Below are 53,820 nucleotides of genomic sequence, written 5' to 3' on the forward strand. Positions count from 1 at the left end.
CGCAGTATTGGTCCGGGCGAGCGGGCGCTTTATCACGCGCTTTATCCGGCGCGGGCTGCGCTCTATTCCTCGGATGAATTTGCCCGCGCCTCTGGTCTGGCGGCCAGCCCGCTTGATGATCTGATCGCCTTCCACACCGTCTTTGGCAAAACCGTTCCGGATGTCTCGCTGAATGCGGTGGCCAATCTTGGCTATGCCGAGGGGCGCTGGCTGAAGCCGGTCTGGCCCGGCGATACGCTGCGCGCGGAATCCGAAGTAATCGGGCTGAAAGAAAATTCGAACGGCAAATCCGGCGTGCTCTATGTCCGCACCCGTGGCTTTAACCAGCATGATGAGGTGGTGCTGGAATACAGCCGCTGGGTGATGGTGAAAAAGCGCCGCGATGTGCCGGCCGCTGATCCGGTGGTGCCGGAGCTGAAAAAAGCCGTGGCCGCCGCCGATCTGGTGGTGCCGGAGGGGCTGGATTTCAGCCGCTATGATTTCGCCCTGGCGGGGGAGCCGCATCGCTGGGGCGATTATGCCATCGGCGAGAAAATCGACCATATTGATGGCATCACCGTGGAAGAGGCCGAGCATATGCTGGCCACGCGGCTGTGGCAGAATACCTCGAAAGTGCATTTCGATGTGACCCAGCGCGAGGATGGGCGGCGGCTGATCTATGGCGGCCATGTGATCAGCCTGGCGCGCACCCTTTCGTTCAATGGCCTCGCCAATGCGCAGATGATCGTGGCACTGAACGGCGGCGCCCATGCCAATCCCTGTTTCTCGGGTGATACGGTCCGGGCCTGGTCGGAAGTGCTCGACAAAGCCGAGACCCCTGCCCCCGGCGTCGGCGCGCTGCGGCTGCGGCTGGTGGCGGTCAAACAGGGCGCGGCGCCCTTTGCCCTGAAAGGCGAGGATGGCAGATACCTGCCCGAAGTGCTGCTGGATCTGGATTACTGGGCGCTGATCCCGCTCTGACCCGCCCCGGCCGGCACAACCTGTGCTTGTTATACATCTGTTCAACGGCTTATTACGCGGATGTAGAATAAATCTTGCGCGACGCAGCTGCCTCGCTTCAGGCTGGTTCAGCCACCTGAAGCGAGGAGACAATTATGTTGAAGCAACAGTACATTTGTGGCCTGGGGGCCGCGTTTTTTTGCAGCCTTATTCCGATCACCGGCGCAGCCGCCCAGGAGCTGAATCTCTATGGCGGGGCCGCGCTGGAATATTACACCAAAAATGACGACGGCCCCTCCAAAACCGATCTCAACGGCTATCTGGAGCTGGATTACAACGGGCTTTACGGCGGGATCTGGGCCGAGCTGACCGACTGGGACGATTCCAACGAGATCGATCTTTACTTCGGCTATCGCGGCGAAAGCGGCCAGATTTCTTACGATCTCAGCTATTATTACTATGTCTATCCTCAGGTGGATGACGCAGATTATGGCGAGATCGTCCTCGCGCTTGGCTATAATGCCACCGACACATTCGGCATCGGTTTTGAGGTCTATCACGACCCCGAAAGCGGCAATGGCAGCGCCTATATCAACCCCTGGATCACCGCCGGCGATAAACTGACTTTCGATATCTACTGGGGCAAATATGACGAGGGCTTGGGCAGCTTCTCTGAATGGGAAGCCGGGGTGAAATATGCCCTGTCGGATGAGGTCAGCCTCGGCCTGCGTTATTATGATGGCGAGGAATATGACGATTATATCCGGCTGCAGCTGGCCTGGGATACCACCCTCTTCACCCGATAACCCTGGCCTGCCAGCCCGTAAGACGCTGAGACCTCGCAATCTCTGGCTGTGATCCCAGGCCTTCAGGGGGAATCACAGTCAGACGCTGCGCCTGTGATCACAGCGCCGACACATGTGATCACATAAATAGTAAAAATTGATCCGGGAGACCGGGACGGTTTGCAAATGCGGCATTGCCCCTCGTGACTCGGCTGATAAAATCGCTATGACCAGCGATATATCGAAGCGCGCTCTATCGGAACGCTCAGTTCTCGGCGGACCCGGAGCAGAGCTCAGCCAGCGACGAAGGGACTGAAGATGTCTGCACCAAAACGGGTCGAGCGGCCCCTTTCCCCGTTTATGATCGGCCCCTATTACCGGCCGCAGATCACCTCGATCTCATCGATCATGGTTCGCATCACCGGCATCGCCCTGATCGGCTCGATCGCGCTGATCACCGCCTGGATCTTTGCCGCGGCCGTGTCGGAAGATCTGTTCGCCTGCGTGAACTGGCTGGTCACCTCCTGGCTCGGCACGCTGATCTTTGTTCTGTCGGCCTGGGCGGCCTGGTATCACCTGCTGGGCGGGCTGCGTCACTTCCTGTTTGACGCCGGCAAGGGCATGGAAATCGGCACCGCTGAAAAGCTGGGCCTGCTTATGTTTGCCGGTGCCACGGTTCTGACCGTGCTGACCGTCATCGTCGCTATCTTCTGAGGGTTATGAACATGCGTTACCTGACCCCCCGCAAACGTGCCGAAGGCCATGGTGCTGCCCGTTCCGGCACCGCGCATCACATTGCGATGACCGTTTCCGGCTGGGCGCTGGTCTTCCTGGTCCCGGCGTTCATCTTCGTGCTGGCCCGCACCATCGGTGGCCCGCTTGCCGATGTGCGCGCCACTTTCGCCAATCCCTGCGTGGCCATCCTGACCGCGCTCTTCCTCTTCGTCGGCCTGCGCCATTTCGCAAAAGGCATCCAGTCGACCTTTGAGGATTACACCCATGGCTTCACCCGTGAAGCCCTGATCATGCTGGCCAATGCTGTTGCCTGGCTGCTGATTGCCGCAGGGTTCTATGCCCTGCTCAAGCTCGCGCTCTGAGAGGCCCTGATATGACTGCTGCATATACCTATGAGACCCACGATTATGACGTGGTCGTGGTGGGTGCCGGTGGCGCAGGTCTGCGCGCGACCCTCGGCATGGCCGAACAGGGGCTGCGCACCGCCTGTGTGACCAAGGTCTTCCCGACCCGCTCGCATACTGTCGCCGCCCAGGGTGGCATCGCCGCCTCGCTCGCCAATATGGGCCCCGATAACTGGCAGTGGCATATGTATGACACTGTGAAGGGCTCGGACTGGCTCGGTGATACCGATGCGATGGAATATCTGGCGCGCTCGGCCCCGGCAGCGGTCTATGAGCTCGAACATTACGGCGTGCCCTTCTCGCGCACCGAAGAGGGCAAGATCTACCAGCGCCCGTTCGGTGGCCATACCACCGAATTCGGTGAAGGCCCGCCGGTGCAGCGCACCTGCGCCGCCGCCGACCGTACCGGCCATGCCATTCTGCACACGCTCTACGGCCAGTCGCTGAAGAATAACGCAGAATTCTACATCGAATATTTCGCCCTCGATCTGATCATCACCGATGGCCGCTGCACCGGCGTGATCTGCTGGAAGCTTGATGACGGCACGATCCACGTCTTCAACGCCAAAATGGTCGTGCTGGCGACCGGCGGCTATGGCCGCGCCTATTTCTCGGCCACCTCAGCCCATACCTGCACCGGCGACGGTGGTGGCATGGTCGCCCGTGCTGGCCTGCCGCTGCAGGATATGGAATTCGTTCAGTTCCACCCGACCGGCATCTATGGATCGGGCTGCCTGATCACCGAAGGCGCGCGCGGCGAGGGTGGCTATCTGACCAACTCGAACGGCGAGCGTTTCATGGAGCGCTATGCGCCCCATTACAAAGATCTCGCGCCGCGGGACTATGTATCGCGTTGCATGACCATGGAAATCCGTGAGGGCCGTGGTGTGGGCGAGCATGGCGATCACATCCACCTGCACCTGAACCACCTGCCGAAAGAGACGCTGGATCTGCGTCTGCCGGGCATTTCGGAATCGGCCAAGATCTTTGCCGGGGTCGATCTGACCAAAGAGCCGATCCCGGTTCTGCCGACGGTGCATTACAATATGGGCGGCATTCCCACCAACTACTGGGGTGAGGTGCTCAACCCGACCGCTGAAAATCCCGATGCGATCTTCCCGGGGCTGATGGCGGTGGGGGAGGCTGGCTGTGCCAGCGTGCATGGCGCAAACCGCCTTGGTTCGAACTCGCTGATCGACCTCGTGGTCTTCGGCCGGGCCGCCGCGATCCGCGCTGGCCAGGTGATCGACCGCGCCTCGCAGGTGCCTTCGACCAATAAAGGCGAAGTCGATAAGGCGCTTGGCCGCTTTGACGATCTGCGCAATGCCAAAGGCGCGATCCCGACCGCCGAGCTGCGCCTTGAGATGCAGCGCACCATGCAGCGCGATGCTGCGGTGTTCCGCGCCGAGGAAACCCTCGCCGAGGGCGAAAAGGCGATGACCGAGATCGCTGGCAAGCAAGGCGATCTGAAGGTCACCGACCGTTCGCTGATCTGGAACAGCGATCTGATGGAAACGCTGGAACTGACCAACCTGATGCCGAATGCTCTGGCCACGATCTATGGTGCCCATGCCCGCACCGAGAGCCGCGGTGCCCATGCGCATGAGGATCACCCGCAGCGCGATGACGTGAACTGGCGCAAACACAGCCTGGCCCGGATCGAAGGCTATAACAAAGTCAGCCTTGATTACCGCGCCGTGAAACTCGATCCGCTGACGACTGAGGCCGAAGGTGGCATCAGCCTGAAGAAGATCGCCCCTGCCGAGCGTAAATTCTGATGCGCGCCGCGCTTCTTCTTGCCTGTCTTGCTTTGCCTGCCTGTGTGGCGGGCGAAGCGGTCATGCAGGAAACCAGCCGCAGCCTCGCCCGCACGGCGGTGAATGGCGCCGCCCGGCAGTATCTGCCGGGCGTGACGGTCACCCCCTTCACCGATTGCATCATCAATAATGCGCAGACCGGCGAGCTGCTGCAGCTGGCGCAATCGGCCTCGCAGGGCGCCAATGGTGTCACCCAGGCCTGGCCGGTGGTGCAGACTGTCATGCAGCGCCCTGAAGCCATGCAATGTCTGACCGGCCAGCTTTCGGCCGGACAGATGATCCAGGTCGGAGGTTTCCTGCTGTGATGCTGCGCTTTCTCCCCGTTTTGCTGGCTGTGCCGGTTCTCGCCGCCTGCGATCCGCAGGCTCTGGCCGATAAGACCACCCGCAATATCGCCTTTGGCGTGGTGCGCCCGGTGGTGGCCCGGGATCTGCCGGAAGGTCCGGCCCAGCAGGCCACGAACTGCATCCTCGATGCGGCCCGGATCGAAGAGATCCGCGCCCTCGCCCGTGACACCGGGGTCGAGGCGGGTTCGCTGACGCGGGAGAATGTGCGCAATATCGCTTTGCGCCCGGCAGCCCAGGCCTGTTTCCAGGCCCATAACCTGCCGCCGGTGCGCTGAGATGTGGCGCCGCCTTTCCCTCCTCCCGCTCGCCGCCCTCGCTGTGCTGAGCGCCTGCGGGCCGCTGCCGGTGGGCGTGGCCGAGCAGCAATGTCTTCAGGCCGCGCGTGAGGCGCGGGGCCCGACCGGCACCGCCGGCCTGGGGGTGGTGTCGCGCAATGGCACGGTCCGCCCGGCCTCAAAGCTTGATGTGACGATTTCCTCAGACTGGCTGCGGGGCGCTGATCCCAATGCCGTCTATGAGACCTGTGTGGTCTCGAAATCCGGGCAGGCGCCGACGCGTCCGCTCTCCCAAAGATCCGACTGGAAAGGCTGACCCATGGTCCAGTTCTCGCTTCCCAAGAACTCCAAGGTACGCACCGGCAAAACCTGGCCCCGGCCGGCAGATGCGAAGAATGTGCGCGCCTTCCGCATTTACCGCTGGGATCCCGATACCGGCGAGAACCCGCGGGTCGATACCTATTATCTCGACATGGACAAATGCGGCCCGATGGTGCTGGACGCGCTGATCAAGATCAAGAATGAGATTGATCCGACCCTGACCTTCCGCCGCTCGTGCCGCGAAGGGATCTGCGGTTCCTGCGCGATGAATATCGATGGTGGCAACCATCTGGCCTGTATCTATGGTCTTGATGAGATCAAGGGCGATGTCTCGATCTATCCGCTGCCGCATATGTCGGTGGTGAAAGACCTGATCCCGGATCTGACGCATTTCTATGCCCAGCATGCCTCGATCATGCCCTGGCTGGAAACCAAGACCAATACCCCGGCCAAGGAATGGCGCCAGTCGATCGAGGATCGCAAGAAGCTCGACGGTCTTTATGAATGCGTGATGTGCGCCAGCTGCTCGACCTCCTGCCCGAGCTACTGGTGGAACAGCGAGAAATATCTCGGGCCGGCGGCGCTGCTGCATGCCTATCGCTGGATCATCGACAGCCGCGATGAAGCCACCGGCGAGCGTCTCGACGCGCTGGAGGATCCCTTCAAGCTCTACCGCTGCCACACCATTATGAACTGCACCAAAACCTGCCCCAAGGGTCTGAACCCGGCGGCGGCGATTGCCCAGATCAAGAAGATGATGGTCGAGCGCGTCGCCTGACGCAGGAAACAAAGTGAGGGGGCGCTGCCCCCTCGCCCCCGGGATATTTAAGGACAGATGAAAATCGCATTGCAGATTTCAGCTATCCTTAAATATCCCCGCCGGAGGCTCTCCGGCCTGAGAAGAGGCGCAGCAGCGGTTTTGAAATGCTGGTGATCTTCCCGCTTGGACTTCTGCTGCTGTTTTTTGGCCTGTGGTATTACCGGCGCGGCTCGACGCTGACCCGCGCCTGCCGCTGGCGGCTGCGCCGCGACATCGGCGAAGGACATTTCCGCTGCGAAGCCTGTGGCGCCGGGCTTGACCTCGCGCCAGGGCAGGAGCCGCGCCAGTGCCTGCGCGGCCCCCGGCAGGATCAGCAATAGCTCTCAACCCCGGTCCTCTGGCTGGCGGCGTAACGCGCCCCGGCGGCGAAGCCTGCGGGCAGGATCTGCGCAATTTCTGCCAGATCAGCCGCCCCCAGCCGGATCTGCTCCGCTTTGCCCCAGGAGCGCAGATGCAGCGCGGCGCGCGTGCCCGGGATCGGCAGCAGATGCGGCGCCTGATGCAGGATCCAGGCCAGCGCCAGCGCCGGGCAGCTATAGCCGCGCGCCAGGGCAAAGGCGCGGAACCGCGCCACGGCGGCGAGGTTTTCCGGCAGATTCACCGCGCTGAACCGCGGGTTCTGGCTGCGAAACGGATCCATGGGCCGCGCCAGCGGCTGATCGCCAAAGATACCACGGCCAAGCGGAGAAAAAGCCACGAAGCTGACCCCAAGTTCCGCACAGGCAGAGATCAGCCCCAGCTCGGGCAGGCGGGTCCAGAGCGAATATTCATTCTGCACCGCCATGACCGGATGCACCGCATGGGCGCGGCGCAAAGTGGCGGGTGAGACCTCGGAAAGGCCATATCCGCCGATCTTCCCCTCTTCCACCAGGCGCTGCATACTGCCCGCCACCTCTTCCACCGGGCGCTCAGCTTCGCGCCGGTGCAGATAGAACAGCTCGATATGATCGCGGCCGAGCCGCTTCAGCGAGGCTTCCAGCTCGGCCCGCAGATAGGCCGCCTCATTGTTGATCTGCCGGGGCGGGCCGGGAATGATCGCGGCTTTGGTGGCAAGAACCACGCCCTGCCCCGGCGCAATCCGCCGGGCTTTCAGCCAGGCGCCCACCACCGCTTCCGACCGGCCCATGCCATAGATATTGGCAATATCGATATGACTGATGCCGGCCTCACGCGCCGCATCGAGCGTGGCAAAGCTTTCTGCCTCATCGGTCGGCCCGTACATACCGCCAAGCGACATCGCCCCCAGACCGATGGCCCCGACCTCGTGCTGTCCAAGATATCTTTTCTGCATCGATCTGCTTCCTTTCCTCAGAGGCGGCCTAACAGAACGGAGCGAATCGGAAGAGGCAAGAGGCGGTGAAGCCATCTGCGCCGCGCCTGAGGGATTTCTGTCCCGTGGGGGGCGGCAAATGAAAAGGCGCGGGGGGGGAAAATCCCCGCCCGCGCCTGTTCTGAATGCGTCTGCGCCGAAGGATCAGATCACGCCAAGCGCGCGCATCGCCTCGGCCACTTTGACGAAGCCGGCAATATTCGCACCCGAAACATAATCGCCCGGCACGCCATATTCTTCGGCCGTCGCATAGCAGGTGTCATGAATATTCTTCATGATGGTCGCCAGGCGCGCCTCGGTCTGCTCGAAAGTCCAGCTGTCGCGCGAGGCGTTCTGCTGCATTTCCAGTGCCGAAGTGGCCACGCCACCGGCATTGGCGGCCTTGCCCGGAGCAAACATAACGCCTGCCTCCTGGAAGACGCGGATCGCATCCGGGGTCGAGGGCATATTCGCGCCTTCGCCGACCGCGACCACACCGTTTTTCACCAGTGCTTTGGCATCTTTGCCGGTCAGCTCGTTCTGGGTCGCCGAGGGCATGGCCACATCACAGGCCACATCCCAGATCGAGCCATCCCCGGCCTTGACGAAATAGACGCCTTTGCCCTCGCCTTTGATCCGGACATATTCCGAAATGCGGGCGCGGCGGATCTCTTTGATCTCTTTGATCAGAGCAAGATCGATGCCGTTTTCATCGACCACATAGCCCGAGCTGTCGGACATAGCGATGACCTTACCGCCGAAGGAGGTGACCTTCGCATGGGTGTAGATCGCCACATTGCCCGAGCCCGAGATGACAACTTTCTTGCCATCAAAGCTGGTGCCTTTGGTTTCCAGCATGGCTTTGACGAAATAGGTATTGCCATAGCCGGTGGCCTCGGTCCGGGCGCGCGAGCCGCCGTAGAACAGCGCCTTGCCGGTCAGCACACCCGCCTCAAAACGGTTGTTGAGGCGCTTATACTGGCCGAACATATAGCCGATCTCGCGGCCGCCGACGCCGATATCGCCCGCCGGAACATCGGTATATTCGCCGATATGGCGGTGCAGCTCGGTCATGAAGGATTGGCAGAACCGCATGATCTCGCGGTCGGAACGGCCCTTGGGATCGAAGTCAGATCCGCCTTTACCGCCACCGATCGGCATGCCGGTCAGCGCGTTTTTGAAGGTCTGTTCAAAGCCGAGGAATTTGATGATCCCGACATTCACCGAAGGGTGGAAGCGGATGCCACCTTTATAGGGGCCAAGCGCCGAGTTGAACTGAACCCGGAAGGCACGGTTGATGCGGACATTGCCGGCATCATCGATCCACGGCACGCGGAAGATGATCTGGCGCTCGGGCTCGCAGATGCGCTCGATCAGCGCGTCTTCCAGCAGATCCGGGCGCTTGGCGACAACACGGCCGAGGCTTTCGAGCACTTCACGCACTGCCTGGTGGAATTCAGGCTCGCCCTGGTTGCGTCGGATGACTTCCGCCAGGATCGATTCTAATTTTTCGTTAAGCTGCACCATCCAGGCCCCCGATTCGCACAGATTTTGACCGTATTGCTGGGGATTAGTGCAGTTTCGCAGCGGATTTAAGGGCCGAAGACGCGCATTCCTCAGAAAGTTACCGCGCTGGCACTACATTACGCCGAAAGTAACCTCAATAATGACGAAATATGCAGTTTCTACCGGCAATATGCCGGAAGAAACGCAAACTGCGACATCAAAGCGCGGCCTCAGGCTGTTTCAAAAGCCTCGTCAACCAGGCCGACCAGATCCATCATGATCCGGTTCAGCTCGAAATCCTTCGGGGTATAGACCGCAGCCACTCCGAATTTCTCCAGCTGCAGCGCATCCTCTTCGGGGATGATCCCGCCCACGACGAGCGGAATGCCACCGAGGCCCGCCAGTTTCATCTGGCGCAACACCTCCTCAACCAGCGGCAGATGGCTGCCCGAGAGGATGGAGAGGCCGACTACATGCACATTCTTCTTGGCCGCCGCATCGACGATTTCCGATGGCGTCAGACGGATCCCCTCATAGGTAATCTCCATGCCGCAGTCGCGGGCCCGGCTGGCAATCTGCTCGGCGCCGTTCGAATGGCCATCGAGGCCGGGCTTTGCCACCAGGAATTTCAGCGGGCGTCCCAGCCGGGCCGAAAGCTCCTGCACCGCCTCGCGGATCGGCTCCAGCCCTTCGGTGCGGTTTGACGGGAAGCGCGACACCCCGGTCGGGCCGCGGTACTGGCCGAAGGCCTTGCGCACCGTCTCGCCCCATTCGCCGGTGGTCGCTCCGGCTTTCGCGGCCCGGATCGAGGGCGGCATGATATTGCCGCCGCTCGCCGCCGCCTCGGCCAGCTCGGCCAGAGCTGCCGTAACCGCCGCCTCATTGCGGGCCTCGCGCCAGGCGCGCAGGCGCAGCAGCTGATCGGCCTCGGCCGCCTCATCCACCACCATGATCGCGCCATCGCCGGTGGTCAGCGGCGAAGGCTCGGTCTCGCGCCAGCGATTGACCCCGACCACCACCGTCTCTTTCGCCTCAATCTTCGCGATACGCTCGGAATTGGCCTCAACCAGCCGCGATTTCATATATTCAATCGCCGCCACCGCGCCGCCCATGGCATCGATCTGCGCCAGCTCGTCGCGCGCGCCCTGTTTCAGCGCCGCAACCTTGCGCTCAATCGCCGGATTGCCGTCAAACAGGTCATCATATTCCAGCAGATCCGTCTCATAGGCGAGGATCTGCTGCATCCGGAGCGACCATTGCTGATCCCAGGGACGCGGCAGGCCAAGCGCCTCATTCCAGGCCGGCAGCTGCACCGCGCGCGCGCGCGCCTTTTTCGACAGCGTTACCGCCAGCATCTCAATCAGGATGCGGTAGACGTTATTTTCGGGCTGCGGCTCGGTCAGGCCAAGGCTGTTCACCTGCACGCCGTAGCGGAAGCGGGCATATTTCTCATCGGTGATGCCATAGCGCTCGCGGCAGATCTCTTCCCAGAGATCGACAAAGGCGCGCATCTTGCACAGCTCGGTGACAAAGCGGATGCCGGCATTCACGAAGAACGAGATCCGCCCGACCATTTTCGGGAAATCCGCCTCAGGCACCTTGCCCTTCAGATCGTCGAGCACCGCCACGGCAGTGGCCAGCGCGAAGGCCAGCTCCTGCTCGGGCGTCGCGCCTGCCTCCTGCAGATGGTAGGAGCAGACATTCATCGGGTTCCATTTCGGCAGGTTCTGCCCGGTCCAGGCGGCGACATCGGTGATCAGCCGCAGCGAGGGTTTCGGCGGGCAGATATAGGTGCCGCGCGAGAGATATTCCTTGATGATGTCATTCTGCACCGTGCCCTGAAGCTGGTGCAGATCCGCGCCCTGCTCTTCCGCCACCGCGACATAAAGCGCCAGCAGCCAGGGGGCCGTGGCATTGATCGTCATCGAGGTATTCATCTGCTCGAGCGGGATCTGATCGAACAGAGCCCGCATATCGCCTAAATGGCAGACCGGCACGCCAACCTTGCCCACTTCACCGCGCGACAGCTCATGGTCGCTGTCATAGCCGGTCTGGGTCGGCAGATCGAAAGCAACTGAGAGCCCGGTCTGGCCTTTGGCCAGATTGCCGCGATAGAGCGCGTTGGAGGCTGCCGCGGTGGAATGCCCGGCATAGGTGCGAAACAGCCAGGGCTTATCCTTCACCGGCGCCTCCCCCGGCGCCCCGGCCAGCGGCACGGCTGCCCCGGGGGGCGTGGTCTCGTTCAGGGCGGGGCTGGCAGAAACAGGCTGGGGCATTGGGTCTCGTCACTTCCGTCAGGTGCGCAAGATTGTGTCTTATGTTATGTTCTATGGATTATTTAATATCCCTGTCAATCGCCGCGTTGCGGCATTTCCGCCGCGAATGCACGGCTTCTGGCGCAGTCTGGCACAGCCTGCTGCGGCTCGGCTCTGGTCTGGCCGGGCTATTCCCCCTAAAGCGTCGGCCAGACGCATTTTACTGCCCGATCCGGAGGCCGCATGTTCACCGTCACCCTGCTCAGCAATCCCGAGACCCCGAACCTTGAGCGCGAAACGGCAGAAACGCTGCGCAATGCCTGGGGCGGCGGCCCTGTCACCTGGCTCAGTCCCGGCGTGGCGGCAGAATTCGCGGTTGCGAGCCAGCCCGATAATTTCTGGCAGGTCTGGGAGGATCTGCAGGCACTGCAGCTCGATCTGGCGATCCAGCCGGCCGCGGGGCGCAAAAAGCGCCTGCTGATCGCCGATATGGACAGCACGATGATTCGCCAGGAATGTATCGACGAGCTGGCCGATGAGGCGGGTGTCGGGGCCTATGTCGCCTCGATCACCGCGCGGGCGATGAATGGCGAGCTGGATTTCGACGCTGCCCTGCGCGAGCGGGTGGGCCTGCTGAAAGACCTGCCGGAAGCGGTGATCGCGCGGGTGATTGAGACCCGTATCACCCTGATGCCGGGCGGGCCGCAGCTGCTGGCCACGATGAAAGCCGATGGCGCCTATACCGCGCTGGTCTCGGGCGGGTTCACGGCTTTCACCTCGGCCATTGCGGCAAAGCTGGGCTTTGACGAGAATCGCGCCAATACCCTGCTGGCGGCAGAGGGCAAACTGACCGGCGCGGTTGGCCTGCCGATCCTTGGCAAAGAGGCCAAGGTCGAGGCGCTGAATGACATCACCGCCCGGCTCGGCCTCAGCCCCGAGGATGCGATTGCAGTGGGCGATGGCGCGAATGATCTGCCGATGCTGCAGGCCGCCGGAACCGGGGTGGCCCTGCATGCCAAGCCCCGCGTCCAGGCCGGGGCCAGGATCCGCATCAACCATGCCGATCTGACCGCGCTGCTCTATCTGCAGGGATATTCCCGCGACGCTTTCGCCCTGTAATCGCGGGATCGTCACAAGATGTTTGAGATCGCCACCGAACTGGCCCTGATGCTGATGCTGGCTGCGTTTTTCGCAGGAATGATCGATGCCATTGCCGGGGGCGGCGGGCTGATTGCCATGCCTGCCCTGCTGCTCGCCGGCCTCTCGCCAATCGAAACCCTTGCCACCAATAAGCTGCAGAGCAGCTTTGGCGCGGCCACGGCGACCTGGGCCTATGCCCGCGCCGGCCATGTCCGCCCGCGCGAGCAGCTGGGCATGGCGCTGATCTCGGCCTGCGCCGGGGCGGCGGGGGCGATGGTCGCGCATCTGATGCCCGATGCCATGCTGCGCATCGTCATGCCGGGGGTGCTGATCGCAGTGGCGGCCTTCTTTGCCTTGCGCAGGGGCCTCAGCGATCAGGACCGCATCCAGCGGATGAAACCGGCGGTTTTCGCCTTTACCATGGTGCCGGCGATTGCCGCCTATGACGGTTTCTTCGGCCCGGGCACCGGCAGTTTCTTCATGACCGCCTTCATCCTGCTGGCGGGATATGGCGTGCTGAAAGCCACCGCCCATACCAAACTGCTGAATTTTGCCTCTAACCTCGGCTCGCTTTGCGTCTTTATCCCCGCGGGTGGCGTGCTCTGGGCGGTCGGCCTCAGCATGGCCGTGGCGCAGACCTGTGGCGCGATGATTGGCGCGAAACTGGCAATGCGTGTCGGGGCCGGGCTGATCCGGCCGCTGCTGATCGTCACCTCCTCGGCGATGGCCGCGCGGCTGATCTGGCAGAATATCATGGGCTGAGCCCTGGCCCCCTGTTTAGGCAGCGCAAGCCTCCGGGGGGATATTTCAGGACAGATGCAAGGTAAAAGGCGGCCCCGGGGCCGCCTTTTTTCATTCCGCCCGACGGATTTTCACTCGGGATAGAGAGCCTGGCACTGCTTCACCACGGATTGCGCCTGGCGCGAAAGCTCGCGCTGTTTGACCAGCAGCTGATCGAGCTTCTTCGCTTCGAGCGACAGATCAATGCTCTGCGGCCGGGTGCGGGTCTCGGTGTCCCAGCTGCGGCAGGTGGTCGAGACCGGGCGCGGCGTCGGATCTTCTTTGGTGCCGGGGACATAGCGGATGCAGGGCTGCCAGTCGGGGACGGTGACGGTGTAGCGCTCCAGCGCATAGCCCCGGTTGAGATTGCCCCGGCTCTCTGCAATCAGCCGCTCAACCGTCCGCAGATCTTCAGTATTGCGCCGGATGCACTGCTCCTGGGGCGTGCCACAGGCGGCCAGAACCGACAGGATTGAGAGGGCCAGAAAGGGTTTCTTCATCTTATTCGTCCCGGGCGAGGCAGCCGGTCGCACTGCCTGAGGGTTGGAGGCGGAAGCTGGCAATGCTAGTCAGGAGCGGGCCGCCGGATGGGGTAGAGAATGAGCAGCGATTTCGAAGAATACAAGTCTGAGGCTTCGGCCTGGTTCCGCAACCTGCGCGACCGGATCGTTGCCGCCTTTGAGGATCTTGAGGATCGCAGCCCGGGCGAGGGCCCGGCCGGACGGTTTGAGGTCACCCCCACCGAACGCGATGAGGGGCGTGGCGGCGGCGGCATCATGTCGGTGATGCGCGGCGGGCGGGTGTTTGAGAAGGTCGGTGTGAACTGGTCGGCGGTGCATGGCACGCTGGCACCGCGCGCGCAAAAGGCCATGGCGGCGCGGGGCGTGCCCGGTATGGAGGCCGATCCGCGCTTCTGGGCCTCGGGCATCAGCCTCGTCGCGCATATGCAGAACCCGCATTGCCCGGCGGTGCATATGAACACCCGCATGTTCTGGACCCCCAATGCCTGGTGGTTCGGCGGCGGGGCGGATCTCAACCCCTGCCTGGAATATGCCGAAGACACCGCGCATTTCCACGCCGGGATGCAGCGCGCCTGCGATGCCCATGATCCGGCCTATTACCCGCGCTTCAAGGAATGGGCGGATGAGTATTTCTTCATCCCGCATCGCGGCCGGGCGCGCGGCGTCGGAGGCATCTTCTATGATGATCTGAACACCGGCGACTGGGCGGCGGATTTCGCTTTTACCAAAGCCGTCGGCGCGGCCTTCCTGCCCGCCTTCCTGCCGGTGACCGAAAAGCATATCGGCCAGGCCTGGGGCGAAGCCGAGCGCGAGGCGCAGCTGGTGCATCGCGGGCTCTATGCGGAATATAACCTGGTCTATGACCGGGGCACGAAATTCGGCCTCGAGACTGGCCATGATGCCAATGCGGTGCTGATGTCACTGCCCCCTGTCGCGAAATGGATCTGAGCCATGGATGAGCTGACAATCAGAGCGCTTTACGCCTCGGTGGTAGAGGATGAGGGCACGATCTTCATCGGCTTTGCCGAGGGTGAGGATGAGACCGAGCCCTATGTGCTGATCCGCCAGGAGGGCGCAGGGGCGCCGATCTGGTTCGAGGTGGCCGATGAAAGCCTTGGCGCCGAGGAGGCGGTGGAAAAGGTGGTTTTGGGCGAGAAGGGTCTGACCTTCGTGATCGCCGCCGATAAAATCGCCAAAATCGGTGGCGCAGCCGAGGTTCCGGTGCAGATCGGCCCGGCGACCGAGGATGCGGATCAGGCGATTGAAGCGCTGCGCGACATGTTCGGCACCCGCTTCGAGGGCTGAGCCCTCAACCGCTGCTGAACCGGCTTCAGGCGATAATTTCACGTGAAATCAAAGCGGCCGCGCAGGATCTCTGCGCGGCCGTCTGTTTGTGGCTGTCAGTACTGGCCTGCCGGGCTTATTCCGGCAGGATCCGCACTGCGCCTTTATCTGCCGAGGAGGCGAAGGCGGCATAGGCCTTCAGCGCCGTCGTCACATTGCGCTTGCGCGGGGCGGCAGGTTTCCAGCCCAGCTTGTCCTGCTCGGCGCGGCGCTGTGCCAGTTCGGCCTCTGGCACGGCGAGGGTGATCGAACGGTTCGGAATATCGATCTCGATCCGGTCGCCATCCCGCACAAGACCGATGGTGCCGCCCGCTGCTGCCTCGGGCGAGGCATGACCGATCGACAGGCCCGAAGTGCCGCCCGAGAAGCGGCCATCGGTGATCAGCGCACAGGCTTTGCCGAGGCCGCGCGATTTCAGATAGGAGGTCGGGTAGAGCATTTCCTGCATCCCCGGCCCGCCTTTCGGCCCTTCATAGCGGATCACCACCACATCGCCGGCCTGAACCTGTTTGTTCAGAATGCCCAGAACCGCATCATCCTGGCTTTCAAAGACCACAGCCTTGCCGGTGAATTTCAGGATCGATTCATCGACGCCTGCGGTTTTCACGATGCAGCCGTCGAGCGCGATATTGCCCTTCAGGATCGCCAGACCGCCCTCTTTCGAGAAAGCATGTTCAGCCGAGCGGATCACGCCCTTCTCACGGTCGGTATCCAGATCCGGCCAGAGCGAGGCCTGGCTGAAGGCCACCTGGGTCGGCACACCACCCGGCGCGGCGAGGAACAGCTCACGCGCCTCGGGATTGTTGGATTTCGCAATATCCCACTGGTCGATGGCCGCGCCGATGCTCGGCGCATGCACGGTCGGGCTGTTGCGATCAATCAGCCCGGCGCGGTCCAGCTCGCCCAGGAGCGCCATGATACCCCCGGCGCGGTGCACATCCTCCATATGCACCCCGGCGATATTCGGGGCGACTTTGCACAGGCAGGGCACTTTGCGCGACAAAGCGTCGATATCATCCATGTCGAAATCGATGCCGCCCTCATGCGCGATGGCAAGCAGGTGCAGCACGGTATTGGTCGAACCGCCCATAGCGATATCGAGCGCCATGGCATTGTCGAAAGCGGCGCGGTTGGCGACCGAGCGCGGCAGGACCGAGGCATCATCCTGCTCGTACCAGCGACGCGCCAGATCAACGATCCGCTTGCCCGACTGCAGGAACAGCCCCTTGCGGAAGGCATGGGTGGCAAGCGTCGAGCCATTGCCCGGCAGCGCGAGGCCAAGCGCCTCGGCAAGGCAGTTCATCGAATTGGCGGTGAACATGCCCGAGCAGGAGCCACAGGTCGGGCAGGCGGCCTGTTCAATCGCCGAGACATCGGCATCCGACATATTCTCATTCGCGGCGGCGACCATGGCATCCACCAGATCAAGCTTGACCACACGGCCATCGCCGAGCGTCGCCTTACCGGCCTCCATCGGCCCGCCCGAGACGAAGATCGCCGGGATATTGAGGCGCATCGCGGCCATCAGCATGCCAGGGGTGATCTTATCGCAGTTCGAGATACAGACCATGGCATCGGCGCAATGGGCATTAACCATATATTCGACGCTGTCGGCGATCACTTCGCGCGAGGGCAGCGAATAGAGCATACCGTCATGGCCCATAGCGATGCCGTCATCGACCGCGATGGTGTTGAATTCCTTGGCGACACCGCCTGCGGCCTCAACCTCACGCGCCACCATCTGACCGAGATCTTTCAGATGGACATGGCCCGGCACGAACTGGGTGAAGGAGTTCACAATCGCGATGATCGGCTTTCCGAAATCGCTGTCCTTCATGCCGGTTGCACGCCAGAGGCCACGGGCCCCTGCCATGTTACGGCCATGCGTGGTGGTGCGGGAACGATAGGCAGGCATGGTGTGACCCTCGGGCTTGGCGATCCCCGCGCCCCGTGACCGGCCGCAGGATCTGGATCTGGCTGGAGCGGCCCTGCGCGCAATATTATTGCGTCATGGCCGTGAATTCAGGGCTGTGGAGAATACTCCGAAGCCAGACATTCCCTAATGATGCGCGCCTGCGGTTTCAACCGGAATACGTGGAACGAGCCTGATTCGCGCACAATTCTGCGGCATGACCAGGCTTTGCTTTCGCGACCGGCGCAAAAAATGTTAGCGCAATCACCTGATCTCAGTCACTTAGCGCCCGAAGGGGTTCCTGCCCCTCCCTGGAACTGGGGATCCCTGGTTATTGGGAATAGAACCCTAAAGAAAATAAGCGTTTACTGAGAACGCGGACCATTTGATGATTGCCCCCCTTGCGAGTGACGGTCCGCACTTTTTACGACGAACTCATGTTGAGTTCACAGGTTCCGAGTTTTGCAAAAGCAAGAATTAACCCTGTTTTTTCTGCCTGTTGCGTTGCCTGTTCTGCTTCGGCCTGTCGGCAGTGTTGCCCGAGGCAGGCTCTGTGTCCTGCGTGTCCTGCAGCTTTTGTAAACATTTAATCAGTTTTGCAGTCAGGCCTGTGAAGATGCAGTCCGGTTGTCTTTCGAGAGTTGCCCATTTTCTGCCTGTGACTGTTCTCCCGGCTTTCTGAAGCTGCGACGGTAACGAGTTGGACGAAGCGGATGTCGCCCCGGAAACCGGGTGCGCATTCCGCTTCTTCGACGTTTGGACGGTCCGGTTTTTTTCATATTCAGGAGAGTTCCATGCCCACCCCACTCTACCCTGAGACGATCAGAAGACGACAGTTTCTGGGCGGAGGAGCGGCCATCCTGCTCAGCCTGCCAGCGGTCCGCGCCCGGGCGGACAGCCGCCAGATCATCCTGAAAATCACCTACAGCACCGGCAAGAGCCTTGCCCTCAGTGACGCGGATCTCGCCGCATTGCCCTGGCATAATCTGCGCACCCATACTTTCTGGACCGACGGCGTACAGGAATTCCGCGGCCCCAGCCTGCGCGATGTCATGGCGCTTGGCACTGAGGCCGAAACCTTGCGCGGTAAAACATTTCGCATGAAAGCGCTGAATGAGTTTTCTGTCGAAGTGCCGGCGGATGATATGTTTGACAGCAATCCGCTGCTCGCCCGGGAAATGAACGGCAGGCCGATGCAGGTGCGCGATAAGGGGCCGCTCTGGCTGGTCTATCCCCGCGATGACAGGCCCGATCTGCAAAATCCGGTCTATGACGACAGATGGATCTGGCAACTTAACGATATCAAAGTCCTGTGATGCGCCAGGCTGCCAATTTTCTGGCAACAGCCATCATCACGGCATTCCTGCTGCTGCTGGTTCATGCGCTCATCACTCTGAGTTCAACCGAAAAACTGCTGCGGCGTGAAATCGGTGAATCCCGGATCTGGATCACCAATGAATCCGAACGGGCCGCGCTGCAGCTGCTGATGGCGCTGTCATCAGCCTTTCCCGACTTCCCGCCGGATAGCGGCGAGAACAATCTGCAGTTTCGTTTTGATATGCTCTACAGCCGGGTGATGCTGCTCGATGCCGGACCGCAGCGCAGCTATCTCGAGGCAATCGGGGCGGCAGAGCCGCTGAACGAGGCCCTGCTGATCCTGAAGCGGCTGGATGAGAAGACCGACTGGACCAGACTGCCGCCCGAAATGCACCAGGCCACAGAACAGGATGTCCGCGCCATCGCCTCGGTGCTGCGCGATCTGACCGCCGCCACCTCGCGGCATGACCGCGCGGCCAGGTTTGCGGTCCGCGACCAGCTGTCCGAGGCGCTGCGGCTGGGCGTGATCGCAGTTCTGGGTGTGCTGATCACCGGCAGCCTGATGGCGGCAATGCTGGTGCGCAATATGCGCAAACTGCGCCTCACCCAGACGGAGCTGGAGCACAGCCATCTGCTGCTTGAGGAAACCGTCGCCCTGCGCACACAGGAGCTGCGCGAGGCGCTCGATGTCGAGCGCAAAGCCAAAGCCATCTACAACAGCTTTATCGTCACCGTCGCGCATCAGCTGCGCACCCCGGTGGCGATCATCAATATGATTGCGCAGCGTCAGGTGCGGGAGCCACCGGGCAAAATCCCCGAAAGGCTGCGCCAGAAATTCTCCCGCATTCTGCAGGCAACTGGGCGGCTGGAAACCCTGGTGAATGGTTTCCTCAGCTCGGCAGAGACCAGTACCGACGCCGACCCGGGATCGCAGCGGGTGCTGGATTTCAATACTGCGGTCGACGGGGCCCTGCAGCGCCTCAGCCTCGAGGCCCCGGACCGCGCCGTGACCACCGATCTTTCCCCCGAGCCGCTCCGGGTCTGCGGCGATCCGATATTGCTGGTTCAGCTGATCCAGATCCTGCTCTCGAATGCGGTAAAATATTCGCAGCCCGGGACAGAAATCACGATCAGAACCCGCAAAGAGGGGCAGACGATTCGCTGCTATGTGACGGATCGGGGCCGCGGCATCCCCGAAGAGGTGAAACATTCTGTCTTTGAGCGCTGGTATCGGGCCCCGGAAGTACATCATTTGCCTGGCATGGGGCTGGGCTTACCGGTGGCCCGTGCTATTATTGCGCAGCACAGAGGGGTGATCTCTTTCACTTCTGACTCGGATCGGGGGACCGTTTTCACTATCTCCCTGCCTGAAGCCGCCGCTGGGGATGAAGACTGATGAATGCTGAGCAGCAGACCGCGACGATACTTTGTATCGAAGACGAAGAGGTGCTGCTCGAAGAACTGGTCGATGAACTGGCCAGCCGTGGACATAATGTCTTTGGTGCCCGCGATGCCGATGCCGGGGAAAAGCTGATCGAGCAGGAAAAGCCCGACATCGTGCTCTGCGATGTGATGATGCCGGGGCGCAATGGCTTTGAGCTGCTCAATGGTCTGCGCGCCAGCGACCGCCTGCCACAGCAGACAGCCTTCATCTTCCTGACCGCCCTGTCAGACCGGGGGCCGCAGATGACCGGGCTGGAAGCCGGGGCGACCGATTATCTGACCAAGCCGGTTGATCTGGATCTGCTGCATCTTAAAATCGCCAATATCCTCGCCTTTGCGAAACGCCTCGGAACAGGCCCGGCGCCGATAACGGCCAATATCGCGCCCGATATCCGCCTTTCGCCACGCGAGGAGCAGGTGCTGTCGTTGCTGGGTGAAGGCGAGCGCACTGCCGCTATCGCCTGGAAGCTGGGCATCTCGGAACATACCGTGACGCAATATATCAAAGAGCTCTACCGTAAGCTCGGGCTGAGCAACCGCGCCGATGCAGCGCGTATGGCCATTGCCATGGGCCTGGTCAAACCGGGCAATAACGGCTGAAAGGGGTCGGCGGGCGCCTCACCCTCCGACGACCGCTCCCTCTCAGACCACGCGCACGCTCAGATCGCCGATCCCCGCGATATGGGCCTGCATAAGATCGCCCCTCACCACCGACCCCACTCCCGCTGGGGTGCCGGTCATGATGATATCGCCGGGCTGCAGGGTGAAATAACGCGACAGAACCACGATCATCTCGGGAATTTTCCAGATCATCTGGTTCAGATCACCGCTCTGCCGCCGCACGCCATTCACATCCAGGGTAATAGCCCCCCCGGTCGGATGGCCAGAGACCGCAACCGGCACCAGCGCGCCGCAGGGGGCAGATTTCTCAAAGCTTTTCCCAACCTCCCAGGGGCGGCCCATCTTTTTGGCCTCGCCCTGCAGATCGCGCCGCGTCATATCGAGGCCAGGAGCATAGCCCCAGACATGATCCAGCGCCCCGGCCTCAGCGATATTTTCGCCGCCTTTGCCGAGCGCCACCACCAGCTCAATCTCGTGATGCACATCTGAGGTTTCAGCCGGATAGGGAAAGCGGCCATCCGAGGTGAGGCAGGAGGGGCTTTTGAGAAAGAAGAACGGCGGCTCGCGGTCCGGGTCATGGCCCATTTCAACCGCATGCGCGGCATAGTTGCGGCCAATGCAGAACACCCGATGGACCGGAAACAGCTGGTCACTGCCCTGCACCGGCAGGCTGGCCCGGGGCTGCGGCGCGATCACATATCCGGGGGATTTGTACAGGCTGTCGGACATTGGTTCTGTCTCCTGGAGGGGGCGCGGTAGCACTCTCCACCATCGAGCAGCTTTCCCCGCAGAAATCCATATGGCTGAGCCTCGGGCATGGTCTGGCCGGGGCCAGAAGGTGCAGGCAGACGGGCTGAACATCCTCGCAATCCGCATAAAGGTACGCCGCCCTCGCCCGCCGGGCTTGCCCGGAACATGAGGCGGCATGCGTTGCAGGGCGCGCCGCGCGATGCCAGCCGCTCCGCAGTTCAGCGATACTGATCCCCGACAGCCACCCCCGCCGGAGACGATATGAAATGCCACCCGTGACGCGCTGAAGGCCTGACGCCCTGAATGTCTGTGCCGCGCGATGATTCCGGGGGGCCTCCACCATGGTGATCACAAATCTCACCTGCCGCGCGGCAGCCCCACTCTGCCCCCTCGATTCTGCGGGTTTCAGGCGGCAATGCCTGCCCCTGAATCAGCCGTAAAAGCTGCCGGATCCGCTGACTGTGATCACAACCAGGCCACAAGAGCCGCGCTGAGCGCCTTTCCGCCACCGGAAAGCGCAGAATTCGCTGTTTTTTTAGCCAACGCTGCAGCTGCACAGTTGCACTGGCAGCGACAAGCGACCAGAAGAGGCACACGCCATTTTGCCGCACCCTTCCGGCAACAGATCCGGCAGGGGAATGGCAAGGCCAGTGAGACCGCCCGCGCGGGTGGTTGAAACAGAACCGCAGTACGGAGGATCAGCCGCTATGGCCGACAAGGGAATGCCCGCTATCGTTTACACCAAGGTGGATGAGGCCCCGGACCTCGCATCGGCTTCGCTGCTGCCGATCATTCAGCGCTTTGCCAAAGCCGCCGGTATCGCTGTTGCCACCCGTGACATCTCGCTCGCAGGCCGCATCATTGCGGCTTTCCCCGAACGGCTGACCGCAGCGCAACAGCAGGCCGACGATCTGGCTGGCCTCGGTGCCTGGGTAAAAACCGCTGAAGCCAATGTCATCAAGCTGCCGAATATCTCGGCCTCGGTGCCGCAGCTGGTCGCCGCGATCAGAGAGCTGCAGGCCCAGGGCTATGCCCTGCCCGATTACCCGGCCGAGCCCGCCACGGCCGAAGAAAAAGAGATCCGCGCCCGCTATGACGCGATCAAGGGTTCGGCTGTGAACCCGGTGCTGCGCGAGGGCAATTCGGACCGCCGCGCCGCCAAAGCGGTGAAAAACTACGCTAAAGCCCATCCGCATTCGATGGGCAAATGGTCGAAAGACAGCAAGACCCGCGTGGCCTCGATGACCTCGGGCGGTGATTTCTTCTCGAATGAGACCTCGGTCACCCTCACCGCAGCCCAGGCGGGCAAGGTGAAGATCGAGCTGACCGGCACTTCCGGCGCGGTCACTGTGCTGAAAGAGGGGGTGAACCTGCCCGAGGGCACTGTGGTTGACGCGACCTTCATGTCGGTCAAAGCGCTCGCCGCCTTCCTCGACAAAGAGATCGAGGCGACCAAAGCCGAAGGCACTCTGTTCTCGCTGCATCTGAAAGCGACGATGATGAAGGTCTCGGACCCGATCATCTTCGGGCACGCGGTCAAAGCCTGGCTGAAGCCGGTCTATGAGAAATTCGCCGATGAGCTGGCGGCGACCGATGCCAATGGCGGCCTTGGCAGCCTGCTGGCGCAGATCAAAGATCTGCCGAATGGCGCAGAGATCCTGAAAGAGGTCGATGCGGTCATGGCCGCGCGTGCGCCGCTCTATATGGTGAATTCCGATAAGGGCATCACCAATCTGCATGTGCCCTCAGACGTGATCATCGATGCCTCGATGCCGGCGCTGCTGCGCGCAGGCGGCAAGGGCTGGGGCCCGGATGGCAAGGAAGGTGACAGCACCTGCGTCATCCCCGACACCTCCTATGCTCCGGTCTATGAGGAAAGCGTCAATTACTTCAAAGAGACCGGCGCGCTTGACCCGGCCACCGCAGGCACGGTGCAGAATATCGGCCTGATGGCGCAGAAGGCCGAGGAATACGGCTCGCATCCGACCACTTTCGAGATCCCGGAAGCTGGTACTGTGCGCGTCATCGCCGAAAACGGCGATGTGCTGCACAGCCATGAAGTTGAGAAAGGTGACATCTGGCGCCTGTGCTCGACCCGCAAGGCCGCGATCCTTGACTGGGTGCAACTGGCGATCGACCGCCAGCGCATCGAGGGCTGCCAGGCGATCTTCTGGCTGGACGAAAACCGCGCCCATGACCGCGAACTTCTGGCCTATATCCGCCCGATCCTGAAGGAAAAAGGCGTCGAGGCAAAGTTCCTGGTTCTGGCCCCGCGTGAGGCCACCCGGCTGTCATTCGAGACCATCCGCGCCGGCAAAGACAGCATCGCCATCACCGGCAACGTGCTGCGCGACTATCTGACCGATCTGTTCCCGATCCTGGAGCTGGGCACCTCGGCCAAGATGCTGTCGATCGTCAAGCTGATGCAGGGCGGCGGCATGTTTGAAACCGGCGCCGGCGGCTCGGCCCCGAAACATGTGCAGCAGCTGATGGAAGAAAACCATCTGCGCTGGGACAGCCTGGGCGAGTTCTGCGCCCTTGGCGAAAGCCTGAACTACCTCGCCGAAGTCACCGGCAATGAGAAAGCCCGTGTGCTGGGCGCAGCAGTTGATGCTGCCACCCAGGGCATTCTCGACCATGACCGCAGCCCGGGCCGCAAGGCAGGCGAAGCCGATAACCGCGACAGCCATTTCTACTTTGCCATGTACTGGGCCCAGGCTCTGGCGAAACAGAATTCCGATCCTGAACTGGCCGAGGAATTCCGCCCGATTGCCCAGGCTCTGACCGAAGGCGAAGAGGTTATCGTGGCAGAGCTGCGTGCCGATCGCGGCAAAGCGGTGGATCTGGGCGGCTATTACCATGCCGATCCGGCGAAAACCGCTGCGGTGATGCGCCCCTCGGCAAGCTTCAACGCCATCCTCGGCTGATCCTGACATCAGCCTGGAACTGAAAACTGAAACGGGCCCTTCGGGGCCCGTTTTCATTGTCTCAGAGCAGATGCCAGAGCCCACCCTCGCGGCGGAACTGCCGCTGAGGCCCGGGTTCAAAACGCAGCGTGGCTTCATTGATCACAAAAGGCGTCGCGATCAGCCCGCCTGGCTGCTGGTCAAGCAGCGTAAAGCCGTGATCTTTCTCGCCCTTCCGGCCGCAAAGCGCGGTTCCGGTCTGGATCTGCAGCAGCGGGCGCGGGCTGCCGGCGGCAATGCCCAGCCCCAGCTGCCAGTGATGCAGATGGCCCGATACCACCCCATGCAGCCCCGCTGCCGCCAGCCGGGCTATACCGCTTTCCGCCCCCCTGGTCTCGCCGCGCTCAAAGCCGGGCGGCTCTTCCAGCGGGTGATGACAGACAAGCAGGTTCAGCGCCTCTGCCTCCGCTCCGCCCCCCTGTTCCGTCCCGCGCAAGGCGGCCTCGACCCGGGCCACGTCACTGTCACGCAGCACCCCGCCCCGCCATTGCCCCGGATCCGCGCTGTTCACCCCAAACAGGCGGATCGGCCCGACCCGGGCAAAGCAGCCCCGCCCCTGCGGTATGCTCATCTTCCAGCTGAAAAACGGGCTGATCCAGCGCAGGGGAAGATTATAGAGCGGGATATCATGATTGCCCGGCACCACCATATAGGGGCGCTGCAGGCTGTCGATGAACTGCATCGCCCGGCGAAACTGCCCGATCCTGGCCCGCTGGCTCAGATCCCCCGAGACAATGACAAAATCCGGATCGCAGCGCAGCACGGCAGCGCGCAACGGCGCCACCAGCTCCGCACGCTCGGCGCCAAAATGCAGATCGGTCAGATGAACGAGCCGCGTCATCCACGCCCCTGCAGCAGATCCTCGCCACCAGCAGCGTCAGGCGCCTGCGCCAGCGGCACGATCACTTTCAGCGCGTCTTCGCGGATCTGCAGATGCCAGGGCCCCTCTATCCGCTGTTTTTCACCATCGAGCGCCACCAGGCGATGGTTGCGCCGGCTTTCAATCAGAATATCATCCGCAATGATCACTTCAAAATCCCTTCCCCGCGCGGCCTGCCCGAAGGCCAGCCGCAGGGCAGCGACCACCAGCTCGCGCCGCCGCTGGCCGCGCGCGATCAGCAGAACAAACTGACCATTTCGGATCGCCTCTGCCCCGTCCAGGCCAAAGCTTTCGAGCTGATAATGGCTGCGGGCGGCAAAAATCAGCGGCGTGACAATGTCACGCTTTTTGCCCCGGGCGCTGAGGCTGAGCCGCATCGGATCGCGCAGTTCGGCGAGGCTGAGGATCACCGACCAATAGGCCAGCAGGCGACTGCGGCCCCAGCGGTGATAGATCTTCTCGCGCCGCTCGAGGATCGCCGGATAGAGGCCGAAACTGGCATTATTCAGAAAGACATGTCCATTCACCTCGGCCAGATCCCTGGCCTCGATCCTGCCATGCTCCAGCCGGTGCAGGGCTTCCTCCAGCGTCTCGCCGCCACCAAGCCCGCGCGAGAAATAGTTAAAGGTGCCGCCCGGCAGCACCGCCATGGCAGCCTCCGTACCGGCAAGCACCCCTGCCGCTGCGGTCTGGGTGCCATCTCCACCAAGCACACCGATGATATCGGCGCCGGTTTCAACCGCCGCACGGGCACGGGCCTGCACCGGATCGCCTTTATGAATCTCGACCAGCGAGAAGCGCGCCACCTGCGGCTCAATCCGGGCGCGGATCATCGCGATATCCTGCGACGTGTCTTTATTGCCCGAAGCGGTGTTGGCCAGCAGGGTAAAATGGCTTCCGGCAAGATCGGGACGGTCTCGGGTCAAGGGCTTTCCCCTCTCTGGTACAGGGTCACTGATAAAGTCTGCACTGCACAGCCGCAGGGGCGCAGAACGGCAGCTCACCAATGCCTGATGCGGCCTTGGGTTCCTGGGGCCGCATCAGCCCTGACGAAAAAGGCGCAATACTGCCCCCCGGAGGCCGCAGCCCGCACTATTTGATGAGATAAATGTAATCGTAGTTCACCGGGACACTGACCGGATCGACATACAGCTCATCCGCTCCACCCAGCCGGGCCGAGCGCAGCGTGAAACGCTGCTCGTGAAAGACCGGAACCCAGGGAGCCTCGGCCATAATGTCGCGAAACACCGAGGACCAGCGATTCAGGCGCTGCTCCTGCTGATCTGCAGCTGTCATCGAATTCGCCGCCGCAGCCCTCACATCCAGATCCGGGCGGCAGAGTTTCGTCCAGTTCCAGCCGCCGGGCCGGGCGGCGGCGCAGCTGAGCAGCGGCAGATAAAAATTTGAGGGATCAGGATAGTCGCTCACCCAGGCCAGGCCTCCGGACCAGACCATCTGTGCCTCTCCCGCCCCGGCGCGGGCAATCACCTCCGGCATCGGCAGTGCGAGAATTGTGACATTAATACCTATGGCCCGCAGTTCCTGTCGCATCACCTCGGCGATGCGCGGATTCGGATCCGTATCAACCACCAGCATCTCGGCGGCAAAGCCCTCGTTCAGCCCGACCCGCGCCAGAAGCCGCCCGGCCGCTTTCGGATCATAGGGATAGCCGGGATAATCCCGGAGATGGCCGGGCATCAGCGGCGGCAGCGGCTGGTTCGCCGGAATCGCCCGGCCACTGATCACCCCGATGATCCGATCCTTATTGATCGCCATACTCACCGCTCTGCGCACCTCCGGCCGGTCAAAGGGCGGCTGCTTCACATTCATCGTGATATAGCTGGTGTGCAGCTGCCCGCCCTCGACCACCTGTTTTGACAAAAGCGGATCACTCATCACCTCGACAAAGCGGCTGGCCGGAATGCCATCGCCCAGAATATCCACCTCACCCTGACGCGCGCGGGCCAGGGCTGCCGATGGCTCATCGCCTATCTCGATGCTCAGCGCGTCGAGATAGGGGATGCCTGGCCGCCAGTAATGCGTGTTCTTTTTCAGCAGCAGATGCGAGCCCCGTTTCCATTCCGAAAAGCGGAACGCCCCGGTGCCAACCGGCGCAAAGCCAAAACCGGCCCCCGCCGCCTCAACCGCTTCGGCGGGCAGGACCGAGGCAAAATTCAGCGCGAGAACATGCAGGAAGGTGGCGTCGGGGCGGGACAGCCTGATCTCCACAGTCCGGGCATCAGGCGCTGTTACGCCTGACAGCGGTGCCTGTCCCGCCGCTGCCGCCTCATAGCCTTCGATCATCGAGAAAAAGGCCTGGCCAGGCGAACCTGTCGCCGGATCAACCGCCCGGTTCAGCGACCAGACCACATCCTCGGCCTGCATTTCGCGGCCATTGTGAAAGCGCACGCCCGGACGCAGGTGGAAAATATAGCTCAGCCCCTCTGCTCCGGTCTCGTAGCTTTCCGCAAGCCCCATACGCAGACGGGTGGTCCCCGGTTCGTAATCGACCAGCGTGTCGAACAGCGATTTGATCAGCGACCAGTTCTGCAGATCATAGCCGATCGCCGGATCCAGTGTGGAAACATCATCCTTAAAGGTGAGAGTGATGACCCCCCCGGCAACCGGCGTTTCGGCCTGCAGCGGAGCGCTGGCCAGCCAGAGTGCAAGCCCGGAGCAAAGGACAAACTTATGCATAGGCCAATCCTGTCACGGCTGGACATCAGAGATGAATGTTACGCCAGGAAGCTGGCACGGCAACAATCTCTGTGCAGAAAATCCTGCATTTTCTCTTAATGCCTGCGCCGTGCCGCCGCACGGGCAGGATATGGGCGGCCCCCTGATGCGGCCCTGCCCGGTCAGAACAGACTTCAGCCAGCGCCGCGACCGGGGCAGGCCCGGGCAAGGAAACCGGTGGCATTACCTGTAAAATTCTGGCCAGCCCCCTCAGGATATGATTTTGCACACCGCGCTGCTGAGGGCAAATCGCAGGAGCCGGAAAAGCAAAATCCCCTGCCTCAGGCCACCGGGCCCATAAAACGTGGCCGTCTGCCGGCACAGCAGCATCAATTGTATTGGCTCTGCCCGATACATCGCCTAAATATTGCCATATACATACTTTAGATAAGAACCATACCAGAAGGGGCAAAACATGACATATAAAGCTTTATTGTTAGTGTCGGCACTCGGCGTCGCGGGCTGCGTTGCAGCTGCTCCCACCACAGCTGACACCCGTCTTGTGCGGGTCATGGTCGAAACCAGTGGCAAACATAAATTTGAGCGCCTGGTTGCGGCAGCCCAGCCGATGGCCGACAGAGCCTGCGCCGCCGAAGGCAAACAGGCGAAATGGGCCGTGGCCACCTCGATCTCGGAGACGAAAACCCGCCTGTCCTTCACCTGCCATTGAGCACGGCGCCGAAACCCGCTCCATGGTGCGGGTTTTTCCTGGCGGCCGGCCCCAGGGCCGCTCCTTTCAGGTTCCGCTGCTCTGCGCCTGGCCGCCCACGGCTCCCCGGCGGCCCACGGCAGCATGCTCACCGGCACCGCGTCCTGGCGGTGCAGAGGTGACATGCTGCCGTTTGCCTCTGTGCCCGGCCCGGTCAGGATCCGTCTGAAAAGATACCCGTCGCGCGCAGCCCCGCCCCCCCTTGACCGGAGACACCCGCGACGGGTCCGAAGCGCCCTGGTCAGGCGCCTTCCTGCTGGTAATAAGCGTTATTCTGATAGGCGGCCTGCACGCCCAGCGTCAGCGCCGTATGCAGCAGCGGCGGTTTCAGCGTGACATCGCAGGCCATCATCCGCTCGCAGGTAAAATCATGCGAGCGCACTTCACTTGAGACCAGAACCAGAGGCAGACGCGGCACCGCGCGGCGCACCTGCATGCAGAAATCAATCGTCGATTCGGTATCATCGAGATAATCAGAATCGACCAGCAGGAAGTCGAGGCGCGGCGCCTGATCGCGCAGCCAGTCAAGATTCATCCGCTCTTCCGAGACCACCATGACCACCGCGCGCATCCTGTTGGACCAGTCCTGCAGATCGCGCGACAATGAGCCCATTTCGCCGCACATCAGGATCAGGCCTTTGGGGCAGAGCGGCTTATCGACCAGCGCGGAACTCCTGAGGCTCTGACCTTCCGGAGCACGATATCCCGCGGTCTGAGGCACCCGAACCACGACTGAAGTGTCTGAGGGACGCAGGGCAGGCTCGGGCTCGCGGAACATTCTCAGCACAATTCTCTCCTCAGGATCGGATCATCTTCGCCAGAAGATAAATATCTCGAAGGTATGTATCGCTATTTCTTTTGTTCTTTTTAAGGCCTCAAAAGTGAGAATGCGTCAGAACTGTGTCCTGACGCTTATATCTCCCGCAAGAGCGGTCCGGGGGGCGCAGTTTATCCCGCCTGCTCAGCGCTCAGCGCGCCAGGGTTGGTTCACAGCTGTAGCTGTCGAGAATCAGATCGGCCTGCGCAAGGCCAATGCCCAGCAGATCCAGCAATCCCTGCAGGATCGCATCGACCCCGAGCGCCGCCAGCAGAGCGGCGAGGCTGTTCGCGATCGCGCTCAGCAGTTGCAGCAGCGCCGAAAGCACGAGGTTGAACAGATTGAGGAGCGGGCAGATCAGCACCGCCAGGCCTTCGCATTTCTTCACATTGCTGCGCAGATCCGCCGCCACAGTGTTGAGGAAAGTGCCCACATCCCGGACCAGGCCGGAAATGGTCAGCGGATTGGGCACCGGCACCGGGGTGGCATTCTGGAACTGACCCAGCGTGACCGCGACCGTGCGCGTGCCGCCCCCAAGCGGCGTAGACGGAATATCTTTTGCATTCACCTCAGCCCGGTCATCGAACAGACCGACCTGCAGCCCCAGCGCCAGTGCAGAGGTGGTGGCGCGGAAAGTCGCCAGCTGATCGCTGCTCTGGCTGGCATTGCAGTTCAGGCTGAGCGGCACGGCACTCGCGGTTGCGGCCTGCAGTTTCAGCGCAATCCGCAGCAAAGAGGTGGTGCCATCCCCCAGCACATTAGCCGTGACATTGGCATCGAGCTGCGACACCTCGGCTTTCGGCGGCGGCACATCATCTACATAGCCCACCGCGATCACCGCAGGCCGGATCAGACCGAGGGTGACCGAGATATTCGCCAGCTTGCCGAGGTTGACCGGCAGTGCCACCGTGACACGCTCATTCGGCTTTGCACTCAGCCCCGCCATAGCCATGAGCAGATCAAATACATTCACCTTGATATCGGGGAGAATATCCCCGGCCCGCAGCCCAAGCAAAGTGGGCGAGGCCCCGACGATCTCTCCCAGGGTCATGTAGCCCCGGTCAACAGCACTGGGAATGATGTCAATGTTGGCCAGGCCACCCAGACGCACCAGATGGTTCAGCAGATCGAGCCGGCTTACCTGCAGGTTCAGCAGCTGATCAAAATTCAGCAGATCGAGGCCAACATTCGTATTCGCAATCAGCCCCAACAGATTGTTCAGGCTTATTTTGGTGGTGGCGAGCCCCATATAGCCCAGCACCTCGGCATTCAGGCCGAGGCCAAGCGGCCCAAGCACCCGCCCGAGGATACTGCGGTTGGTATTGATCGACAGCAGGCGATTGCGCAGCGAGAAAGAGATAACGGCCCGCTGTACGCCCACAGATTGCCGGCGGATGGTGATATTCTCATCGCTCAGCACCGGCGACAGCAGGATCGGCCGGAAGCGCGAGGGCACGGTGACCTGAACCGCGCTGGCGAATTCTGGGCTTGCCTGGTTGCCCGCCGCGATGAATTTCCCGCTATCACGATCATAGCGGCCGATGCGGATATCGGAATCCTGCAAGGTGATACTGCCATAGCGGGTGTTTCTGAGCACCACCTCGCGTGCCGCGGTGCGAACCGCTGCCGCATTGGGCAGATGGTTGGTGGCACTGATCGTGGCCAGGTCCGCCTGCGACTGCACATAGCGTTTTTGCGCATTCAGCAAAGAGATATCTGTCGCGAGCCCGCCGATCAGCAGCAGGACAGGGAACAGGATCATCAACAGCATCGAAAGAGCGCCGGAGCTGTCGGACAGAAAACGTTGCAGAAGTCGCATGCAGGATCCCATGATCGCATTCTGCCCCCGGCGCAAAGATGCACCTGAATGGCAAAATATGCAATCTAAGGTTAAAAATTCACCCGGAAAACAACCCTGAGACTGCATTCCGGAGGTGGTTCATAACCCGGGCCCGGATCAGCCCTGGCCCGGGGCTTCAGGCAAAGGGCCGAAGAATTCTTCCGCCAGCCCTTTCAGCTGACCATAGCTCAGCGGCTTTTCGAGCGCGTAATTGGCACCGGCATTCTCGAGATCGCGGCATTCCGAGCCCATGGTCGAGGCGGTGATGCCAATAACCGGCAGATCCTTTTCGGTCAGGCGGATCTCTTTCACCAGCTCACTGCCAATCATGCCCGGCAGCAGCTGATCGACCACCACCATATCATACCGCTTCTCGCGGAACAGCGCGAGACCGGCATCGCCGCTCTCGGCCCAGTCCACCACCGGGAAGAGCTTGCGCAGCCGGGCCGAGGTGATCTCGCCGACCAGTTTATTATCTTCGACCAGCAGCACGCTGCGGTTGGCATAAAGCGGGGTTACATCACTCACCTCAACGACCTTTCGTTCGGCTCTCGCCGTCTTCTGTACAATACGTGCCGGATGGCTCAGCACAAAGCGGCTGCCCCGGCTTTCCGGCGCAAGCGAGAGATCCCCGCCCATCAGCCGCAGCGCTTTACGCGCCGTATAAAGCCCCAGTCCGGGCCTGCCCTCAGGATCTGCAATACTGCCCTCAAAGGGCTCAAAGACCGAGACACTCCGCTCTGGCGCAATGCCGATACCATCATCGGCCACCTGCCAGGTCACATTGCAGTCGCCATCCGCGCCACGGGTGACAAAGGCACTGAGCACCACCTGCCTGGCGCGGGAATGGACAATGGCATTATGCACGAGTTTCGACAGGGCAACAAAGACCCGGTTGTAGTCACACTGGATCTGAATATCGCTGTTCTCGCCGATATTATGCTCGAGCGTAATCCCGTTGCCGAGCGCCGAGGCGGCAAAAATCTCGCGCACCTGCTCGCCCAGCTCACGCAGGGTAAAGCCGCGGCTGGCCGCCTGCCCCCCCTCGGTCCCCGAGCCGGCGCGCAGATCGTCGAGAATGCCGATAATCCGCTCGAGCGTGGTTTCAAACCCGGCCCCGACATCCTCCCAGGAGGCGCCGGTTTTCAGCTCTTCGCCCAGCATCGACAGGATCGCCATCGGCGTGCGCAGCTCATGCGAGGCGATGGACAGCAGCCGCTCCTCGCGCAGGATCGCCTCGCTCAGCAGCTTTTCGTAGCGGTTCAGCCGCGCGCTGAGATCTGCCTCGCGCTCGAGGCTGACCAGGGCAATCCAGGCCTCGGGCAGCCGGACGCTGAGCACCCAGGCATCAAAGGCCACCAGCCGCCCGGGGCCAGTCTCTCCCGCCGCTCCGCCGCGCAGGCCAAGCTGCAGCCGGACCGGACCGGCCGGGAATTTCGTCTCGCTCTGAAGCAGCTGCATCAGGTCAATCAGCCCCGAGAATTCCGCGCCGCTGAACACATCGCTGAAACTGACGTGATCCTCAAAGCCCATGCTTTTGCCCGAGCCATTGGGGAAGTGCAGGCTGCGATCATCGAGATCGAGACGCACCACCCAGCTGCGCGCCATCGCATGGAACTGCGCCATGGCCAGAGCCGGGGGCTGTCCATAACGGTGCAGACTGTCTGCCTGTCCGGGTGCCGGGCGCAGACCGGCCGCGAGAATGGCGCAAAGCAGGCAGAGATAAAACATCTGCAGCGCCGGGCCGGTGGCGAGCAGCGCGGCACTGAAGGCCGGCGTCGCGGCAAGCAGCATCAGCCCGCAGCCAAACAAAACCACCGCCCGGCGCAGCAGCACCAGCAGCACCAGGACGGTAATCAGCAAAGCCGCGACCGGCGTGCCACTGGGGCCAAGCTGGTCAACCGGCGGCAGTGCCATCAGCAGGCTCAGCCCGGCCAGAACCACCAGGGCGGCCAGGATCACCACCGCAGGGGCGGGCAGGCTTTCCTCCCCGCCCTCTGTCATCGCTTCCAGCCCCTGAGCCGTGAGGCTGGCGATCACCGTGGCAAACAGGGCGCAGAGCATAATCTGCGGCAGTGAAAACGGAACCGCTGCCGCCCCGGGCGACAAGGGCATCAGCCAGATTGCCAGCCAGAAGCCACCGGCCAGTACGAGGCCCGCGAGCAGCAGCTGCAACGGATTGGCCAGCGCAAGGCTGCGCGGTGCCAGGCTCTTTGGCAGGCCGCCGGTCAGCGCCCAGGCGATCAGCGCCACACCAAGGCCGGCCAGCCAGCAAAACGCCAGAACCAGGGGCCCGCTGCCGCTATCGGCCAGCACCCGGGCCCCGCTTATCCAGGAGGTCAGCGGCATGCCTGGCAGCAACAGCAGGCTCAGCAGTGACGCCAGCAAGGCGCGCAATCCGTTTTCCTGCAGACGGCCGGTCAGGATTTCATTCAGCAGAAAATGCAGCGCCGCCGACCAGATCAGGGCCGCCGCCGGCAGGGCCTGGGCCAGCCCCGGATCCGTGGCGGCGCTGATGATCAGCCAGGCACCGGCCGGCGCCACCAGCAGCGCAGAAATCCCCGTCACCCGGCGGAAGGCCCGCCTGCTGCTGCGAAAGCTTTGCACTTGTGTGTCGGTCACGGCTCGGATGCTCATGTCAGAAGGAGGAAGCAATGCGGTAAAGCGCGGGGGCCAGCAGCAGGATCAGCAGCGGTGGCACGGTGAACATCATCGTCCCCAGTGTCATTTTCGTCGGCAGAATATTGGCCTTTTCCTCGATCCGCCGCACCCGGCGGTCGCGCAGATCGGCACTGAACACCCGCAGGGTCTGAGCCACCGGCGTGCCCATGGTCGAGGACTGGACAATGATCGTCGCCAGCTGCCGCAGATCATCATTATCGGTATCGACCGAGAGCCGCATCCAGGCCTCCTGGCGTTCCGCCCCGGCGGCAAGCGCCTCGGTCAGCGCCACGAAACCGGCGGAAAGCTCGGGATGAACCGGGGCCAGCTCTTCCGCCACCCGTTTGACGGCAATATCCGTGGATTGCCCGGCCTCGACGCAGATCAGCATGAAATCAAGCGCATCCGGCAAAGCCAGTTCGATCCGCTTCAGCCAGGCGGCACGGCGTTTATCCACCACGATCACCGGCGCGAAATAGCCGAAAAGCGCGACCACACCCTGCATTACCAGCTGCATCTCCGGCGCCATTGACGCCAGCACAGGCACCATCGGCACCACCAGCATTGCAATGCCAAAGCCGAGCACCGTGCCGCCCAGCTTAATCCAGGTCAGCCAGCGCACGGCATCGGGATGGGTGAAACCGGCCTGGGTCAGATGGCGGCGCAGCTCTGAATTACTGCCCTCATCGCCGCCGCCGCTCAGATGCAGGTCTTTGACAGGTTTTGCCGCTTTGGCCGGCGTGGTAAAAGCAGCGGGCTCGGCGCGCTGCAACAGCACCAGCGCGCCGCCCAGCAGCAGCGCACAGGCGATAAAGCAGCCAAGCAGCAGCCAGGAATTCAGCAGATCCATACCGCCCCCCTTCCCGGGCCGCGCCCGCAGCTGTCCCCGGATCTGCCCCCATATCCGCGCTGGCCGCTCATTCGATTTTCACCAGCCAGCGCATAAACAGCATGTTCAGCACCAGAAGCCCGGCCACGACACAGAGCATCGGGATGAAAAACGCCTTGTCGGAAATTTCATCGAAATAGCGTGGGTTGATCGCCAGCAGCATCATGGTTGCCAGCAGCGGGAAAGCCGAGAGAAAACGCCCCGACCATTTGGCCTCGGCGGTGATCGAGCGCACCTTGCGCTGCAGCTGCTGTCTGCCACGCGCAATCGCACAGAGCCGCTCAAGCACCTCGGCCAGATTGCCCCCGGTCGAGGATTGCAGCGCCACCGCCGCAGCAAAGAACCGCAGGTTCTGGTTCTGACAGCGCTCGGCCATTTCGCGCAAAGCCGAAATCGGGGTCTGTCCATAACTGATGCGGCGCGAGACTTCGGCGAATTCCTCGGCCAGCGGCCCGCTCAGCTCATTGCCGACGGCCTGAATAGCCGTGACCACCGGCAGGCCGACCCGCAGCGAACGCACGATCATATCCAGCGCCTCGGGCACTGCTTCTTCGATCAGCAGCATGCGTTTGCGGATCCGCATACTGGCCCAGAGATACCAGGCCAGAGCCGAAAATCCGAGGCCGGCTGCGGCGCCAAGAAAAATGTTCAGCCCCAGAAAGGTCTGGGTCAGCAGCATCACGAGGCTGGTCAGCGTCAGCGTCAGAACCAGCGCGACGCGCCGCATTTCTGCACTGAGCGAGGCAAGACCCGCCGCCCCGGCCCCCTCACCGAACAGCCGGATCCAGAAGGGCGGCGCCTCGCTGCGGCGCAGGGCGACGCTGTCGGCCTCGCTGCGCCCCCCCCCTTCGGACTGACGGATCCGGCCCGAAAAACGCCGCACCACCGCATCAATGAAACGCTGATGGCGCAGCTGCTCGCGGCAGACGAAGGCTGCAGCCACCATGGCCAGCCCCAGCCCCACCATCAGAGAAAAGAGATGCGACAGTTCCATGCTCAGATCCCGTAGAGATCTGCGGGAAGCTGAATGCCCCAGCGGCGGAAGCGGTCGGAATAGGCCGAGCGCACCCCAGAGGTGGCGAAATGCCCCTCGACCTTGCCCTCGGGCGTCACGCCGGTATGGTCGAAGAAGAACAGCTCCTGCAGGGTCAGCACCTCGCCCTCGCAGCCGGTGATCTCGGTGATCGAGGTGACTTTACGGCTGCCGTCCTGCAGGCGGTTCACCTGCACGATCAGATTGACCGCGCTTGAAATCTGCCGGCGCAGGGCCGAAAGCGGGATTTCAATCCCTGCCATGGCCACCATATTCTCCAGCCGGCTGGTGGCATCACGCGCCGAATTGGCGTGAATCGTGGTCATCGAACCGTCATGGCCGGTATTCATCGCCTGCAGCATATCGATCACCTCATCGCCGCGGGTCTCGCCGACGATGATCCGGTCGGGCCGCATCCGAAGCGCATTGCGCAGACAGTCGCGCTGGGTGACCGCGCCTTTGCCCTCGATATTGGCGGGGCGGCTTTCCATCCGGCCAACATGCGATTGCTGCAGCCGCAGCTCGGCCGTGTCTTCCACGGTAATGATCCGCTCGCGTTTGCCGATATAGGCCGAAAGCGCGTTCAGCAGCGTGGTTTTGCCCGAGCCGGTGCCGCCCGAGATCACCACATTCAGCCGGCAGGCGACGGCGGCGCGCAGATAGGTCGCCATCCGCTCACTCATCGCGCCAAGGAAGGCCAGCTGATCGAGGCTGAGCTTATCCTTGCGGAACTTGCGGATCGAAACCAGGGTGCCATCCATGGCAATCGGTGCGATCACCGCATTCAGACGCGAGCCATCGGGCAGGCGCGCATCGACATAGGGCGTGGATTCATCAAGGCGCCGCCCGACCATGCTGACGATTTTTTCCAGGATGCGCCGCAGATGCGCCTCGTCCTGAAACTGCACATCGGTCAGTTCCAGCAGGCCGCCCTGCTCGATAAACACCTTATCCGGGCCATTGATCAGAATATCCGAGACGGTCTCGTCATTGATCAGCACTTCCAAGGGGCCAAGGCCCATGACCTCATAGTAAAGATCCTCGACCAGCCCGTCACGGTCCGAGCGCGAGATGGCAATATTCTGCCCCGGCAGCAGCGCCTTCAGCACATCGGCAATTTCGGTTTTGATCTCAGCCTCGCTGGCCTGGATCAGCGCCGAGAGGTTCAGCGTCTCGAGCAGTTTCTGATGGGTCTGCCGCCGCAGATCCGCCAGTTTGCGGCGGCGCAGCCGCGCGGCCTGATTTTCCTGATCCCCGGGCTCGGCCTCGGGCAGCGCCGGTGCAGTCTGGGCCAGCGCCAGGCCAGCTGCCGGGGCAATGCTGCGTTCGCTCTGCGGCTCGGCGCCGCGGCTTTCGCGGAATTTCGTGAACATCAGCCAGCCTCCACCCTGTCGGGAACGCGCTCTGCCGCGCGCCCATGTATCTCGCGGGCCAGCGCCTGGAGCGATTTCCGGAATGCATTGCCAGGTGCCTGGCGATGCAGCACCAGCCCGGCATTGCCCGCCAGCGCCACCTCCTCGCCGCCCTCAGGCAGCTGGTGAAAGAACGCCGCGCCATTGGCCTTTTCGAATTCGGCCAGAGCTGCTTTCGCCAGGGGACTGCGCCGCGCAGCAGAGCGGTTCAGCAAAAACAGCAGCTTGCTAAGCGGCAGGTTTTCCGAGCGCATCAGTCCGCGCAGCCTGGCCATATTCTGCGAGCAGCGCACATCGAGCGTGCAGATCGCAAGGATCACACTGGCTTCGATGAAAGCCGCCTCGCTCCAGTCCAGGATCTGATGCGGCAGATCAACCACCACCAGATCCGCCTTTTCGCGGGCCAGTCCGATGATGCGGTGCAGCTGGGGCGCTGAGATCCCATCGACCGGCAAAATCTCTCCCGGGCCGGGGAAGATCTGCAGGTTGGGCGCCAGTGGCTGCAGGCACATGCCAAAAGCATCCCCGTCCAGGGTCTCGATGCTGCGATAGGCATCGATCACCCGGGTGCTGGTCGCGAGGCTGGTATAGGTCGAGACATTGCCAAACTGCAGATTGAGATCGAGCAGGCAGACCCGGCGCTTCGGATCCGCCAGCGCCAGCTCGGCCGCCAGATTCACCGCCACCGTGGTCCCCCCCACCCCACCGGCCGCAGGCAGAACCATGATGGTGCTGAGCCCCGCCGGCAGGTCCGGAACAGCTGGCTCGGGAGGGGCGGCCAACGCATGGCTGGCAGCGGCAGCAGATTTCCGGCGCATTGTCAGCTGCTTCCAGCGCGGCAGCGCCCTGGCGACAGCCTCCAGCTCTGCGGCCAGCTCGGCTTCCGCAACGGTTTCAGGGCCGGGCTCGGGCTCAGCCGCATCGCTGAAGGGCGGGCCGCGCAGAATTTTCACCCGCGCCAGGACTTCCGGGGCAAGGCGCAGCCGCGCCTTTGCCGGCAGCAGCACCAGCACCGTCGATGAGCGCCGCAAAGCCTCGCCGATCAGTGCTTCCAGCAGGCGCGGGCTGGCATTGCCCGAGCTGTTCGGCACCAGAATCACCTGGTCGAAACGCTCGGCACTATGGCGGCTGAGGTAATCCATGGCCTCAGCCATCGAAAGATCGGTGCGACGGCAGCCCGCTGGCATACGGGCAAACCAGGCGGCAAACAGCAAAACAGCATCGAGCCCGTCACAGACCGAGCAGAGCCGCAGCGGCTGAGCCGCAGCGCCAGAGGGCGGATCGTTCAGCATGGCACCTCAGCGATCGTGCGGGCCCCGCCCCGGATCACTGCCGTCGGGCAGGTCTCACGCTGTTCCGGCGCGCCGGTCAGGCGGCCCACCAGCGAGGCGGGCGGTGCCGCCCCGGCACTGTCACCGTCGCGATAGGTCAGCGGCAGGCTTTGCAGCTCGGTCGGGCCAATCAGCGCCAGCTCAGACCGGGTGCTGCGCGAACCATCCGACAGCAGAATATCAAAACTGCCGCTCTGGCTGGCCACAAGCATCTGTGCCGCCTGTTCAATGGTCCCCTCAAGCAGGAAACGGCGCGGTGAAGTTTCCGGCGGGACCGCCACCAGCGGCATCTGCCGCAACCGCAGGCCCGAGGCCAGCAGCCTCGTCTCGGTCTTGCCGCCGCCGATCGGCTGGGTCCAGAACAGATCGACAAAGCTGCCCTCGCGCAGTCCCGAGCCGAAATCCTTATCATTGCGCAGGCTGAGGGCAAAGATGCGACCATTGGCCGCCGGCAAAAGCGCCCCATTGCCCTGTCGCGAGGCCACGCCCAGTTCGGCATCGAACAGGAAACTGCCCTGTTTCAGCGGCGAAAGCGCCACGAGATGGCCCGCAGGCGGTGCGGGGGCACCGTCAATTGCGGTATTGTCTGCTGCGGCTTCGGCCAGAGGCACAGCTGCTTCGGGCGTGGTTGCTGCGGCTTCAGCAGGGGCCGGTTCCGGCTCAGGCCCGGGCGGTGGCAGCTCGCGCAGAACATTGGGCGGCAGATAGGCCAGCGGGATCTCGACAATCATAAAATCGGCCGGGCCGAGGATTTCGCCCGCCGCCATATCCCGGACCGGAACCGGGATCGGGGCGGTTTCACCAAAGGCGCGCAGACTGACCCTGGCCGAAGCCAGCTCGGCCTCAAGCGCGCGTGTATAGTGAAATGTGCCAAAGGCACCGGCGAGGGCCAGTGCGATTCCCAGAAGGATCAGGGCAAAAATTTTAGTCCGCATTAATATGGCTACCTGCCGCTATCTCGGTTTCGTCTGCATCACCCCTCGCGGCCGACCCGTTCCACCGCAGCGCTGATCACGCGCTCCATCCTGGCGTTCACGGCGCCCGCCAGTCCCGAATGGACCAGCATCCAGACTGAGCTCGCCCCAAGGATCGCGACCATCGCCACGACCATCCAGTCAACCTTTCCGCCTGTCTTCTCGTTCGTGTCTTTTTCCGGAATTCTGTCCATCACAGAGCCTCCTCTTCTGACCTCCACCGATCAGACTGCTTGAAAAATATGGAACGGAACCGTTTTCTCCGAAACTGAGGGAAAAGAGTCAAATCGTTGAAAATGCCGATAAATCGGCATCACTGAAAGATCATATACCCCACTGGTTTTCCCGCGAGATAGTTTTGCCGCGCCGCCTCGTAATGGCGCAGGCTCGCATTGATTTCCGCCTCAGACATCAGCCCTGTCAGCATGGCCCTCGCATCACGCACCCGGCCATCAAGCGCATAGGCGATGGCCAGATTGGCCCGCACGGTCTCGCCATTGGCAGGATCGCGCAGCAGCTCTTCCATCAGGCGGGTTCCCTCGCCGATCTGGCGCCCCAGCACCTGCGACAGCGCATAATTGCTCAGCAGCGGGAAATTGGTCGGATAGAATTTCAGCGCTTCGCGATAGACCTCATGCGCTTCGGCATGGCGCGACAGATAGTCCAGCGAGACCCCTTTGCCGGTGAAGGCAGCGAGGTTTCTGCGGTCGAGCCGCAGCGCGTCACTGAAATGATCAATCGCTTCTTTGGGATGCATTTCCAGCAGGGCCAGATTGCCCAGCTGATTGTAAACCTCGGGGTTGCGCCGGTCCAGATCACGCGCCCGGGCCAGGGCATTGCCCGCGCGGCTATACTGACCGAGGGCTGCATAGGATTTCCCAAGGCCGATCAGCGCCTCAACCGAGCGGCTGTCGCGGGCAGCCGCCAGCTCATAAAGCCGTGCGGCCTCCTCGTAATCGCCGATCGACCAGGCCGCCTCTGCAACCTGCTCTGTCTCAGCCGGGGCCTTTGTCGCGGCCCCAGGCATCACACAGCCTGACATCAGCATCGTCAGCGTAAAAAGGACTGCCGATCCGACAAAACGCGACCCCATGGAAACCCTCAAAGGTTGTATCAGGGATTAAGCCTAACTGCTCGCTCGCCTCAGGTCCACTCGCCCCCTGAAAAAACAATTGCAATTCCCGGTGGAACAATTACATACTAAAGATAGATCATACACACTTTGGATCCCATTCCGCAGAGATGCTTCCGACAGGGAAACTGAGAGGGCGAGGGGTTCAGCGAGCCTGGTGCGGTAGCGAGTTCGATCAGTAGAGGTCCCGGGGAGGCAGGCGGAGGTTTTTCGTCAGATGTTCACCCTGTGGCAGCTCCGGCTTGCTGCTCCGGGCCTCAGCCTGATGGTTGTTGAAACTGCTTTTTTTGCGAAACTTCTGCTCGCCTCCGGCAAGCCCCGGGGGACAGAAATACACGATATGCCATTGCAGGAATCGGGCGTCTGACCTATGCCGGAAGTGATTTTGGCCATGGAGACTGCCCTGATGATCGAGATTTTTACGACGGTCGCCGGCGATAGCAACAGCACGGCCCGTGTCTTCTCGAATGACATCAGAATTGGCAAACCCTCTGACGTCCATTTCGGCAGCGGTGCCGCCGGAATCGCCTTTTACGAGAAATCCGGCGCGGACCTGAAGGTGACGCTGCTCGATGGCCAGGAGGTGATGATCCGGGACTTCTTCGTCATCGGCGAGGCTGGCCAGTACAGCCGCCTGCGCGATGGTGGCGCCTCGGGCGATATTGAAGTGACCGGCCTGATCGCACCCGAACCCTATGTCCCGCCGGGGGTGACCCAGACCGCGACCACTGACAGCGTGCTGCCCGAGGCAGACAGTGTCTCAACCGGCGCGCTGAGCGATCCCGAAGCCCTGCCTGCCCCTGCGGCCGCAGCCGCGGCCGGTGATGGCGGCGGCGCGGCCCCGGCCAGCACTGTCCCCCAGGGTGCCGCCAGCAGCGCCGCCAATACCTTTGGTGGCATCAGCTTTGACCAGATCGCATTCGGCCTGTCGATGCTGCCTGCCGCTGGTCTGATCCTGCGCTCGGACAAGCACGACGAGGTGCCACCGGCCGGCACGCTTCATCTGCCAGGCCCTGCAGCCGGTGATGACATAGCGGCAGACGGCGATGCAGCTGCAGGCCCGGGGGCAGGTGCTGATGCCGACACCAGTGCAGACAGCGGTGCTGGCACTGACGCTGAAGGCGATCATGCTGCAGCGGCGGGTGACGCCCCGATGGCCGCCGATCTTGCAGCGCTGATCCAGAGCATCGTCTCGGGCGACAGTGCCGGCAGCGCCATGGATGATCAGCCCGTCACCCTGTTCGGTGCTGATTTTGCCGGGACCGAAAGCCCCTCTTTTGGCGGCGCCGACCCGCTGCATGCACTGTTTGACCCGATGCATTTCATCTCAATCGAAGGCTGAGGGTCGGCGGCAGAAATGGCACTTTTCCGGCCCCTTTCCAGCGCGTCACGCGGTGCGGCCCTTGCTGTGGTCTTTGCCTGCAGCACGGCCCTGCCCCTCGCAGCACAGTCGCTTAAAGAGGCGGTCCGCATCGGCACTGAACGGGACCCGACGGTCGAGGCGCTGCAGCGCGCGGTCGGGCGTGAAACCACCAATATCGAGATCGCCCGCGACGGCAAACGCCCGCAGCTCAGCATCTCCGGCGCGACCAGCACCACCGATGAGGATCCGGCTCTGACCGTGACCATCCGGCAGGTGCTGCTCGACTGGGGCCAGGTCAAAAGCAAGATCGCGGCCGCTTCACATGCCCGGGTGAAAGTCGTCGCCCAGCTGAAAATGGCAGTCGAGGATCTGACCCTCGAGATTTCCGAGCTCTATCTCGAGCTGGAAACGCTGCAGATGAAAATCGCTAAAACCAGCGATTACATTGCCTTCGCCGAACGGATCGAGGGCCATTCGCGGGCCAGGGTCAGCGCCGGCCTGTCCGACAGTGCCGAGATTGCCCGCGCCCGGCTGGAGATTGCCCGCGCCGAAGAGCGGATGACCCAGCTGCTCGCCGATCAGTCGATCACCTCCTCGCAGATCGAATTTCTGATCGGCCAGAGCCTGAACAGCCCCGGCACCCCGCCGAACCTTGCCTTCACCGAGCGCTTCGCCTCCAGCTCCAGCGTGATCTCGGCGATTGTGATCGCCCCGGCCTATGTTGAGGCCAAAGCCGATCTCGATATCACCACCGAGGGGATCAAGGTCGCCAGAGCCGCGAATAAGCCTAAAATCATGCTTCAGGCCCAGGGCCGCCAGGATCTGACCGGCGGACGCGGGCGCAGCGGCGCCATCGGCATTACGGCCGGGGTTGATCTGAATGCCACCGGCTTTTCCGGCCGCGCCGTTCTGGCCGCCGAACAGGATCGCGACGCCGCTGAATCGCGGCTGAAGGCGGTCGAGCGCGACCTGCAAAACAGCGTGCGTGTCTATGTCGAGCAGATCGGGGTGCTGCGCTCGAACGAGACCTCGCAGCGCAAGCAGCTGGACCAGGCCCGCGAGGTGCTCGATGCCTATGAACAGCAGTTCGTGGCTGGCCGGCGCGAGCTGATCGACCTGCTGACCACGGGTCGCGACCATTATGAAACCGAAATTGACCAGATTGAGACATACAAAGAACGCAAACATACCGAATATGCTGCTGCGCATTCTGTTGGTATGTTAGGCTCCCTTTTGTTTGGGTCCCGCTGAAAGAGCGGACAGCAATTCTCAACCGGGGCGTGATGTATGGCTGCGACTGACAGCAGAGATTCCCTTGTTCTTGGCCTGATCGAACTGTGCCGCGCACATGGGATCACCGCCTCCCGCGAACGGCTGAGCGATGGCCTGCCGCGCAATGCCGCCGGCGGGCTCAGCCTCAATGCCAGCGCCCGGGCGCTGCGGCGGATGAATATGAGCTGCCGGATTGCCACCGGCCCGCTCGGTTCGATCCCCCCCGAAGCCCTGCCGGTGCTGATTTTCGGCACCGAAGGTGAGGTGGCGCTGCTCGAGGCAGTCGAGGCAGATAAAGTGACCCTGGTGCTGCCCGATACCGGCGGCGGCCGGGTGCAGCAGAACCGCGCCGATGCCGAAGCCGCCTATAGCGGCACTTTCCTCGCCTCGAAGCCGGTGGATGTGGTCTCGGCCCGGCTCGGCGACAGCGATCCCGATACCCGCCACTGGATCCTTGGCCCGGTGCTGGGCAATCTGGCGATCTACCGTGATGTGTTCCTCGCCTCTTTCGTGGCCAGCCTGCTGGCGGTTTCGACGGCGATGTTCTCGATGCAGGTCTATGACCGCGTTGTGCCGAACCAGGTCTTTGACACTTTGTGGATCCTGGCCAGCGGTGTCGGCCTGGCGATCCTGCTGGAATTTCTGCTGCGCATGATGCGCTCGCGGCTGATCGACCTCTCGGGCCGCGACCTTGATCTCACATTGTCAGCGCGGCTGTTTGAGCATGTGGCCAACCTGCGCCTTGCCCATCAGCCCCGCTCGACCGGGGCCTTTGCCAACCAGGTGCGCGATTTCTCGACGGTGCGCGAGTTTTTCACCTCCGGCACGGTCTCGGCGATCTGCGATATTCCTTTCACCATCATCTTCATCGGTATAATCGCCTTTGTCGGCGGGCCGGTGGCCTTTGTCGTGCTGTTTGGCGCGGTGCTGATGGTGGGTCCTGGCCTGCTGATGCAGGCACGTCTGGCAAAAATGTCGCGCCAGAACACCCGCGAAAGCGCCGCGCTGAACGGCCTCCTGCTCGAGGCGGTGTCGAATCTTGAGACGGTGAAAGCGGCCCGGGCCGAAGGCCGCCTGCACCGCGCCTATGTACAGCTGACCGCAACCATGGCCGAAACCGGGGTCAAAAGCCGCGAGCTGACGACATTTCTGATGCAGATCGCCGCCTCGACCCAGCAGCTCTGCTATGGGCTGGTGGTGGTGGTCGGCGTCTATCAGATCGCTGCCGGATCGATGACCACCGGCAGCCTGATCGCCTGTACGCTGCTGACCAGCCGTACCCTTGCCCCGCTCGGCCAGGTCGCAGGCCTGCTGACCCGCTGGCAGCAGGTGCGTGCTGCGATGGAAAATCTCGATCAGATCCTGGAGCTGCCGGTAGAGCGCCCCTCGGACCGCCATTACCTGCGCGCTGAGGAGCTGAAGGGCGCCTATCAGATCGCCGATGTCACCTATGCGCATGACAAGGAAAGCGGCAATGTGGTCAATATCCGCGCGCTGACCATCCGCCCGGGCGAGCATATTGCCCTGCTGGGCGGCAATGGCGCCGGGAAATCGACCTTCCTGCGCCTGGTCGCCGGGCTGACCGATCCCGCGACCGGCTCGATCCTGATCGATAACCTGGCGCTGGCACAGATTGACCCGATCGACCGGCGGCGCCAGATCGGTTATCTGCCGCAGCAGGCCGCTTTGTTCCAGGGCACGCTGCGCGAAAACCTGCAGCTGGACCATGGGCTGCACAGCGATGAAGAGCTGCTCGAGGCGCTGGATGCGGTTGGCCTTGGCCGTCATGTGCGCAAACATGTGCGTGGTCTTGATATGCCTTTGTTCAGCAATGCCAATGTCTCGGGCGGGCAGCGCCAGGCGATTGGCCTGGCCCGGATCATCCTGCAAGACCCCCGCGTGGTGATCCTGGATGAGCCGACCTCGGCCTTTGACCAGGCCACTGAACAGCATGTGGTGAGCTTCCTGAAAACCTGGCTGGAGGGCCGCACCGCCGTCATCGCCACCCATAAACGCGAGCTGCTGGCCCTGACCGAGCGTGCCGTGGTGCTGAAAGACGGCCAGGTCGCCCATGATGATGCGCTTGGCAAAATCATGGCGCTGGCCCGCGCGAATGCCACCGGCACCGCGCAGAATGTGAAGGCAGTCCGATGAGCCAGAGCGAGTTCAGCCCCGATTATCTCGACGGCAGCTTTCGCCGCAAATCCCTGATCGCGGCGCGTCAGACCGTCTGGCTGGTCTCAGCCTCGTTGCTCGCGGCCCTGCTCTGGGCCGCAGTGGCGCAGATTGACGAGATCACCCGGGGCGATGGCACGGTTATTCCATTGCGCCGGATGCAGACCATCCAGAGCCTTGAGGGCGGCATTCTTTCTGAGCTGCTGGTGCATGAGGGCGATATTGTCCGCGAGGGCCAGGCCATCGCGCGGATGGATTCCACCCGCTTCCGCTCGGCCTTCCTCGAAACCAAAGCCGAGATCGACACGCTTCAGGCCGAGATTGCCCGGCTTGAGGCCGAAGTGATGGAGAGCGAAAAGATCGAATTCGCCGGTGATGAGGTTGGCAGTCTGCGCGCCAATGAGCAGAAGCTGTTTGATGCCCGGCGCCAGAAGCTGAATGAATCGATTGCCGCTGTCGAAGGCGAGCGCGCCGCGATCGTGTCCCAGATTGAGATCACCGAGCCGCTGGCGAAACAGGGGTCGGTCTCAAAGGTCGAGCTGCTGAAACTGCAGCAGCAGGAGGCCCAGATGCTCGGCCGCATCAGTGATCTGCGCAATGCCTATGTTCAGGATGCCTATTCCGATCTGGTGACCAAGAAGGGCCGTCTGGTCGCGCTGGAACAGCAGCTGATCCAGAAACAGGATCAGCTCGACCGCACCGAGATCCGCTCGCCGGTATCGGGTCGGGTGAATAATGTGAATATCACCACTCTGGGCGGTGTGGTGCAGCCCGGGGAATCGATCATGGAGGTCACCCCGGTCGATGATCAGCTGATGATCGAGGCCAAAATCTCGCCGCGCGACGTGGCCTTCATCGCGCCGGGCATGCCTGCCAGCGTGAAAATCACCGCCTATGACTTCTCGATCTATGGCGACCTGAAGGGCACGGTGTCACAGATCTCGGGCGACACCGTCGATGAGGACACGCCGAACGGCAAACAGGCCTTCTACCGGGTGATGGTCACCACCGAGAAAAGCTATCTCGAACGCAACGGCGAAGAGCTGCCGATCCGGCCCGGCATGGTGGCCCAGGTTGACATTCAGTCAGGAGAACGCTCGGTTCTCAGCTATCTTACCAGACCTATCCTTCGTGCACGCCTGCGTTGACGGGTTGCAGTGAGTGCAACCTATGGTACAACATATGCGCAGGCATTTTCCTGCTTCAGCGCTCAGTTGCTGATTTTTAATGAATACAAAGACATGGATGGTGCAAGCTGGTGGCGATCAAAACGCTTCTCCTGGCCTCGGTAACAAAACTTGCAGTCCTTCTCTGTGCTTGCCTGTCCCTGGCGATTCCGGCGCCGCTGCTGGCCCAGGAGGTCTGGAGCGTCGGACGCGGCTCGCTGAAGCTGAATATCTCTGAAGCGAAGTTCATTAAGCTGGAAGAGCCGGCAACGGCTGTTTTCCTCTCCAATCCGAATGTTGCGGATATTGACCTGCAATCGGCACGCTATCTCTACATCGTCGGTCGCGGCATCGGCGAAACCAATCTCTTCGTGCTGGGCGAAGGCGATAAAGAGGTTCTCAGCACCACAATCTCGGTGGGCATCGATGCCGAGCGCCTTGCCTCAGCCGCCAGCAATGCCATCAGCGGCGGCGGTGTCTCGGTGAAATCGGTCGATGGCGCCGTTTTCCTGAATGGCAAGGTGCGCACCATTGATGATGCCGAAACAGCAGCCGATGTCGTCGCCGCTCTGCTCGGACCAGAGGCGATCATCGTGAACCGGCTTGAGGTTCAGGGCGCCTCACAGGTTAATCTGCAGGTGCGTATCGCCGAAGTGTCGCGCAGCATCAGCTCGGATCTGGGCTTCAGCCTCAATGCCTCGAGCAACAGCCGTCCACGCTCAATTGCCGCCCCCGACGGCACGATTGACGGTGGCTTTAAGGTTTCACTCGGCAGCGGCTCGCGCAACATTAACCTCGTGCTCGACGCCCTCGCCCGCAATGGCCTGGTCTCAATCCTGTCCGAGCCCAATCTGACGGCGCGCTCGGGCGAAACCGCGAAATTCCTCGCCGGCGGGCGCTTCCCCTATCCCTCCGAGAATGACAATGGCAATGTCAGCTACACTCTCGAACCGATCGGGGTTGAGCTGGAATTCACCCCTACGGTCTTTGATCAGAACCAGATCCAGCTGCAGATCAACACCAGCGTGCGCGCGATCGACGGGGCAAATTCGGCCAGTGCCGAGGTACCGGCGCTGACCGAGCGCAGCGCCACAACCACGGTTGAGCTGGGCAGCGGCCAGAGCTTTGCCATTGCCGGCATGTTCCAGACCGACAGCATACAGTCGCTCTCTGGCCTGCCGGGCCTGGTCAACCTGCCAATCCTTGGCGCGCTGTTCCGCTCCTCGCGTTTTTCAAAGGGCGAGACCGAGCTGGTGATTATCGTCACCCCCTATCTGGTCGAGCCGACCACGCCCGGAAATCTGCGCACGCCCGTTGACAGCCTGCGCCCGGTCTCGGGCGGGGTTGAGCAGATGATCACCGGCCAGACCGGCAAGACCATTCGTCCCGGCGAGAAAGGCACCTCAAAAGTGCGGCGCGGCGGCTTTATTCTGCAATAGGATCAGACAGTGGTGCGCAGTTTTTCCCGATTTCATCTGGCTCTGACCCTGGTGCCCCTGCTTCTGGCGGGCTGCGTTGACACGCGCGCCACCCCGACAACAGAGCGCATCACCCCGGTCACGCATGAGGCGGTGCTGCCCTATTCTTTCCTGTCCTGCTCGACCGGGATCGGCGGCGCCGAACAAAAGCGCATCCATAGCTGGCTGAACAAGCTGGGCCTGACCGACCAGGACACGCTGGTGGTCTCAGTGCCAAAGAACCGTCTGCCCGAACGTGATGCCGGGCGGCGTAAAACCCTGGAACAGATCTTTGCCGCCTATCCCGCGCGGGTGCGGTTTGTTCAGGATGATGATCTGCGCGAGCTGCCGCGCTCGGAGCCGCGCGGCATCATTCGTGTGGTCCGGGTCTCACAGGTGGCGGCACGCTGCAGTGCAGGGCCGGCTGAGGCGGGCTGCTCTACCGCTTCGAACCTGGCGGCGATGATTGCCAGCCCCGCCGATACTTTCCTGCCCGAACGCGGCAGGCGCTACCTGCCCCCGCCGGCAGCGGCCAATTCAGCCCCAGCCTCCAGTGCCAGCGGAGCCCTGCCATGAAGAACCAATGCAGCCTCAGCCCGGCCCGCCTTATACGGCGCTGGCTCGGCAATGAAGATGGCGCGATCACCGTTGAATTTGTCATCATCTTCCCGCTGTTGCTGGCGCTGCTGGTGCTGATCGTTTTCGTCAGCATGCTGATTTCAACCGCCAGCGATGTGCAGCAGGTGGCGCATGAGCTGGCCCGGCAATCGGTCAGCCGGCTGTCGCGCAGTGCGCCTCCGGCCGATGTCTGCAAGGCCATGGCCAGCGATCAGGCGATGATCGACCAGCTGCTGCGCCAGAGCGTGCTGCTGAAATCCAAAGACCTGAAGATCCAGCCCTGCCCGACCTCGCCGGATGCCCAGGGCTTTGTCACCGTCACCGTCACCTATAATTTCGCCGGCAGCTTCGTTCAGGCGCTTGGCCGCAATTTCGGCGTCGATCTTGGCATCCTGACCCGGGTCTCGACCACAAAGCTCTGAACCGGAATTCCCCCCGAAACCCTGGACTGACCGGGCAGATCCCTCTGTTTCGGCAAAAGAATCGGATGCGCACAATGCAAGGTTGCGCTATCTGAACTGACCGCTGAGCGTACTCCCGTCCATCTTCAGCTGCCACTGAGGAGAATATCTGATGGCACTCACCCCAGGCAGGCGTTATGCCGTGCCCGCCGTTTTCTTTGCCCTCGCCGCTGCGAGCATTTTTGTCGGCAGCCTTGAGGCCCGACCCTATTCCGCCGTTGAGATCCGCGGTTCCGAATTCATCCCCTCCAATGACATTGCGGCCGCCTGCGAAGTCACCCCGGGGGCATGGACCAGCACCGATATGACGGCGGTCGAAGACTGCCTGATGAGCAGCGGCCAGTTCTCGCGCGTCGCGGTCAAAGGCGAAGGCCCGACCCTGGTGGTTGAGGTCGAAGAGCTGAACAACCGCCCCGGCCGTGTCGAGCTGGGCCTGGCCTATGACAGCCGCGACGGCGTGGTCGGGAATGTCTATTTTGAGCGCTATAATCTTTTCCCCGGCACTTTCGGCTCGATCGAGCTGCGCTTTGCCGAAGAGGTTCAGTCGCTGCAGACTGCGCTTTACCATGCCAAGGCCTTCGGATCTGTTGATTTCGGCCTCGACACGCTGATCCGCCGCAGTGATTATTCGGATCAGGGCTTCACCTCGACGCGCACGCAGATCGAACCCTATCTGGCTTTGCCCTTCACCGAAGGTGGCCGGGTTGAGCTGGGGATCGGCTATCGCCGTGACGAAATGTCGGATCTGACGCCTGGCTCCAGCGCGCTGTTCGCGACCGAAGAAGGGGTGGTAGATGCACCCTATGCCCGGCTTGGCCTGAGCTATTCCAGCAAGACCGAAGGCCCGGCGGCGCCCGGCACTGCCACCGGTATCTCGCTCTCGCTCGATCAGTATTTCTGGGGCCTCGGCACGGATGAGCGGACCTATGAAACCCGGGTTGAGGCCGATGCGCGCTTTGCCATTGCCGATCGCACCTCGCTTCTGCTGGGCTTCCAGGGCGGTATCGTCAAAGCCCAGGGCGATCAGTCGACCCGCGCAGTGGATCGCTTCTTCCTCGGCGGCGCAGATTTCCGTGGCTTTGCGCCGCGTGGCCTTGGCCCGAAGGATGGCGACTGGTTCACCGGCGCCAACAAATATTACGTCACCAGCATTGAGCTTCAGCGCGAGCTGGATCAGTTCCTAGGCACCAGCGGCCGTGTCGGTCTTTTCGCCGATGCCGGTTCGGCCTGGGGCCTCGATAATACGCTTGGCGGCTCCATCGACGACAGCAAAAAGATCCGCAGTTCGGTCGGCCTTTCGCTGACCCTCGATCTGGGCGAGATCCCGGTATCGCTCTTCGTCGCCAAACCGCTCGATTACGAGACCGGCGATGACCGGCAGAGCTTTGGCATCAGCTTCAGTACCTCGTTCTGACGCCAGAGCCAGATCAGAAAAGGGCGCCCGCGGGCGCCCTTTTTCATTGCCTGGATCCGCTTTGCTGCGCTCAGACCAGTTTCAGATTGCGCGCGGCGATCACCGCCTGGGTCCGGTTGCTCACCCCCAGTTTGCGGCAGATCGATTTCACATGCATTTTCACCGTCGCTTCGGCCAGCTTCAGATTTTCGCCGATCTCACGGTTCGGTTTACCATCGGCCAGCTCGTGCAGCACCGAGACTTCGCGCTCGGACAAGGGCGAGACGAAAGCATTCTGCGCCGCTTTCTGCTCCTGCATCAGCTCGAGCGGGAAATAGCGCTCGCCCGCCGCCATAAAGCGGATCGCATTGGTCAGGCTTTTCATCGAGGTGGTTTTCGGCACCACCCCCGCCGCGCCATTGCGCGACATTTCCTCAATCACCCGCGGCGTCGGACCGCCGGTGATGATACCGACCGGGCGGCCCGCATTCAGACCCGAGATCTGGCGCAGGGTTTCGCCACCATTCATCCCCGGCATATCCAGATCCAGCAGGATCAGATCAAACGGGCCATGGGCGCGCATCTTCTCGATCGCCCCGTCAACCGAGATCGCGGTCGTCAGGGTGATGTCAGGGGTGTTCTCAAGCACAAGACCAATGATCTCAAGAATAAGCGTATGGTCATCGGCAATAAGGACGCTCAGACCTGCTGCCCCGGAGGTTTCGTCTGTTTCCATCGCTTTTTGCTGCTTTTTATAAGGATAACCGCTGCCTGAACGGCAGCCAGTACATGCCGGAGATTCATTGTCTAAGGTACACTTGTCAAGCCATCCGACGCAAACGCCTGTCGGAGGGATAGGTTGCAGCTCCTCGCGTAGCAAAAAATACGCTTAAGCTGAGATGCCCCAGACGAATTTACCGGTTTCCGCGGCGAGAGTGAGCTTTCCTGGCCTTAAGTCAGCCCTCTGCCGCCCATTGTTCGATCCGGATTGCGGTATTGCCGATCATCTGCGCTGTCAGATCCAGCGCTTCACGATCCGTCTCGCCCCCCCGCACCGAAACCTGCAGGTGACGCAGAGCATATTCCAGGCCCGAAAGCCCGGTCAGCCCCGAAGAACCGATGGCGGAATGGATCTTTGCCCGCAGCGCCGGGCTTTCCATTCCCTCTTCGGCGGATTGCAGCACCGCCCGGGCCTCTTCCAGCGCCTTGCGCATAAAGCCAAGCGCCGCCGCATGGCCCATTTCCTCGCTCAGTTCGAGAACAAGCGCATGATCGAGCATCATTTCCGGGCTTTGCATCCGCTGCGGCACCTGTTGTTTTGGGCGTGCGCCCTGTTTCACATCCCGCAGCGCGATCCGCAATTCCGACGGCCGGACCGGTTTGATCAGAATATGGTCCATTCCGGCGGCCAGACCCGAGCCATGTACCACCGCACCGACATGCGCGGTCAGGCCAACGATCAGCAGATGCTCACCTTCCGCCTCACCGGCGCGGATCTGCCGCGCCACCTCAATACCATCAATATCAGGCAAGGTCACATCCAGCAGCACCACGTCAAAGCGCCCCGGATGGCCCAGCACCCTTTGCAGCGCATCGCTGCCATTGACCACGCCCTCGGCCTCGGCCCCGGCATCAGAAAGCGCGCGCAGCAAGATCGCGAGGTTCACCGGATTATCCTCGACCACCAGGATATGCAGCCCGCTCAGGCTGATCTGTCCCTGAAGCTCACTTCCGGTGTTTTGCGGCGCCGCCGCAATGGTCAGAGGAAAGCGGATGCGAAACAGCGTGCCGGTTTCGCGCCCCGGCCCCACTTCCAGCGTGCCGCGCAGCCGGCTCACCGCGCGCGCGACGATGCCAAGTCCGAGGCCATAACCCTCACCCGCCCCGGCCGGACGCATGCCGCGCCGCGGCGCCAGAACCAGCTGCCGCTCTGCCTCGCTCAGCCCGGGACCGGTATCCTCAATCTCAAGCGTGACCAGCTTGTCACGCCCGCCCTCGGTCGGCTCAAGCTTCAGCCGCACCGTCACCGGACCGTTCATATTGAAGCGATTGGCATTGGTGATCAGGTTCTGCAGGATCGCCCGGATCAGATGCGGCGCCCCGCGATGCCAGCTGGCCTCAGCCGGCAGTTCCGTCACGATCGAATTGCCGCTGCGCCGGCAGATCGGCCCGACCAGCTTTGCCATATCCGCGACCAGCCCGGTCAGATCGAAAACATCCTCCGGCTCGAAATCGGCGCTGACCTCTTCCATCCGCAGAGTTTCCAGCAGATTGCGCACCTGATCGAGCGCCAGCCGGGCGAGTGCGCCAATCTCGGCCTCGCGTCCGTCGCCGGTCTCATTGCCAAGGCCATCGGCGGCAATGATCAGCGATTGCAGCGGCGCGCGCAGATCATGCGCCATTTCCGCCAGCCTTTCGCCCAGGCGGTGATGCGGATCGCCATGATCCGGACCGGTGAGGCGCAGCAGATAAAAGCGCGCGGCCCCGTTCTCTGCGAGGATCGCATGCAGCTCGCCCTGCTCGCCACTTTCAAGCCGCACCTCAGCACTGCCGCGCTCACGCGCCTGCGCACAGGCGGAGGGCCAGGCCTCAGAGCTGCCAAAATTATGCCAGCGCGCCACCAGCACCGCCCCGACCCCGGCATTCGCAAGGATCAGCCGCCCCGATGGGGTGAAAGCAATGGTGCCGCGGCTGTCTGTAGCAAGGATTGAGGCAAGAATTTCCTGGAGCTGCGCCACGGCTGCTTCCTGCGGGGGGGCAGCTGCTTCATCGCATTGTTGTGAAATCACGGGGTGCTCCTTGTTCTGCGACAAATGTGCAGGTTTCGCCGGGACAATTCAATGAAATCTCCGGTTGAGCGATTCGCGGGGGCATATCTCCCTCTGAATGCAGATCCGTAATGTTTCCCCAGGCGATCCCCAGCATTTCCGGTTGAGAAACAACAGCCTTGCCTTTCTGGCACTTCACCCCTGGATCCAGGGTTTTTCTGCCCGCTCCGGGCCGGATTTCGCGTGTCTGCAGGCATTTCTCTTCAGTTTCACGGCCGCGCCCCGGGTCAAAGCCCTCAAATCACGCCTTGGAGATTGACACGTCACCCAAGTATCAATCATACATACTTTAGGACGTATAGCGTATCTTTTGCCAATCCACTCCAGACTGAGGTGAGACGATGATCATTTTTGTTCTCTCTTTAG

49 protein-coding genes (1 of these 49 cut by a window edge) are annotated in these 53,820 nt (G+C 62.3%); 28 read left to right on the forward strand and 21 right to left on the reverse strand.

The window, feature by feature from the left end:
• The 10 genes from H0485_RS01555 to H0485_RS01600 all read left to right on the forward strand — a co-directional run.
• Positions 1-960 carry the 3' portion of a MaoC family dehydratase gene (locus tag H0485_RS01555; protein WP_226933565.1) on the forward strand. It extends 69 nt beyond the left edge of the window, so only the last 960 of its 1,029 coding nucleotides appear in the window; the start codon falls outside the window, past its left edge; it ends in the stop codon at positions 958-960.
• A 134-nt stretch (positions 961-1,094) separates the two neighbouring features.
• Positions 1,095-1,745 (forward strand): TorF family putative porin, encoded by a 651-nt coding sequence (locus H0485_RS01560; RefSeq protein WP_226933566.1) that lies wholly within the window; start codon positions 1,095-1,097, stop codon positions 1,743-1,745.
• Positions 1,746-2,042: 297 nt separating this feature from the next.
• Positions 2,043-2,438, forward strand: coding sequence for a succinate dehydrogenase, cytochrome b556 subunit (gene sdhC / locus H0485_RS01565; protein WP_226933567.1), 396 nt, complete (start codon positions 2,043-2,045; stop codon positions 2,436-2,438).
• A gap of 11 nt (positions 2,439-2,449) precedes the next feature.
• Positions 2,450-2,821, forward strand: a complete 372-nt coding sequence (sdhD, locus tag H0485_RS01570; RefSeq protein ID WP_226933568.1) for a succinate dehydrogenase, hydrophobic membrane anchor protein — start codon at positions 2,450-2,452, stop codon at positions 2,819-2,821.
• A gap of 11 nt (positions 2,822-2,832) precedes the next feature.
• Positions 2,833-4,641, forward strand: coding sequence for a succinate dehydrogenase flavoprotein subunit (gene sdhA / locus H0485_RS01575; RefSeq protein WP_226933569.1), 1,809 nt, complete (start codon positions 2,833-2,835; stop codon positions 4,639-4,641).
• A complete protein-coding gene (locus H0485_RS01580; RefSeq protein ID WP_226933570.1) occupies positions 4,641-4,985 on the forward strand; it encodes a succinate dehydrogenase in 345 nt (114 codons plus the stop codon). Before sdhA ends, H0485_RS01580 begins: the two co-directional genes overlap by 1 nt.
• The gene (locus tag H0485_RS01585) at positions 4,985-5,302 is read left to right on the forward strand and encodes a hypothetical protein (protein ID WP_226933571.1); all 318 of its coding nucleotides are present in this window, start codon (positions 4,985-4,987) and stop codon (positions 5,300-5,302) included. The genes H0485_RS01580 and H0485_RS01585 overlap by 1 nt, the downstream gene beginning before the upstream one ends.
• A gap of 1 nt (position 5,303) precedes the next feature.
• Positions 5,304-5,618, forward strand: a complete 315-nt coding sequence (locus H0485_RS01590; RefSeq protein ID WP_226933572.1) for a hypothetical protein — start codon at positions 5,304-5,306, stop codon at positions 5,616-5,618.
• Between the two features lie 3 nt (positions 5,619-5,621).
• Positions 5,622-6,401 carry a succinate dehydrogenase iron-sulfur subunit gene (locus H0485_RS01595; protein WP_226933573.1) on the forward strand — a complete coding sequence of 260 codons (780 nt, stop codon included), beginning with the start codon at positions 5,622-5,624 and terminating at the stop codon, positions 6,399-6,401.
• A 146-nt stretch (positions 6,402-6,547) separates the two neighbouring features.
• The gene (locus H0485_RS01600; RefSeq protein WP_226933574.1) at positions 6,548-6,763 is read left to right on the forward strand and encodes a hypothetical protein; all 216 of its coding nucleotides are present in this window, start codon (positions 6,548-6,550) and stop codon (positions 6,761-6,763) included.
• Here H0485_RS01600 and H0485_RS01605 read toward each other — a convergent pair.
• From H0485_RS01605 to H0485_RS01615, 3 genes are all read right to left on the reverse strand, one after another.
• Positions 6,754-7,734: an aldo/keto reductase gene (locus H0485_RS01605; RefSeq protein WP_226933575.1), complete on the reverse strand. Its 981-nt coding sequence runs from the start codon at positions 7,732-7,734 to the stop codon at positions 6,754-6,756. The genes H0485_RS01600 and H0485_RS01605 overlap by 10 nt on opposite strands.
• A gap of 183 nt (positions 7,735-7,917) precedes the next feature.
• Complete coding sequence (gene gdhA / locus H0485_RS01610) at positions 7,918-9,279, reverse strand: NADP-specific glutamate dehydrogenase (RefSeq protein ID WP_226933576.1); 1,362 nt, start codon at positions 9,277-9,279, stop codon at positions 7,918-7,920.
• A 209-nt stretch (positions 9,280-9,488) separates the two neighbouring features.
• On the reverse strand, positions 9,489-11,534 hold the full coding sequence (locus tag H0485_RS01615) for a protein meaA (protein ID WP_226933578.1): 2,046 nt from the start codon (positions 11,532-11,534) through the stop codon (positions 9,489-9,491).
• 222 nt (positions 11,535-11,756) lie between these two features.
• On the opposite strand from H0485_RS01615, the gene serB reads away from it, so the two are divergent.
• Together serB and H0485_RS01625 are read left to right on the forward strand one after the other, a co-directional pair.
• Positions 11,757-12,632, forward strand: coding sequence for a phosphoserine phosphatase SerB (serB, locus tag H0485_RS01620; RefSeq protein ID WP_226933579.1), 876 nt, complete (start codon positions 11,757-11,759; stop codon positions 12,630-12,632).
• An 18-nt stretch (positions 12,633-12,650) separates the two neighbouring features.
• Positions 12,651-13,415 carry a TSUP family transporter gene (locus H0485_RS01625; protein WP_226933581.1) on the forward strand — a complete coding sequence of 255 codons (765 nt, stop codon included), beginning with the start codon at positions 12,651-12,653 and terminating at the stop codon, positions 13,413-13,415.
• Positions 13,416-13,525: 110 nt separating this feature from the next.
• Here H0485_RS01625 and H0485_RS01630 read toward each other — a convergent pair whose 3' ends face one another.
• On the reverse strand, positions 13,526-13,933 hold the full coding sequence (locus H0485_RS01630) for a lipoprotein (protein WP_226933583.1): 408 nt from the start codon (positions 13,931-13,933) through the stop codon (positions 13,526-13,528).
• 99 nt (positions 13,934-14,032) lie between these two features.
• Here H0485_RS01630 and hemF point away from each other — a divergent pair, with 99 nt between their 5' ends.
• Positions 14,033-14,902, forward strand: coding sequence for an oxygen-dependent coproporphyrinogen oxidase (hemF, locus tag H0485_RS01635; RefSeq protein ID WP_226933584.1), 870 nt, complete (start codon positions 14,033-14,035; stop codon positions 14,900-14,902).
• A 3-nt stretch (positions 14,903-14,905) separates the two neighbouring features.
• Positions 14,906-15,259 (forward strand): hypothetical protein, encoded by a 354-nt coding sequence (locus tag H0485_RS01640; RefSeq protein ID WP_226933585.1) that lies wholly within the window; start codon positions 14,906-14,908, stop codon positions 15,257-15,259.
• A 115-nt stretch (positions 15,260-15,374) separates the two neighbouring features.
• Here the strand turns inward: H0485_RS01640 and ilvD are convergent, their stop codons facing one another.
• Complete coding sequence (ilvD, locus tag H0485_RS01645; RefSeq protein ID WP_226933586.1) at positions 15,375-17,213, reverse strand: dihydroxy-acid dehydratase; 1,839 nt, start codon at positions 17,211-17,213, stop codon at positions 15,375-15,377.
• A 791-nt stretch (positions 17,214-18,004) separates the two neighbouring features.
• Here ilvD and H0485_RS01650 point away from each other — a divergent pair.
• Genes H0485_RS01650 through H0485_RS01660 form a run of 3 tightly spaced genes read left to right on the forward strand, consistent with a single transcriptional unit; the run spans position 18,005 to position 20,570 of the window.
• Positions 18,005-18,526 (forward strand): putative pterin-binding protein, encoded by a 522-nt coding sequence (locus H0485_RS01650; RefSeq protein WP_226933588.1) that lies wholly within the window; start codon positions 18,005-18,007, stop codon positions 18,524-18,526.
• Positions 18,526-19,923 (forward strand): sensor histidine kinase, encoded by a 1,398-nt coding sequence (locus H0485_RS01655; protein ID WP_226933589.1) that lies wholly within the window; start codon positions 18,526-18,528, stop codon positions 19,921-19,923. Before H0485_RS01650 ends, H0485_RS01655 begins: the two co-directional genes overlap by 1 nt.
• Positions 19,923-20,570 carry a response regulator transcription factor gene (locus H0485_RS01660; protein ID WP_226933591.1) on the forward strand — a complete coding sequence of 216 codons (648 nt, stop codon included), beginning with the start codon at positions 19,923-19,925 and terminating at the stop codon, positions 20,568-20,570. The genes H0485_RS01655 and H0485_RS01660 overlap by 1 nt, the downstream gene beginning before the upstream one ends.
• A 42-nt stretch (positions 20,571-20,612) precedes the next feature.
• Here the strand turns inward: H0485_RS01660 and H0485_RS01665 are convergent, their stop codons facing one another.
• A complete protein-coding gene (locus H0485_RS01665; RefSeq protein ID WP_226933592.1) occupies positions 20,613-21,320 on the reverse strand; it encodes a fumarylacetoacetate hydrolase family protein in 708 nt (235 codons plus the stop codon).
• Positions 21,321-22,048: 728 nt separating this feature from the next.
• On the opposite strand from H0485_RS01665, the gene H0485_RS01670 reads away from it, so the two are divergent.
• Complete coding sequence (locus H0485_RS01670) at positions 22,049-24,268, forward strand: NADP-dependent isocitrate dehydrogenase (protein WP_226933594.1); 2,220 nt, start codon at positions 22,049-22,051, stop codon at positions 24,266-24,268.
• A 61-nt stretch (positions 24,269-24,329) separates the two neighbouring features.
• Here H0485_RS01670 and H0485_RS01675 read toward each other — a convergent pair whose 3' ends face one another.
• The 3 genes from H0485_RS01675 to H0485_RS01685 form a co-directional block, all read right to left on the reverse strand.
• Entirely contained in the window at positions 24,330-25,148 is an 819-nt protein-coding gene (locus tag H0485_RS01675; RefSeq protein WP_226933595.1) for a metallophosphoesterase family protein, read from the reverse strand.
• Positions 25,145-26,113 (reverse strand): diacylglycerol/lipid kinase family protein, encoded by a 969-nt coding sequence (locus H0485_RS01680; RefSeq protein ID WP_226933596.1) that lies wholly within the window; start codon positions 26,111-26,113, stop codon positions 25,145-25,147. Before H0485_RS01680 ends, H0485_RS01675 begins: the two co-directional genes overlap by 4 nt.
• A 166-nt stretch (positions 26,114-26,279) precedes the next feature.
• Positions 26,280-27,884: an ABC transporter substrate-binding protein gene (locus H0485_RS01685; protein WP_226933598.1), complete on the reverse strand. Its 1,605-nt coding sequence runs from the start codon at positions 27,882-27,884 to the stop codon at positions 26,280-26,282.
• A 454-nt stretch (positions 27,885-28,338) separates the two neighbouring features.
• Here H0485_RS01685 and H0485_RS01690 point away from each other — a divergent pair, with 454 nt between their 5' ends.
• The gene (locus H0485_RS01690) at positions 28,339-28,593 is read left to right on the forward strand and encodes a hypothetical protein (RefSeq protein ID WP_226933599.1); all 255 of its coding nucleotides are present in this window, start codon (positions 28,339-28,341) and stop codon (positions 28,591-28,593) included.
• A 280-nt stretch (positions 28,594-28,873) separates the two neighbouring features.
• On the opposite strand, the gene H0485_RS01695 is transcribed toward H0485_RS01690, so the two are convergent.
• The 10 genes from H0485_RS01695 to H0485_RS01740 all read right to left on the reverse strand — a co-directional run bounded on the left by H0485_RS01695 (position 28,874) and on the right by H0485_RS01740 (position 40,616).
• Positions 28,874-29,419: a hypothetical protein gene (locus H0485_RS01695; protein WP_226933600.1), complete on the reverse strand. Its 546-nt coding sequence runs from the start codon at positions 29,417-29,419 to the stop codon at positions 28,874-28,876.
• 181 nt (positions 29,420-29,600) lie between these two features.
• Positions 29,601-31,268, reverse strand: coding sequence for a Tad domain-containing protein (locus H0485_RS01700; RefSeq protein ID WP_226933601.1), 1,668 nt, complete (start codon positions 31,266-31,268; stop codon positions 29,601-29,603).
• Positions 31,269-31,406: 138 nt separating this feature from the next.
• Positions 31,407-33,911, reverse strand: coding sequence for a response regulator (locus H0485_RS21785; RefSeq protein WP_226933602.1), 2,505 nt, complete (start codon positions 33,909-33,911; stop codon positions 31,407-31,409).
• Positions 33,912-33,927: 16 nt separating this feature from the next.
• Positions 33,928-34,800, reverse strand: a complete 873-nt coding sequence (locus tag H0485_RS01710; RefSeq protein ID WP_226933604.1) for a type II secretion system F family protein — start codon at positions 34,798-34,800, stop codon at positions 33,928-33,930.
• A 67-nt stretch (positions 34,801-34,867) separates the two neighbouring features.
• On the reverse strand, positions 34,868-35,833 hold the full coding sequence (locus tag H0485_RS01715; protein ID WP_226933610.1) for a type II secretion system F family protein: 966 nt from the start codon (positions 35,831-35,833) through the stop codon (positions 34,868-34,870).
• A gap of 2 nt (positions 35,834-35,835) precedes the next feature.
• A complete protein-coding gene (locus tag H0485_RS01720; RefSeq protein ID WP_226933612.1) occupies positions 35,836-37,245 on the reverse strand; it encodes a TadA family conjugal transfer-associated ATPase in 1,410 nt (469 codons plus the stop codon).
• Complete coding sequence (locus H0485_RS01725) at positions 37,245-38,576, reverse strand: CpaE/TadZ family protein (RefSeq protein ID WP_226933613.1); 1,332 nt, start codon at positions 38,574-38,576, stop codon at positions 37,245-37,247. Before H0485_RS01725 ends, H0485_RS01720 begins: the two co-directional genes overlap by 1 nt.
• Positions 38,570-39,550: a CpaB family protein gene (locus H0485_RS01730; protein WP_226933614.1), complete on the reverse strand. Its 981-nt coding sequence runs from the start codon at positions 39,548-39,550 to the stop codon at positions 38,570-38,572. The genes H0485_RS01725 and H0485_RS01730 overlap by 7 nt, the downstream gene beginning before the upstream one ends.
• A 38-nt stretch (positions 39,551-39,588) precedes the next feature.
• Entirely contained in the window at positions 39,589-39,783 is a 195-nt protein-coding gene (locus H0485_RS01735) for a hypothetical protein (RefSeq protein WP_226933615.1), read from the reverse strand.
• Positions 39,784-39,902: 119 nt separating this feature from the next.
• Entirely contained in the window at positions 39,903-40,616 is a 714-nt protein-coding gene (locus H0485_RS01740; RefSeq protein ID WP_226933616.1) for a tetratricopeptide repeat protein, read from the reverse strand.
• 322 nt (positions 40,617-40,938) lie between these two features.
• On the opposite strand from H0485_RS01740, the gene H0485_RS01745 reads away from it, so the two are divergent.
• The 9 genes from H0485_RS01745 to H0485_RS01785 all read left to right on the forward strand — a co-directional run bounded on the left by H0485_RS01745 (position 40,939) and on the right by H0485_RS01785 (position 50,647).
• On the forward strand, positions 40,939-41,088 hold the full coding sequence (locus H0485_RS01745) for a hypothetical protein (RefSeq protein ID WP_226933617.1): 150 nt from the start codon (positions 40,939-40,941) through the stop codon (positions 41,086-41,088).
• 39 nt (positions 41,089-41,127) lie between these two features.
• Positions 41,128-42,063 carry a hypothetical protein gene (locus H0485_RS01750; protein WP_226933620.1) on the forward strand — a complete coding sequence of 312 codons (936 nt, stop codon included), beginning with the start codon at positions 41,128-41,130 and terminating at the stop codon, positions 42,061-42,063.
• 15 nt (positions 42,064-42,078) lie between these two features.
• Positions 42,079-43,335, forward strand: coding sequence for a TolC family protein (locus H0485_RS01755; protein ID WP_226933627.1), 1,257 nt, complete (start codon positions 42,079-42,081; stop codon positions 43,333-43,335).
• Between the two features lie 36 nt (positions 43,336-43,371).
• Positions 43,372-45,510 (forward strand): type I secretion system permease/ATPase, encoded by a 2,139-nt coding sequence (locus H0485_RS01760; RefSeq protein WP_226933628.1) that lies wholly within the window; start codon positions 43,372-43,374, stop codon positions 45,508-45,510.
• Entirely contained in the window at positions 45,507-46,679 is a 1,173-nt protein-coding gene (locus tag H0485_RS01765) for a beta-barrel domain-containing protein (RefSeq protein ID WP_226933629.1), read from the forward strand. Before H0485_RS01760 ends, H0485_RS01765 begins: the two co-directional genes overlap by 4 nt.
• A 110-nt stretch (positions 46,680-46,789) precedes the next feature.
• Positions 46,790-48,136, forward strand: coding sequence for a type II and III secretion system protein family protein (locus tag H0485_RS01770; protein WP_226933631.1), 1,347 nt, complete (start codon positions 46,790-46,792; stop codon positions 48,134-48,136).
• A gap of 12 nt (positions 48,137-48,148) precedes the next feature.
• Entirely contained in the window at positions 48,149-48,730 is a 582-nt protein-coding gene (locus H0485_RS01775) for a hypothetical protein (RefSeq protein ID WP_226933638.1), read from the forward strand.
• Positions 48,727-49,194 carry a TadE/TadG family type IV pilus assembly protein gene (locus H0485_RS01780; protein ID WP_226933639.1) on the forward strand — a complete coding sequence of 156 codons (468 nt, stop codon included), beginning with the start codon at positions 48,727-48,729 and terminating at the stop codon, positions 49,192-49,194. Before H0485_RS01775 ends, H0485_RS01780 begins: the two co-directional genes overlap by 4 nt.
• Before the next feature lie 151 nt (positions 49,195-49,345).
• Positions 49,346-50,647, forward strand: coding sequence for a BamA/TamA family outer membrane protein (locus H0485_RS01785; RefSeq protein ID WP_226933641.1), 1,302 nt, complete (start codon positions 49,346-49,348; stop codon positions 50,645-50,647).
• Positions 50,648-50,717: 70 nt separating this feature from the next.
• Here H0485_RS01785 and H0485_RS01790 read toward each other — a convergent pair whose 3' ends face one another.
• Positions 50,718-51,362 carry a response regulator transcription factor gene (locus H0485_RS01790; RefSeq protein WP_226933642.1) on the reverse strand — a complete coding sequence of 215 codons (645 nt, stop codon included), beginning with the start codon at positions 51,360-51,362 and terminating at the stop codon, positions 50,718-50,720.
• A 220-nt stretch (positions 51,363-51,582) separates the two neighbouring features.
• A complete protein-coding gene (locus H0485_RS01795) occupies positions 51,583-53,364 on the reverse strand; it encodes a hybrid sensor histidine kinase/response regulator (protein WP_226933643.1) in 1,782 nt (593 codons plus the stop codon).
• Between the last annotated feature and the right edge of the window lie 456 nt (positions 53,365-53,820).

It is taken from the genome of Pseudogemmobacter faecipullorum, from assembly GCF_020539525.1.
GTDB classification, from domain to species: Bacteria; Pseudomonadota; Alphaproteobacteria; order Rhodobacterales; family Rhodobacteraceae; genus Pseudogemmobacter; species Pseudogemmobacter faecipullorum.

Excerpts from the sequence above, each read along its gene's own strand:
- H0485_RS01560 (WP_226933566.1), top strand. The coding sequence starts at position 1,095 with ATGTTGAAGCAACAGTACATTTGTGGCCTGGGGGCCGCGTTTTTTTGC.
- sdhC (WP_226933567.1), top strand. The coding sequence starts at position 2,043 with ATGTCTGCACCAAAACGGGTCGAGCGGCCCCTTTCCCCGTTTATGATC.
- sdhD (WP_226933568.1), top strand. The coding sequence starts at position 2,450 with ATGCGTTACCTGACCCCCCGCAAACGTGCCGAAGGCCATGGTGCTGCC.
- sdhA (WP_226933569.1), top strand. The coding sequence starts at position 2,833 with ATGACTGCTGCATATACCTATGAGACCCACGATTATGACGTGGTCGTG.
- H0485_RS01580 (WP_226933570.1), top strand. The coding sequence starts at position 4,641 with ATGCGCGCCGCGCTTCTTCTTGCCTGTCTTGCTTTGCCTGCCTGTGTG.
- H0485_RS01585 (WP_226933571.1), top strand. The coding sequence starts at position 4,985 with ATGCTGCGCTTTCTCCCCGTTTTGCTGGCTGTGCCGGTTCTCGCCGCC.
- H0485_RS01590 (WP_226933572.1), top strand. The coding sequence starts at position 5,304 with ATGTGGCGCCGCCTTTCCCTCCTCCCGCTCGCCGCCCTCGCTGTGCTG.
- H0485_RS01595 (WP_226933573.1), top strand. The coding sequence starts at position 5,622 with ATGGTCCAGTTCTCGCTTCCCAAGAACTCCAAGGTACGCACCGGCAAA.
- H0485_RS01600 (WP_226933574.1), top strand. The coding sequence starts at position 6,548 with ATGCTGGTGATCTTCCCGCTTGGACTTCTGCTGCTGTTTTTTGGCCTG.
- H0485_RS01605 (WP_226933575.1), bottom strand. The coding sequence starts at position 7,734 with ATGCAGAAAAGATATCTTGGACAGCACGAGGTCGGGGCCATCGGTCTG.
- gdhA (WP_226933576.1), bottom strand. The coding sequence starts at position 9,279 with ATGGTGCAGCTTAACGAAAAATTAGAATCGATCCTGGCGGAAGTCATC.
- H0485_RS01615 (WP_226933578.1), bottom strand. The coding sequence starts at position 11,534 with ATGCCCCAGCCTGTTTCTGCCAGCCCCGCCCTGAACGAGACCACGCCC.
- serB (WP_226933579.1), top strand. The coding sequence starts at position 11,757 with ATGTTCACCGTCACCCTGCTCAGCAATCCCGAGACCCCGAACCTTGAG.
- H0485_RS01625 (WP_226933581.1), top strand. The coding sequence starts at position 12,651 with ATGTTTGAGATCGCCACCGAACTGGCCCTGATGCTGATGCTGGCTGCG.
- H0485_RS01630 (WP_226933583.1), bottom strand. The coding sequence starts at position 13,933 with ATGAAGAAACCCTTTCTGGCCCTCTCAATCCTGTCGGTTCTGGCCGCC.
- hemF (WP_226933584.1), top strand. The coding sequence starts at position 14,033 with ATGAGCAGCGATTTCGAAGAATACAAGTCTGAGGCTTCGGCCTGGTTC.
- H0485_RS01640 (WP_226933585.1), top strand. The coding sequence starts at position 14,906 with ATGGATGAGCTGACAATCAGAGCGCTTTACGCCTCGGTGGTAGAGGAT.
- ilvD (WP_226933586.1), bottom strand. The coding sequence starts at position 17,213 with ATGCCTGCCTATCGTTCCCGCACCACCACGCATGGCCGTAACATGGCA.
- H0485_RS01650 (WP_226933588.1), top strand. The coding sequence starts at position 18,005 with ATGCCCACCCCACTCTACCCTGAGACGATCAGAAGACGACAGTTTCTG.
- H0485_RS01655 (WP_226933589.1), top strand. The coding sequence starts at position 18,526 with ATGCGCCAGGCTGCCAATTTTCTGGCAACAGCCATCATCACGGCATTC.
- H0485_RS01660 (WP_226933591.1), top strand. The coding sequence starts at position 19,923 with ATGAATGCTGAGCAGCAGACCGCGACGATACTTTGTATCGAAGACGAA.
- H0485_RS01665 (WP_226933592.1), bottom strand. The coding sequence starts at position 21,320 with ATGTCCGACAGCCTGTACAAATCCCCCGGATATGTGATCGCGCCGCAG.
- H0485_RS01670 (WP_226933594.1), top strand. The coding sequence starts at position 22,049 with ATGGCCGACAAGGGAATGCCCGCTATCGTTTACACCAAGGTGGATGAG.
- H0485_RS01675 (WP_226933595.1), bottom strand. The coding sequence starts at position 25,148 with ATGACGCGGCTCGTTCATCTGACCGATCTGCATTTTGGCGCCGAGCGT.
- H0485_RS01685 (WP_226933598.1), bottom strand. The coding sequence starts at position 27,884 with ATGCATAAGTTTGTCCTTTGCTCCGGGCTTGCACTCTGGCTGGCCAGC.
- H0485_RS01690 (WP_226933599.1), top strand. The coding sequence starts at position 28,339 with ATGACATATAAAGCTTTATTGTTAGTGTCGGCACTCGGCGTCGCGGGC.
- H0485_RS01700 (WP_226933601.1), bottom strand. The coding sequence starts at position 31,268 with ATGCGACTTCTGCAACGTTTTCTGTCCGACAGCTCCGGCGCTCTTTCG.
- H0485_RS01710 (WP_226933604.1), bottom strand. The coding sequence starts at position 34,800 with ATGGATCTGCTGAATTCCTGGCTGCTGCTTGGCTGCTTTATCGCCTGT.
- H0485_RS01715 (WP_226933610.1), bottom strand. The coding sequence starts at position 35,833 with ATGGAACTGTCGCATCTCTTTTCTCTGATGGTGGGGCTGGGGCTGGCC.
- H0485_RS01720 (WP_226933612.1), bottom strand. The coding sequence starts at position 37,245 with ATGTTCACGAAATTCCGCGAAAGCCGCGGCGCCGAGCCGCAGAGCGAA.
- H0485_RS01725 (WP_226933613.1), bottom strand. The coding sequence starts at position 38,576 with ATGCTGAACGATCCGCCCTCTGGCGCTGCGGCTCAGCCGCTGCGGCTC.
- H0485_RS01730 (WP_226933614.1), bottom strand. The coding sequence starts at position 39,550 with ATGCGGACTAAAATTTTTGCCCTGATCCTTCTGGGAATCGCACTGGCC.
- H0485_RS01735 (WP_226933615.1), bottom strand. The coding sequence starts at position 39,783 with ATGGACAGAATTCCGGAAAAAGACACGAACGAGAAGACAGGCGGAAAG.
- H0485_RS01740 (WP_226933616.1), bottom strand. The coding sequence starts at position 40,616 with ATGCCTGGGGCCGCGACAAAGGCCCCGGCTGAGACAGAGCAGGTTGCA.
- H0485_RS01745 (WP_226933617.1), top strand. The coding sequence starts at position 40,939 with ATGTTCACCCTGTGGCAGCTCCGGCTTGCTGCTCCGGGCCTCAGCCTG.
- H0485_RS01750 (WP_226933620.1), top strand. The coding sequence starts at position 41,128 with ATGATCGAGATTTTTACGACGGTCGCCGGCGATAGCAACAGCACGGCC.
- H0485_RS01755 (WP_226933627.1), top strand. The coding sequence starts at position 42,079 with ATGGCACTTTTCCGGCCCCTTTCCAGCGCGTCACGCGGTGCGGCCCTT.
- H0485_RS01760 (WP_226933628.1), top strand. The coding sequence starts at position 43,372 with ATGGCTGCGACTGACAGCAGAGATTCCCTTGTTCTTGGCCTGATCGAA.
- H0485_RS01765 (WP_226933629.1), top strand. The coding sequence starts at position 45,507 with ATGAGCCAGAGCGAGTTCAGCCCCGATTATCTCGACGGCAGCTTTCGC.
- H0485_RS01780 (WP_226933639.1), top strand. The coding sequence starts at position 48,727 with ATGAAGAACCAATGCAGCCTCAGCCCGGCCCGCCTTATACGGCGCTGG.
- H0485_RS01785 (WP_226933641.1), top strand. The coding sequence starts at position 49,346 with ATGGCACTCACCCCAGGCAGGCGTTATGCCGTGCCCGCCGTTTTCTTT.
- H0485_RS01790 (WP_226933642.1), bottom strand. The coding sequence starts at position 51,362 with ATGGAAACAGACGAAACCTCCGGGGCAGCAGGTCTGAGCGTCCTTATT.